The sequence below is a fragment of the Pseudomonas triclosanedens genome, assembly GCF_026686735.1.
Lineage (GTDB): Bacteria > Pseudomonadota > Gammaproteobacteria > Pseudomonadales > Pseudomonadaceae > Pseudomonas > Pseudomonas triclosanedens.
In genome coordinates this window covers 1,369,661-1,425,226 of record NZ_CP113432.1, presented here as the reverse complement: position 1 = coordinate 1,425,226, position 55,566 = coordinate 1,369,661, and the positions used below count along the sequence as shown (strand labels likewise).

Below are 55,566 nucleotides of genomic sequence, written 5' to 3'. Positions count from 1 at the left end.
GGCGATCTCCGGAGGGCGGTCGGGCCAGCTCGACGACCTGTACGTCCTGCCCGCCGCGCGCGGAAAACGACTCGCTCAGCGGCTCATCGCGGCCATCGCCGATACCGGTCGATCACGCGCCTGGATCCATCTGCGCTGGCTGGTCCCCGAGGACAACCCCGATGCCATCCGGGCCTACGCGCGCTTCGCCGAACCCGCCGGCTGGAAGAGCTACGTGCTTTGGCTGGCCGGTAGCGAGCGGTGGTGAAGCCATGAATAACCTGCAGCAGGTCGATTGGTCGCGTCTTCCGCAGCCGGAGGATGATGGCGGCGCCCGCCACCTCGCGGGCATGCGCCTGCCCACGCTTGAACTGGCATCGACGGATGGTGGCCGTGTCGACCCTTCGCGCCTGCGCGGACGCACGGTGCTTTATCTCTTCCCGATGACGGGCCGGCCGGATATCGCACTGCCTCCAGGCTGGGACGAGATTCCAGGAGCACGGGGCTGCACCCCGCAATCCTGTGCCTTCAGGGATCATTTCGCCGAACTGAAGTCCTTGGGCGTCGCCCAATTGTTCGGCGTGTCGACGCAGGACACCGCGTACCAATGCGAGGCGGTGGCGCGCCTCCACCTGCCTTTCCCGTTGCTGTCCGACAACCGCCTTTCATTCGCAACCGCGCTCGGTCTGCCGGTCTTCGAGGTGCAAGGCCTGACGCTGCTCAAGCGGCTGACCCTGATTGCGCACGATGGCGTGATCGAGCATGTGTTCTATCCGGTGTTCCCGCCGGACCGGAATGCCGACGATGTCATCGAGTGGCTCAAAGGCCATCATGCCAATCAATCCGGCAAACCATGAATATCGGATCGTTCGGCGGTTCCTGGAGTGAATTTCCCGACATGCAAGACATTGCCAGCTTCCACCGCTGGGTTCACCCGGTGAACAGGGCCGAGCGCTATCTGGTGCTGCCCGACGGATGCCGAGACGTACTGTGCATCCGCCATGCGGATGGCTTGGTTCAGATCGTGTCAACCGGGTTTGATGTTCGGCCTCGGCTGGTCGATCTGCTCCCCGGCACCACGATCACAGGCTATAGGTTGCGCCCGGGCGCGGGCGTGAGCGCGCCTGCCATGCAGGCGATTGCCGCAGACCATGATCGAATCGGGGAAATTCTCGACGAGCAGTGCGAAGCCTGGACGCATCTGGACGAGGCCATCCTGGCGCTCAGTTTTCCGGGTGCAACGGTTGGCGCCGCCTGCCGCAGCATTGGCATTTCCATCCGAACGATGCAAAGAGTCTTTCTGGGCAGAAGACTCCCACCGCCGGACTACTGGCGGCTCTTGGGACGAGCGCGCCGGGCAACCGGACTGCTTTCGTCGGGTGAACCTCTTGCCGAAATAGCCAGCATATGTGGCTTCAGTGACCAAGCCCACATGACCCGCGAACTTGTCCGCTGGTTCGGCCATTCTCCGGCGCAGTTGCGCAGGCAAGCCGACGTCCTTGAGCGCCTGCGTCAACCCGGGCTGGGCAACTGGGCGGGCGAACAAATCTCCACCAGATAACCGTTGATATCGGTGACGTAACACGTCGTCTGCCCCCAAGGTTCACTTCTAACCTCCTGCACAGCTTGTGCGCCGGCGGCTACGGCACGCGTATAGGCCGCATATACGTCTTCCGTTTCAAAGGCGATCTCGAATACCGGGGTTTCGGGTGCGGGCTTGCCGGGTGTCTTGCCCAGAGTTCGCATCAATTTGACGGAAGAAAAAGCCAGCTTGGTTGCCCCCGTGACGAGTTCACCATAGTCCCCCGACTCGTGCAGAAAACCCCGCTCCATGGCAAAAGCACGTTCGTAAAAGGCCAGCGAGGCGGCCACGTCTTCGACGTAGAGAATCGTGTATCTGAAAATCATCTCAGCTCTCCAAGTTAGATGGAGAAATGGATTCTGGGCCAGGCTTCATCCCCTGTATTGAATGATCGCGACAGGTGCATGTCAGTGAGCACCCCACGATCACGTTCAGTCAAGCCGCAGAATCGCTACTGATGTGATCTTGATCGGCCAGCGCTTCCGCTTCAGTCGTGGTGAATGGGCCTCATCCACAGTCATGCCGTACCTCTCGCTGCCCGAGGATCGTCCGCAGGTCGATGCTTCAGTGCGCCGAGTGGGTGGGTTGGTGGCTCGCCGGTACGCAACCAGTCCAGCGCCAGGGGCCACAGCGCCTCGCGGAAGCGCTCGTGGAAGAAGGCGAAATGGCCGATTTCGGCCTGCTCGATGGCCGCGGGAGCCAAGCGCAGGTGATGGCGCTCGCTGCCGGTGTAGTAATCCAGCAGGCGGTCCAGCGCCGGTACCGTGCCGAATGGATCGTCCTCGATGCCCAGCGCCAGGATCGGTGCGCGCACCTGGCCGAAGCGCCGTGCCAGCATTTCGGCTTCGGGCTCACCTTCCAGTGTCTCCCGGCCTCGGCGCACCGTGCCCTCGAAGCGGGGACCCATGCGTGCCCAGTCCAGTGCCACGCCCTTGGGCGTGTCCTCCATCCATCCCAGGCGCTTGGCTGGCACGTAGCCAAGCACCCGCGCCAGCAGCGGCATGGCCACGTGCCAGCGCAGGAACATGGCGCGGCGTGCGGCGGGCGCATAGTCGCGCCAGTAGGCGTACTGCGCCCCCATGGTGAAGATGCGCCGCACGCGGTGTGCGGACGCGGCCAGCCCGATCACGAAGCCCCCAGCGGAGTGGCCGACCACGTCGATCGGCTGGCCGGGGAATCGCCAGGCGAGGTACTGCAGCACACCCTCGAAATCGTGCTGCCCCCAGTCGATCCAGTCGGCCTGCAGCCGACGCAGCCCACGGTGTCGCGATTCGCCGATGCCGCGGTAGTCGTAGGTCACCACGTCCCATCCGTGGCTGTGGAGCCAGTCGGCAAAGCGCCCGTAGTACCGGCAGCGCACCGAGGTGGCAGCGTTGATGACCGCGACCGGATGCGGGCGTCGTGGATCGCAGGGGCGGCGCCAGGCGAATCCACCCAGTGCATAGCCGTCGGCGGCGCGAATGTCGATGGGCTCAGTCATTCACAGCGAGACCCTGGACCAGCAGCACCACGGCCTGCGCGCCGGCCATGCGATCCTGGGCAATGCGTTGGTACTCGTCCGATTCCGCCCAGTCATGGAAGGCGGCTTCGTCGGGAAAGGACATGAGCACGAGCTTCTGGTGCGGCCAGGTGCCTTCGATGGTGCGAGGCTGCTCGTCCGCGGCCAGCAGACGTCCCCGGTGGTGGCGGAACACCTCCATGAAGCGGGCCTGGTAGCGGTCGTAGGCGGTCCGGTCGTGGATGGTGAGTTGAGCAATGGCGAAAACGGTCATGACGCAGGCTCCTCGTCGCGACGGCGATCCGGTTTGGCGGCCGAGGCCGATTCGATGCGGTCGCCCTGTGTGCTGGGGCTGGAGAACACCAGAAAATTCACGTCCTCGTCGCCACCATTGGCGGCAATGTGGCGAGTGCCGGCCGGGACATGTACGCCTTGACCGGCTTCCAGCAACACGTCCTGGTCGGGCGTGCTCAGGCGCAGGTGGCCACCGAGCACGTAGAAGAACTGGTGAGCCCTGGCGTGCCAGTGGGGTGCCTCGGCGCCGCCTGCGGGCATCCATTCCTGCCGCACCTGCATGTGTTGCAGTTCCAGCAGTCGCCAGCCCAGGCAGACCCCACCCCAGTCATAGCGGTTGCCGTCGTCGGGCCGGACGGCGCGCAGCAGCGCCGTCATGACGTGCCCTCCTCGGCGGGGACGCCGTGCAGGGCCTCGCCTTGGACCTGCCGTCCATTCTCGAAACGCATGATCTCGCACATGCGCGTGCGCTTGCCGCCAGCCTGCGCCACGTAATGGACGACGACGGTCTGCGCCTCGACGTCGCAGATGGCCGAGATGAGTTCGAACCGCAGGTCCGGCCTGTCGGCGAGCGCGGCCAGCCAGTAGCGGCGCAGCGCGTCCTTGCCTTGTACCCGCGTGCCACCGGTATAGGGCTGGGCCAGCGCGCTCACGAACAGTGCGTCGTCGGCGTAGGCGACCAACACCGCCGGCACGTCGCGCCGGTTCCAGTCATCGATCCAGGCCAGCGCATGGGCCCGGAGTTGATCATGAGAGAGTGTCGTCATGGCATCACATCCAGAAGAGAAGAACGGTCAGGGCAGCCAGGGTCGCCATGGCACGATTGACCACGCGAGCGACGGTGCGGTCGCGCAGCCAGGGCCGCAGGCCGGCGCCGAAGGCGGCCCAGACCAGCATGCAGGGCAGTCCGATGGCGGCGAACACCAGGCTGACCACCAGCAGGCGCAGTGCGTAGCCTTCGCCCGGCGGCAGGAAGGTGGACACCACCGTCACCGAGATCAGCCAGGCCTTCGGATTGACGAACTGGAAGGCCAGCGCCTGCATGAAGCCGATGGGCCGGCCGGCCTCGGTCTCCTCCAGTTCGGCCGCGCGCCACAGTCGCGCGGCCAGCCAGAGCAGGTAGAGGCTGCCCACGACCTTCAATGCGACCTGCAGGCGCGGTTCGAGGGCGAACACCGCGCCGAGGCCGGCGCCGGTGATCCCGAGCTGCACCATCACGCCCGCAGGGATGCCCAGCAGGTGCGGCCAGGTTCGGCCCAGGCCGAAGAGCAGGCCCGAGGACATCAGCATCACGTTGTTGGGGCCGGGCGTGATCGACATGACGAAGGCGTAGACGATCAGCGCCACGAGGGCGGTATGTTCCATGGGAGTTCGCTGGGACGGGGAGTACCGGGGCGTTGAGGGAAAGACGAGGCCCGTCCGCGAATTGATTCTGGGCCGGGCATGGCGTCGGCTCCAGCGAGAAATTTTCAGTCCCACCTGAGATATTCGCGCTTGGCCGCAAGCGTCATCGCGCAGCAGACTTCGCAGGTACTGCCCGGCGCTGCCGAATCGATGACGGCCCGGCACTTCGGGCGGTTCCTCGCAGGAGAACCCATGTCTTCCGATTTCATTCGATGCGCGTCGCACCCAGACGGCTATGCCGAGTTGGTCATCGACCGGCCGGCAGCCCGCAACGCCCTGTGCCGCTCACTGACCGATGCGATGGCCGCGCACCTCGACAGGCTGGCGGCCGACGCCGCCGTGCGGGTGGTCCTGCTGCGTGCCGAAGGCGAACACTTCGCGGCCGGTGCCGATCTCAAGGAAATGCTGGGCATCAGCGCGGAGCAGGCGCGGGCCACTGACTTCGCCGGTTGCTGCGCGCCGCTGGGCACGTTCCCCAAGCCCGTGGTGGCGCTGGTGCAGGGCTTCGCGCTCGGCGGCGGCTGCGAACTGGTCGAGATGTGCGACATCGTGCTGGCGGCCGAGAACGCCGTGTTCGGCCACCCGGAGGTTCGCGTCGGCACCATGCCCGGTGCGGGCGGCACGCAGCGCCTGCCGCGCCTGCTCGGCATGGCCAAGGCGATGGACCTGCTGCTGACCGGGCGCCGCATGGACGCCCGCGAGGCCGAACGCAGCGGGCTGGTCTCGCGCATCGTGCCCCCCGATCACCTGCTCGAAGAGGGCCGCCGGCTCGCCGCCGACATGGCGTCGCTGTCGGGCGAGGTGCTGGTCCTGATCAAGCAGGCCGCGCGTGCCAGCGCCAGCCTGCCCATGGACGAAGGACTGCGCCGCGAGCGGGCCGCCTTCCACCACACCCTTTCGCTGCCCGACCACGAGGAAGGCATGCGTGCATTCCTGGAGAAGCGGCCACCTCGATTCAACCCCCTCTCCACTGCAAAGGAACCTTAGAACGATGACCCAAGCCGCCCCATCCTTGCCGCTCGATCCCCAGGTCGAGCGAATCGTCCGCGACAGCTTCGCCCGCCAGGGCCTGATGCACCACCTGGGCGCCGAACTGCACGAGGTTGCGCGCGGGCGGGTCAGCATCCGGTTGCCGTTCCGCGAAACCCTCACCCAGCAGCATGGCTACTTCCATGCCGGCGGCACCAGCGCCATCGCCGACTCGGCCGGTGGCTACGCGGGCTTCACGCTGTTTCCACCGGACAGCTCCGTGCTGACCGTCGAGTTCAAGATCAACCTGCTCGCCCCCGCGCAGGGCGACTACCTCGAAGCGGTCGGCACGGTGGTGCGCTCCGGACGCACCCTGACCATCTGCCAACTCGAAGTCTTCGGCGTCACCGAGCAGGGACGGGCCCAGGTGGCGCTCGGCCAGCAAACCCTGATCTGCCTGCAGGGCAAGCAGGATCGATGACGTTTCCGGTGTCCGCGCAAGGATGCGCTCGGCGGCCAGTGCCGCCATTCATGAAGGAGAACCCATGACCCCAACCTCGACCCAAACCCTCGGGACCCTCGACACAACCCGCTGGCTGCGCGGACAGTCCAACGCGACCAAGGTGCTGGCGGTGCTGTTCGGCACCCTCGTGCTCACCGCGTCGTCCCACGTCAGCGTGCCTATGGTGCCGGTGCCAATGACCATGCAGACGCTGGCCGTCACGCTGGTCGGCGCACTGTACGGCTGGCGCCTGGGTGGCCTGACGATCCTCGTCTGGCTGGCCCAGGGCGCGCTCGGCTTGCCGGTGTTCGCCGGCGGCACGGGAGGTCTGGCGCGCTTCCTGGGACCGACGGGTGGCTACCTGCTGGCTTTTCCCGTGGCCGGCGCGCTGACCGGCTGGCTGGTCGAACGCGGCTGGCATGGCGGGCGCGTCGTGTTGGCCTTCGCGGCGATGCTGATCGGCAACGCCCTGTGCCTGCTGCTCGGCGGCGCCTGGCTGGCCGCGATGGTTGGCGTGCAGAAAGCGATCGCCGTGGGCGTGGCCCCCTTCGTCCTCGGCGGCGCGCTCAAGTCGGTGCTTGGTGCAGCGCTGCTCAAGGCCATCGACAGCGGTACCCGCAAAGCGGCGCACCGATGACGCGCGTTCCGGGTCGGCCCGGTACATCACGATGAACGCCCTCGATGCGGAGCAGGCGCGGCGCTTTGCGCTGGCGTGGCTGCCCGCCTGGACCGGCAACGATCCTCAGCGGCTGGCTGCCTTCTATTCCGAGGATGCCTTCTATCTCGACCCTGCCGTACCCCAAGGGCTGCGGGGAAAGCCCGCGTTGCTGGGCTATTTCGAGCGCCTATTGGCGCGCAATCCGGCGTGGGTCTGGACGCAGGTCGAGGGCATCCCCATGCAGGATGGCTTCCTCAACAAATGGTGTGCCGACATCCCGGTCGGTGGCGAGGTGTTGACCGTGGTCGGCGTATGCCTGGTACAACTGGACCATGCGGGCAAGATTCGCCGCAACGAAGTGTATTTCGACTGCAGCGAGTGGATGACCAGGATGGGAGCGGCATCGAAGCGGGATCGGGACGGAGGGCCATGAGCGAGCAGCAGGCAGGGAGCGTTTGGTGGACAAGGATCTACGTCTTCGTGGTGGAGCCGGTGCTCCTGGTGTCGGGCCTGACGCTGGTGCTTGCGTTGCTGTCGTCCCTGCGCGCGGACCCTGGCCCCGCCAGACTGGCTGCCGCCGTCTTCCTCGTCACCTCCGTCATGGGGCTCATGGTCCTGGTCCGACAGTATGGACGCCGCCTGCGCTGGCGAGGTAGGCACATGCCCTTGCCCCGCTTCCCGGCGACGCTGCGCATTCCCATCGCGCGCGCCGCGTGGTGGGAAGTGCTGTTCATGGGCATGGGGATCGTGTTCCCTCTGCTGGTCGTCGTGCTGCGGCCCCTCGTCAAGGACATCCACGAGACGGACCCTGTCGTGCTCGCTCTTGCGCTGGGCGGCGTCATCCTGGCCGTGGCGCTCACACGGGCGATCGTGCGAACACTCGTGCGGCGGTTGCGTCGCCTCGACCCACCCGCCGACCTCGTGGCCGATGCCCTCGGCCTCACGCGCGAAGGCCCCCAGCGGGTCTTCGTTCCCTGGCAGGCAATACAGTCCATCGAACATGCGAAGTTCCGAATCTGGAACTCGCACCTGCACCTACTGGCGCTGAAAGTCGATGATCCGCATCGATATGGCCTGAACACCGGCCGCTTCCAACGGCTGATGCTCAGGGGCACCACCGACGAACGCGGCATGAACGTCGGGCTCGTCAACCTGAGCGGCTACATGCCTTCGCCATCGGACAGCGTGCGCGCGCTCCGCGACTACTGGGCCTCGGCGAGGCCATGACGGCGGCCACGGACCGCCGTGCCGGCGGCGTCGGCGGCCCCCACTGAACGAGCGTCCGGCCTGTCCGGCGACGCCACCAGATCGAGCGCCGACAGCAGCGCATCGCCCTCGACCGGACCGTGCAGCAGCAGCGATTTCCCCGTCAGGCCGTCGTCAAGCCGCACGGTGGGCGTGGCGTTGATGCCGCTACGCACAGCCTCGTGGGCCTGCGCGCGAACGATGGCTGTGGGGCGGTCGCTGTCCAGGCAGGTCCGCATGGCGGTCGTCAGACCCGGCCAGGCCTGATCGGTCGGCAGCCCCTGGCCATCGCCGCGGGTGTTCTGGTAGAGCCAGGCGATGGCACTGAAGAAGGCCTCGTGGCCTTGCGCTTCGCCTGCGCACTCGGCCACGCCGGCCAGCCGACTCGCCTCGGGATCGTGCATCGCCAGCGGCAGGTGATGCCACCGCAGGCTGGCCTCGGGGTGGGCATCGATCCAGGCCATCAGAGTCGGGTAGTAGGCCTTGCAGAACGGACACTCCAGGTCGGCGTACAGCGTCAGCGTGAAGCGCGCATCGGCGGGGCCGTGGCGCCAGGGTGGGCCGGCCGGATGCGCCTGCGCGACCTCAGGCCCCGTGCGCGGTGTCGGCGCACCGGGAGTGCGGTACAGGAGCCAGCCCAGCAGGCCGGCTACAAGGATGCCAGCGACCACCCAGGACAGCCGTGGGAGGCGCCCGGCGCGCTTGCGAATGGCCTGGGATCGGCTCGGCAAGGTGGTTCGCTTCGAGGACATCACGCGCTCCGGTTATTTCGGCAGGAACAGCGGAGGCGATGCGATGCCACGCGCCTGGTCGATCTTTTCGGCCACCTTGAAGGCGGCATCCAGTTCGCCGATGCCGTACTGGCGCATGAGCTGGTAGCGTTCGGCCTTCTCTTCCGGTTCGGTCTGCGCAAGGGCCAGATAGAGGCTGGGCGGCACGGCGCGGAACAGCACTTCCATCGACTTGGACAGGATGACGCCCTCGCTGAACTTGCCCGCCTCCTTGCGCGCGGACAGCATCAGCGCCTTCTGCGCGGGTGAAAGTTCGCGGAACCGGGCGATCTTCTCCACCTCGTCGGGCGGCATCGACAGGCAGATCCACCACTCGATCATGTTGAGCATGGGCTCGGCGGCCTTGGGCAGGTCGTCGATGTTCTGCGTCGCCAGCCAGTACCACGCACCGAGCTTGCGCCACATCTTGGTGATCTTGACCACGTAGGGCGCGAGCAGCGGGTTCTTGGTGATGATGTGGCCTTCGTCGGTGACGTTGATGATCGGCCGGCCCAGGAACTGGTCGCGCTCGGCGATGTTGTTCACAGTGTTGATCAGCGAGATGTAGGCAATGGAGAGCTGCGCGTTGTAGCCCTCGCGCGCGAAGGTGGCCAGGTCCACGATGGTGATGTCCGCCTCGGGCCAGGGCGTGCCCGGACGGTCGAACATCTCGCCGTCTGCGCCCTGGCAGAGCATGTCCATCGCATCGGCCATCTCCAGCAGCCGCGCGCGCCGGGCATCCGGCAGGTTGGCGTCGCGGGCGCGTTCGCGCAGCGCGTCGCGCACGTCGCGGGTCAGCACCGTGCGCGCCTGTGCCACGCAGCGCTGGGCGGCGCCCAGGATGCACTGGCGAATCAGGCTGCGGTCGGCGCGCGTCATGCGCGCTTCCTCCTTGTCCTCGCCGCCGGTGATCATCAGCCGGGCGGTGATTTCGAGTTCGCCGAGCACGTCCCGCTGGTCATCCCCGTCGTCGGCCTGATGGGTGTCGCCGTCCTCGTCCAGAGCGTCGGCATCCAGCGTCTGCACCTGGCCCGGTGTATCGACCAGTCGCCAGGCATCGGCGAATGGCGCCAGGCTCACGCCCGCGCCGGGTGCCAGCTTCACGCGATGCACGCTCAGGCCCAGCCGAGCGGCGAAGTCACCGAACAGGCCAAAGCTGTTGCCGGCCTCGACGATGAACAACCTGGGCCGGTAGATCGCCGTGACCTGGTTGAGGATGTTGTTCAGCGTGGCGCTCTTGCCGGAACCGGTGGGACCGAAGAGGAACAGGTGGGCGTTCATCTGCCGGTCGAGCCGGTTCAGTGGGTCGAAGGTGATCGTGCCGCCGCCCCGGTTGAAGAAGGTAATGCCCGGATGGCCGGTGCCCTGGCTGCGCCCCCACACCGGCGCCAGATTGGCCGCGTGCTGCGCGAACATCAGTTGCGTGTACCACTGCCGCTTGTCCGCCGCCGGGTCGAACAGACAAGGCAGCCAGCGGAGGTAGGTGTTGAGCGGCGCCACCTCATCCTCTTCGCGCACCGGCTGCAAGCCCGCATTGAGCATGACGTTGACCAGTTGCAGGCCGCGGGCGTCGAGCTGCGCCATGTCGCGGCCGCGCAGGTAGAACGCCAGCGTACCCCGGTACAGCTTGTGCGCACTGCCGATGAGGCCGCGGGCCTGCTGCACGTCTTGGCGCGCCTGCTCGCTGGCGAGCGTCTCGCCGACCGCCTTGCGGGCCAGGTGGTTGAGGTGCGCCTCCAGCACGTCCTGCGGCGTGGCGACCAGGGTCAGGCACATCACCGTGTCCTCGGGCATCTGGTCGAACAGCGCGTTCATCGCATCGCCGCCCTTGCGCGTCTCGCCGGTCACGTGTCCGGTCGCGGGCGGCGAGCGCAGACGATCCATGACGATGGCCCGGTGCGGCATGCCGTCGAAGAACCACAGGCCGCGGGCGACATCCGAGCGCGGCTGGCCGAAGAACAGGCGTTGCGCGAAGTCGCCGCTGGCCAGTTCGATCTCGCCCTCTTCCTGTTCCTCCGGGTAGCGGGCGAGCGCGTAGAAGCGTTCCCGGTCTTCGGCCGTGCTGCCCAGCGCGCCGGGATTCGGGTTGAACCAGCGCAGCAGCCAGTCGTGAATGTCCGCCGCGCCAAGGCGCCGGGCCTTGACACCGGCATTCGCCAGGCCGCCGACCAGGCGGTCGCAAATCGTCGCCAGGGCCTGCTCGGGCGATTGCCCCCGCCGGGCCGATGCTGCGTCCGGGGTGCGCCGATAAACCACCATGCGCACGCGCCGGGTCTGGCCGCGCCACGGCAGGCGAGTGACCGTGGTGTCCTCGAACAGGCCGCCCGGCTTGGCGATCGCGCGCAGGTGGTGACCGAAGAAGCGCAGATAGAACTCACTGAACGCGCTGCCCTGCGCGCGTGGATGCAGGTACGCCCCCAGCGTGCGCAGGTAGTGGTCCCAATAGGCTTCGTCCTGCGCATAGAGCTGCACCACCCACGGGTTCTCGTCCAGTTCGTCGAAGGAGTCCTGCAGCGCGTTCTCCAGGGCATCGCGGGCCTGCCACAGCCAGGCGGTCTCGCGCCCTTCGGTACCGATCGGCTGCAACTCGAAGAACGCCGCCACCGATTGGCCATCTTCGAGCAGCATGCACCTCGTGGCTGGCAGGTACTCGACCCAGGGCAGCAGGTCGGCGAAGGACGGCGCCACGTCGTAGAGCGCCACGTGGTCGGCCTGCGTCGCGGGTCGCCGATGATGCCGCCCAGGGGCGGCTCCAGGTGCCTCAATGCCGTGCGCGGCAAGGCGGGCGACATGTCGCGTCCAGGCGTCCGGCTCGGTGTCGGCCTGGCCTGGCCTGGGGGCCGGACGACGCGGCCACGGCAGTCGCCAGCCCATCAGTAGTCCTCCAGCCGCTCGCCGGGCATCGCGTACTGCACGCGCTGGTAGAGCGGGAAGACGGTGCTGTAGCCGGGCACCGGTACCGGGTCGGTACCGGCCAGGTGCGGAAAGACGTACATGACCAGATCGGGGTTTGGCAGTCGATGGAACTGTCGCTGGATCTCGTTCGCTGCGGTGCGGGTGTAGGCCGCGTTCCGGGCGGGCGCCGCGAGGGTGTCAGCGTCGGTCAGCGGACGGCGCAGGTCCTGGCGTGCGTCGAGCAGCAGGCGGCCGGCCTGGCCGCCGCTATAGCCGCCAGTCTCGTGCTGCCAGATGTCCAGCATGGTGTGCTCGCCCCGGGGCAGCAGCTTTTCCGAGCTGGTGGCACAACCCGCGAGAACGGCGGCGGCGAGCAGGACAAGGGGACGGTCAATCCAGGTCCGACGCATGTGCTTCTCCCATGAGGTGATTCACCCGGCGCCCCTTGGCGTCGTGGTCGATGGCGATCGGCTGCTCCAGGTGCACGGCCACCCTGGCGCCGGGCTGCACGTAGACCGCAGCGAAGGCCTGGCCGTAGAGCTTGTTGACCCAGTCGGCCATGTCGCGCACGCCACCGGCCAGGATGCGGCCCATGGCCTCGTTGCCCGAAATGCCGACCGTGCCCAGCGAACCGTTGTTGTTGGCGACCACGGCCACGCTGCCGTTGTCGGACTTGATGAGCGAGGCGGCGCCCGCGCCGGCCGCGGTGATCAACGCCTGCGATCCCAGGTACTGCTGGGCATTGCTGCGGCGCTCGCCCGAGACGCACGGGATGCCGTAGGGATCGCTGATCCAGCCCAGGCCATCCAGCAGACTGGTGCTGTTCTGGCTTCGACTGCGCTTGCCGTCGTCTTCCGGCACCGTGCGGATGGTGCCGTCGCTGAACACGAAGGTGATGGAACGGACCTGCCCACGCACGCACGAGAGCGTCCAGTCGCCCGAGGCCGTACCGCTCACCACCGCACCGGCCACGTCGGGAATCTCGATGCCGTTGGCCGCCAGGTTGTCGGCCCCGATCAGCACCTTGAAGGGAAACGGGTCGTTGACGGTGCCGTCGATGGGAATGCGACCGATCAGCGCGGTCATGGCGACCGAGCCCATCAGCGTGGCATTGGCGGGCACCGTATAGACCGCCTGGGCGGTGCCGCCAACGGCTTGCGCAGTCCTGTCGCTGACGGCCTCCGCCGCAGCCGACAGCTCCGGCGAGGCCGGGCCGAAGCTGGAGGGAAAGGCGGGCAAGCGCAGGCTGCTCGAACCGCCCTTCGGATCGGGCCGGGCGTCAGCCGGTTCGATCCAGCGCATGCTGCCATCCTTGAGCGGTCCGCCGTCATGCCCGTCCAGCCCAAGGCCGATCGGCAGGTCGGCGACATCGCCCTTGCCGGACAGTCCGTCCAGGCGGCGCTGCAATTCCTGCATCAGCCCTTGCGTGTGCTGCCGGTCGCTGGCGGCCTGGGTTCGCTCCTGTTCCAGGCGGCGACGTTCGCTGTCGAGGGCGTTCTGGATGCGCTGGTCGATCGCACCCTCGCGGGTACGCAGGCGCTCGTTCTCGGCCTTGTGCTGGCGGTTGTCGCTCAGCGCGGTCTGCAGCTCGGTGCGGAGCTGCTTGACCTGCGCGACCAGGGTGGCGACGGTATCGCGCGGGGTGTCGCCCGCGATGCCGAGCGCCTTCATTTCCTCGGGAGTGAGCTGCCCCGGGACATCCTGCTTGCCAGGTGCAGCGTCACTGCCTGAGAACAGCCTGGCACCGACGAACACCAGCAACAATGCCATCGGAATCAGCAGCCACTTCAACAGGGGATTACTCCTCATCTGACGTCCTCCCCGCAGCGGCGGCCGGCGGCAAGTTCGTGCCGGCATCGATGGGGCCGAGCACCGGCATCAGGGACTCGGCCAGGCCACGGCCGCGCGTGACCAGATAGACCACCGTGGTGTCGGTCGAAGCGCCCGCAGGCCCCAGGTCGGGATGCTGGAAGGTCGCGGCCACGAAGTCGCCTTGCAGCGCCCTTGGGTCGAGATCGATACGGTGAGGCGAGGTGTTGGTCAGGCGCACGGCGGTGACCCACTGGTCTTCGAGTCGCCAGGCCGCCAGTGCCCGCGCCTTGAGCGGCAGCGTTGGCAGCAGTGTGTCCAGCGCGAGCGGGCGCCGCAGCGGCACGCGCCCGATGCCGGCCACGGGCTCGACGGTGCGCAGCGGTGCGTAAAGGTTCTGCGCCGCGTAGCGCGTCAGGACAACGGTTATCGGCGTCTGCCGACGCCTGCCGGGTTGCGCTGCTTGGGTCGGACCGGCGGCAGTGTCACCGCTGGCATCCTCGGCGGCGTCCTGCAGGACGATGCGTACAGGCTCCAGCGGCGGCTCGCCTTCCCCGGCGTCCGTGGCTGCGATGTCGACCAGCACGATGGCGCCGGATTCCACGTCCTGCAGCTGCAGCCGCGTCGGCGCGATGGCCTCGCTGGCGCGCAGGTAGATGGCGCCGCCCGCGCTCTGCACGCGCAGCCGCTCGCCCAGGCTCGGGGGCAGGCCGACGCGCACGTTGCGGTCGATGAAGACCACGCGTTCCTGCCCGACGACCAGCGGGACGGCCAGCGGCAACCGCTGCCAGCGCAGGATCTCGATGGCATGGCTGTCCGGCACCAAGCCGAAGCCAAGGGCCAGGCTCGCCACGATGGTGAAGACGTGGTGTTTCATGGGTTGCTTCCCTGCGAAAGGCCGCCGTCGGGCGTGCCGGACGGAGGCACTGCCGGCGACGGTGCCTCAATCCGCTGCGGCGCGCCGTCATAGCAGTCCAGCGCAAGGCCGAAGGGGTTGTGCTGGGGATCGACGTCCAGCCGCACCACCTTCAGCGGATAGCGCACCAGGGCCCGCTTGACCTGCTCGGCGCCGTAGTACTCGTCAGCGCTGACGTCGAGCGTGACGATCCAGTCGCGGCTTGAAACCGTCTTCACCCGCATCGTGGGGTTGTCGCCGAAGCCGCGCCCCGGAATCTCGTAGATGCCACGCACCCGCTGGCGCAGTTCACCACTGCTGCGCCGGTGCTCGTAGTCCTGGCGCAGGAAGGCCTGGCAGGCCGGTGTGAAATAGGCCGACAGCGCGTGGAGGTTGCGCGGGTAGTCCTGTTCGCCATCCGTCGGCCAGCGCTGGACCTGCTGCCAGACGTAGAAGGCGAACGCATAGACATTCTCGGGCGGCACATCCCACCAGGCGCGGGTGCTGCCCGAGCGCAGATCGGGGGGCACGTGGATCGTCAGTTGCCTCGGCGCACTCCACCAGCCGAAACCGAGCAGCAGCGCCACCACGAACAACGCACCGGCGCCCAGGCGCAGCGTGCGCACATGGGCCTGCAGGTGATGGACTTCGTTCCTGAAACGGCTCATGAGGCGGCTGCTCCGCGTGAGCGCCGGGTGGTCCAGTAACCCGACCGCGTGATGAGACGGTGCCCACCGAGCCAGGACGCTGCCAGCGGATGGCGCAGCGCCAGGCGCCACTGCAGTTGCCGGTACAGCCAGGTGTCCGGGCGGCCGCGCTTCTGCCGGCGCAGGAATCCGCCACCCCCGAACACGCCAGCCGCCACGCCGGCCACGACCAGGGTCGGCACCATGGCGACGCTGTGCGTGGCCCAGGCCAGCGGCACGCCGGCGATGAACCCCGCCACCGCGGACAGGCCGGCGCAGATCCAGAGTTCGTCGGCGGTCAGGCCCCTCACCACCACGGGCTGCCGGTTCAGCCTGTGCGGCAGGAAGGTGACCAGCCCGTCGCGCGCGATATCGTTCAAGGCAGCCATCGCCGCTCAGAGCACGCCGGTGGCCTTGGTCAGCAGCCAGATGCCGACCACCAGCAGGATCGCACCCACGGCCACGGTGAGACCGAACTGGCCCCAGGTGGCGCGGCCGGTATGGATCTCCGAGTAGCGCGTGTAGGCGTGGTAGCACACACCGACGAACATCGAGGCGACCACCAGCAGCGCGACCAGCAGCACGATGTCGTAGCCGTAGTTCTGCAGCGTCTGCATGATGCCGCTGCCCTGGCCGCGCGAGGGGTCCTCGATGGTCGGCAGGCCCTGCGCCCGGGCCGCCAATGGCAAGCCCATCAGCATCAATGGCGCGAGGATGGTGGTGGCAATGCGATGGGGAATCGGATGGGTCTTCATGGCGGTCGGGCCTTTCGTGGTGGTCAGGACAGGAGGAAATAGGTCAGCACCAGGTACATCGCGACGAAGCGCACGACGACACCCAGGAACTGACGCTGGGACAGGCGCTGCTCGGCCCAGCCGGTGTAGGCGGTACGCATGGCCCACACGCCCCACAGGAGCAGGACGGCGAACACCAGACCGAGCACCACCGTGGCCACGGCGGCGGGGGCGAAGCCGCCGTTGGCCTGGAAGGCGCTGACCTGGGCGGCGTTCATTGGGGTGCCTCCTGGTCGGAGGGCGGGCTGGACTGGCGGTAGTCACCGGACAGCTCGACCGAATCGCGCGGCTGGGCGCGCGGCGGCGTCAGGTAGTCCTGGATACCGGCCCGAACGCGCTGGAGGTCCTCGCGCAGGCGGGCATGGTCGAAGTGGTAGCGGGCGCGCTCCTGCGGAGCGGTATGGGCGGCGTGCTCGGCGAGGCGGTCGATCAGATCGAGCTGGCGCGCGAGGGTCGCCAACTGCGCATGCTCTGGGGAGGCATCGCCCGCTGACGCGGGCGTGGCATTGGTCAGCGCGACGGCTAGGACTAGGGCCAATGCCGGCGCGCCGCGGCAGTCGGTCGTTGGTTTGCCTGTGGTCGTCATCACGCCATTCCGCAGTCGTCTGGATGGCGGAATGCTGCGGTGGTCGGCTGGAACCTGCCGCAAACAATCGGAATCGGCAGGGTGCCGGATTTACGTTCGTGGTTGGCGTGGCGCGGTTGGGGTGCGGGAGCAGGAGAGCCGCACCCCGTCCTTAAATGGGTTCCAGGAGGGGGCTAAAGTGCCTAACTCACTCCCACAGGAAGGGAGTTCTCATTTGGTGGAGGTCGCCTTCGTTTTGTTCAGATTGGTGAGGCCTGCTCGCATTGCTATTGCTGGTTAGCAACTGCCGTCTTTGTGCTGCCGCCATGCTGGGTGATGCGTGGACGGCATTTGATTCTCACTGCGCCGCGGGTGAACGAGTCATCTGAGGCCTTGCTTGACCAAACATAGGCTTCGCCTGCACCGAGGTGACTCATTTTCTCGGAAGTCAACTCTCCGAGGGCGGCATTGGCCTTCTGGATATGCTTAAGCCAGGCTGGTGAGTTGAACTTGTGCATGATGATCTGTGAGGACAGCTCAATTAGAGAAACGGGAACCGATGGCGGGTCTTGGGACGCGACCATGATGCTGGTGCCTTTATGTCGCATTTCCCGAACCACTTCAACCAATCCGGAAACTAGATCATCGTTCTCTATGTACTTGTGGGCTTCGTCAAATACCACGAGCTTGTTAAAGGCGCCTCCTTGGTAAGTGGCTTCCGAGAAAATCTGCAACATCACCACGAACAGACCGAGCGCTTCATCCTTTTCAATGTACTCGTCACGCAGATCCACAATGATCAAGCGGCCCGGACGAATCAGGTCTTGAAGCCGTTGGTTATCGTTGATGTATTCACTGGCGAACAGCAGGCGCGTCTGGGCCAGCTCCTTCAGGTGATCGGACAGGCCAGAGTTATCAATGCCTGCTCGTAGGGCGTCCAAGGTCAGGTTGTCGCGCAGCCCCCTCATTATGAGATTGATTTGGCGCATGTACATGCTCTGGCTGCCAATCGCACCCATCAGGAATTTCCAGTGGGTGGCCTTAAGCTCGGAGGCAGAGAAAGCAATCGGCTTAACCTCGATATCCGGGTATTCGGCCCGGCGATCATCCACCTTGTTCGCAGGGGTAAGAATCAGCACATCTTTCAGCGCTTCTGGGTTGGCCTTGTAACGTTCGCGAAGGACGCGAATCTCCTCATCCACCGAGTTCGAATTGATCATCGAGGTAAACTCCGGCGCATAATCCTGCGTCGGGCTGTAATGGAAGATGACCGTGGCAAGCGGGCTTGGCAGCACGTTGATATGCTGGAACGGCATGGAGGCCATCTCGATCACCGTTCCAAGTGTGTAGCTCTTGCCGCCGCCTTGAACCCCAAAGAGACTGATCGTGTGGGTGTGGTTGAGATCTAGCGCGACCTTTCTACCGGAGACCTCTCCGAGTAATCCGTACTGAGGCGAGTCGCCATTGACGCCGAGCATGATGTCATAGCAGGCCTCTGCTTGAGGCACAGGCTCGGACGCCGGGTGCCCTCCATGCTCTGGTTCAGCATGCGCTTCCGGTACGGCAGCCACGGCAGGTTGTTCGTCATCCTTTTCGACTTCCGAAGCGATAGAAGACGGAGGGGTTGGCTCGACAGGGCTCGCCTGTTCTTCTGCCTCTTGGTGAGTAGGCGCAGGTGCTCCCTCTGCGGCCGGGGGTGCTGGCGCGGTGATTGGTACCTCCGGATCATCGTCCCAGAGCTCATCCACCGTCCAGGACGTTGACCGCGCTCTCTTGGGTGCGATAAAGGCCGCTGTCTCAAGTTTTGGCACGTTCGGTATGAACTGCTCGCTAAGAAGGTGTGTGGTCGGTTCTTCCTCAATCTCGACGGAAACAGGCTTGCGGCAGTTCTCCAGTAAGGCGCGAATGAGATCCTTACCGATGCGGTGGAATTCAATGCCAACCTCGTTGTCGGGGGCCTCGGTTCCGGTCTTGTCGAAGTCGAAGATCAGGGCGCAGCGTCTGAACTGAAGCGAGTAGCCCTGCTCGATGGATTCAAGTAGCCCTCGTGCTTCCTGCGCAGCAGTCGCATCAAAGATCCCGTAACGTAGTGAGCGCTCTAGATAGAAACGAAGGATCTGAGCCAACTCCCGGCTCTTGAGCAACCTATCCGGCCGGTCGGGCTTCTTCAAGGCCGGGTCAAAGTGGCGCTGGAGGATGCGCTCGCTCTGATTGATCTGGGCGGAAATCCGCTCCTTCAGTTGGTTGAAGGCCGCAAAGTCGCCCACTTGCGAATAGCATTTCACCTCGACCAGGTTGCAAGTGATCGTTCTGGTGTTCAAATCCAAGTCGAACAATCCCAAGTCGGTGCGTTGCAGACTGATTGCATCATTGACATCGTCTGACTCACCGCTTGAGCGGTAAAGGTCCGTGTGCGCATCCAACGGCACAATGACCTGATTGCTCAATGCGCCCTGATATTCGAGGTAGAGCCGAGCCAAAGCCAGACCAAGTGCCTCCGCCTGTTGTGTGCGAGCAGAAATCAGCTTGAGCGCTAGTTGACCGGACAGCGACCGCAGATTTGCCAGGATCTGAACCGACTGCTCGCCGTCGGCGGACAAGCCATGCTCAAGCAGCACCGGCTTCAGCATCGCCTCCAGTTCATCGTTCGAGCGCGACGAGATGATCAGGTTGTGTGTCGCCTGGGAGCTGGCTCCCGGCACATAGTCAATCAGATAGTCCGGTCTGTTCTTCCGGCCGCCGTGGTCGAAGAACTCAATCCCCATATTTCGGTCGATGGTGAACACCCAATCGCTGATCTGGTGAACCTCGTAGATCAGTTCTCGTTGGGCCACATCGAGGCCAAGGGTCACCACAGGCACAGCTTTGAAGCTGGCACCAGAAGCAGCAACCGCTGAGGTAGCAAAGCAGAGGTGTCGGCTCAGGGACGACAGCAAATCGAAGCACGCCGCATGGTTGTCCGCGCCGAGGGAGCGCCCGACAATCGGCCGCTTGTTCCAGAAGGTTCCCGAATCGTCATCAACGAATTCAGTGTCAAAGTCCTGTATCAGCCCATGCAGTGGGGTCACGCCCATCGGCTTCTCTGCAATGGAAAGCTCCTCGGCGGGAAACACATCCAGAAGAACACTGATGTGGGCCGGGAACTCCTTGGAATTTGCATGGAATTCATTCAGGGGGTGCTTGGCCAAGTTCAGTTTGGAGAACAGATGGCTGCCCGTTGAGGTCGCAAATGCGTCGGCGGCCTCGTTTACCGTGGCTCCGGGACGGACCATCGACTCAAGAGCCTCGCCCAAAACAGGTGAGTCGGGATCGGTGGTAAAGAGCCGCACGTCATAGCGCAAATCGGCATGCTCGCGCTTCTGCTGGAGCGATAGCAGAGCCTCCGCAATCACCGATCCGGCACCAGGGTTGAAGATGTTCAGTGATAACTCTCGAACATAGGGATGCTGAGAGAGATAGCGCTCGATCTTGTCCGCAATGACTTGTCCGGAAATATCTGATCCCGCCGCAGAGGGCTCGGCCAAGCCGAGCGCTGAACAGATTTCCGCCATCAGACCACGGGAATTTTCCTCGGTCGTCGGGGCGTAGAGCGCCCAGAAAGCATTCAGGTTGTCCACCGGAGTGAAGATGCGGCCATCCTCGACGGGAATACCGACCGGATAGGCAGAGGGCACAAGGCCATCCAACAGCGCGGAACGGACGTGAGGAATGTGATCCTTTCCGCCTGACTTGATCTTCTCAATCCAATCCTTACCCAGGGCGACCCAACTGCTCAGCCACAAGGCACGAAGCGGATGGGTTGGGGAGACCAAAACAGCCTCCCGGTGCCTTCCACCGAAGTCGGTCAAGATGACATGAATGGAATCGACGGCCAGCACATTTTTGAGCGCTTGCAAGTGTTGCTGACGCTCGGCACCAGAAGTCGTCTCGGCCTGACGGATGAGGTTCCTGACCAAGTCAAGGTAGCTTTCAGCATACGCGAGGCATTCCCTTTCCGAGTCGCGGAACGAAAGCCCCTGCATGATCAGCTCGGCAGTGTCTTTGCGCACTGCTGCAAAAAACTCTTCGCGGGCAGCCAAGAAGGAAGCCATCGCGGCGGAAGATGGCAGCGTGAGTCCAACCTCGGAAGGCGGCTCCGCGGTATCCAGATTGATCTGCATTCGCCAGCCTGACGGGTGCTTAGGCTCCGCCAAGACGCGCTGCTCGATGGTTTTGAGCATACGCGAAAGCGGAATCTGAACCGCGCCCTCACGACCGAATTTTGCGTGTAGGGTTTCCTGGCGAGAGGTCTTCTTGGAACGACCGCCCTCGGCCCAGGCGACACCACTGATGGCGATATCATCGGGATCGCGTTCATCGCCCAGGGCAGTCAGTTGCAGCCGGAAACGCGCATGCTCCAGGCTCTGCTCAATGGGTATGGCGCGTTGGGGTGGTTCTTCCTCGATGTTGCCACCGGGCAGGACGTAGAAAGGTTCGCTCTCGTAGGAACGTCTTGCGCCCTCGGAGGCGGAATCCGCTTCCAGCGGAATCGGATCGCCATCGGCCGTCCAAGGCATTACACGGATGAAATGCCATCCTTCCTCGAATTCGATCTTATTGAGCTTGGCCAAGTTGGTCGTGCACTGCAGGCGGTTCGGCGTCCAGGCCTTGACTTTTTTAGATTTTCCTACCGGGCCGTCGTTCTGCGAAATGATCTGAACCGTAAAATGATCAAGCCCGCTGACCTTGCCGGGGTGAGGGCTAACCTCGAACACCACGTTCATTTTGCGGCGGTCGTTCGGCACCAGAACCTGTTGCCCGATGAGGCCGGAGAGTTGGTCGTCGGTCTCATCCTCCTGAACGACCGGCAAGTCGGTCTCCAGCACTGTCAGCAGGACCTTGTCCAGCGAAAGCTCTTCCTGGAACGTCCATTTGTCGAAAGAAATGCTCCACCAGCTCTTGTCGGTCGCGATGGGCGGCGTCCAGGATTCGGGCTCCTGGACATCGTACTTTTCAAAGTAGGTGAATAGTCGCGACTCCAATGCCTTGTCGCTGAGTCCCAGATCGGCGATACGACCACGAACCGACTTGTGCGAGGCCATCAGACTGCGGACGCTGCCGAGGTTACGGCGAATCTTGCCATTGACCATGCCGGGATCAGCAAAGAGCTTGAAGTCTGGAATCAACGTCAATTCATACAGGCTGGCCCCGAGGGTTTCTCCATCAATCCCGTTTTCGAGCGCAGTGAGGAGGTACCGCACGCGGGAAACATGGTCGGCAAACAGCCACTCCTCCTCGGTGAGGATGCCCAGAAGATCGCGAGCATGGCCAACCAGTGTTGTCGGGAGCCGATCAAGCAGCGAGTCGATAAGGTCCTCGTAGATACCGGCGAAGGTCAGCTCCTCGAAGGTCGCCACACCGAAAGAGTCCTCGGCGCTGGTGCGAAGCGAAGTCGGTATGAAGACCAGCAACGGCTGACGCAGCTCGCCGTTCGCGTCCGGGTTGCGCAACTCCACCAGTTTGGTGGAAGTGACTCGGAAGGGCTGGCCCTCCTGATCATGGCTGCCGAGGATAAAGATGTTTCCGTCGGGCCGGGTCCGACGTAGTTCCTTGCAGACCGACTCCATTACCTCGTCATCGAGATCGGTGACCCGCATGCAGTGGCCTGGGCCACGGTCACCCAGGATCGCTTCGATACGGGGGCACAGCAGACAAGCGACCGCCGCGTTCAACTTATCCTGGGAAAGCTTGGTGAACGCATTACTCATGCGTGCCTCCCGTTTTTATCTGTTCCGTCATTTCTCTCAATCGCATAGCGGGGCGATACCTTCTGGGTCACGTAGGCATCCGACAGGTCCTCGTAGAACCCGATTTCACGCAGGCGACGCTTGAAGGCTTCGAGGTTGAGGCGCAGGGCGCGTCTGTCGAGGATGCTGCTGTTGGCCTGTGCTCCTTCCGGCAGCCGGTCGATGTGAAGGCCGTAGCGGCTTCTCAAAAAGGCCAGCAACTCCTCGATGCGAACCTCGCGGGTCACGAAACGCCCGTCATCCTGAGTGAGCACAGCCACCTGAAGGAGCACTTCAAGAAGCTTGCTTCCCAGCACAAACCGCCGAGGACTTCCCTTGGTTCGGGATTGGGCCAGCAGGCCGTTCTCCTTGTTCTTCAGCAGCAGTGAGTCCAGGCACTCAGTGATGTACTGGCGGTGATACTTGCCGCGATATGCCATAAGGATTTCGATGAAGGATTCGAACTCACCAAGGCCCATGGCGGTGACTTCCCGGATCTCCGGATCGATGTCCTCGTTTCCAGAGGTCGATTCCTCGATCAGGCTGGCCAGGCGGAACTTGAAGTAGGCTTGGAGCTCGGCGTCGTGCTCGGGCTTCAGTAGAGAAACCAGATCGCCGACGGTGAACACGCCGCCCCCTGGAGTAGCCAGCTTGCCCGTCTTCTTGCTCAGGTATTCCGCCATCTCATCGAGCTTCTTGACGACGAAATTGGCCTGCACAAAGGCAGGAATTTGGCGATAGAGCCGGTCAGTGGACTTGCGAGCCAGCTCGACCATATGCGGATTGTTGACGTCCCCCATATCCACGACCAGCGCCACGGGATCAGGTGAACTCTCCAGCGCATTGTCCGAGCGCTGCTTCACCAGCTTGGGCAGTATCTGCAACAACTTGAGGTGGTAGAGCGCCAGATGGAATGCCATCAGGGTCTTGAGGTAATCCACCAGCACCGAGCGAGGAATATAGGGCTCATAGGCCAGTAGCCGCAGAATGTCGTCGGCCATGATGTCGGCCTGATCGATCAGAAGTGGTGGAAAGCGCTCTGGCTCCTTGGAGTCCTGTGTGTCCTGAGTAACTTGGGAGTCGAAGCGAAGTAGCGCTTGGGTTTCTACATCGACGACCGTGCCGGATTCATGCCTGCCGGTTACATGGTCAATCCCAGGGAAAAAGAAGCGTTTTAGCGTGTCTCGGGCGGCCTGGCCCTTGCCTTTGCGGGCATAGTAGAGCATCCAATAAATCTGCTCGGCTGCCCCATAGTCACGGCAGTGCTTTGCATTTCGAAACTTATAGGTCTCTCCATGAAGCGGGCGCGGAGAGGCGACAGCCTGATTCGACTTGCCCCGATTTACCACATCAAGAAGTTCGGTCTCTACCCACTTGTGGACAATGGATGGATGTTCGTCAAAGCCCTCAAAATACTGCTTAACCTCTTCGGACAGCATCATTTCATCTGCAAATTCTTCTGGCTGCAAAATATTTGCGCGTGGCGGCTTGCGACTGCCATAGCCATTGAATTTGAGGCGAGGAAATAGCATGGTCAGCACACGATCCATTTCCGTGTGCTGCCAATGCAAATAACTGACCTTAGGTGTTCTGAATTCCTTGTCTCTACCCTTGATTGACATGATATTCAGCCCCCTTTTCAGAAACACCCAATGCCAATACGCCATCCTCTTTTCTGTTTATCTGGTAGAACCGGAGCCCATTTTCCGTCAGCAGAACTTCTTGATAGAGTGCAGCAGATAACAGGTTTTTAAATACCGCCAGACTTAACAGGAAACCTTCCTGTTCCTCGATGCTGGGACGGTAGCCGTTGTTGAGCCGCATCAGCATTTCATAGATATCAAGATTGATGCGCAGGCTGGCCTTGTGCCCGTCGCCGGAGTCGTAAAGCAGCACCAGCGCCTGAGACAGGCATTCAAGGAAAGGATGAGCCGCTGTTTCCTGCTCGGTGCGGAGCGTGAAATGGTCGCCGTCAAAGAGACGGTAACTGCGGATGGTGCCCTTATCCACCTGGCGAACACGCAGCGCCAACTGGTTGCCCAAACGCGCCGGATCGCTCAGACCTTCGCCCCGGTTGATGGCTCGAAGAATGGCCGTAACCTCATCTGCGCTTTTCGCTCCCGGCTGCTCAATGGCATCCAGGAAGGGATCGATGCTTCCATATGGCAGCATCTCCTTCCAGCCGGTGTCGCGTCGCTCAAAGAAATGGCGACGGCGCATATGCGATAGATAATTGCGGTGCTTGGCGATCAGTCGATCACGGTTCTTCGACGAGTAATCGCGAGGCAGATTGCGGAACAGCGTTGCCACAAGTTCATCGTCATACCCAGCCCGCTCCGCGAACGAGAAGCGGCTCATGGCCTTGGTCTTGGGATTGAGGAAGCCAAGCTCGCGGTCCAGATCGGGATTGCTGACTTCGGCAACGTCAATTTCGCGCAGCAAGGCAATCAGCCGGTCATTGGATCCTTCCGCCCCGCCAAGCCACGAGTTGAAATAGAAACCGTCAAGGATGCGATTCTGGGTTTCTTCTCCGCCGTTCTGATAGAGGTGGTGAATGCCGTCGCAATCCTGGGTGCCTACCAGCATGAAGGCCAGCGCCGAACGAAGGTCGCGCATGGTGATGTGCAGTCGGCCGCGCAGGTGCGTAATGGTGTAGAGCATCTTCAGGCGCTCGATCACCTTGGGACCGGCAACCGGGTCCTGGAAGGTCCGGGCGTTGTGATAGGCGTAGCATTTGCCCTTGAGATCGCACTTGTCGCATGCCTGCCAGTATTCCTGCTGCGTCATGCGGGCGATCAGTCGCTCCAGAATCGAAGGCTGACCTTCCTCGGGTTCGGCGACCACCGAGCGCAGGTTGAGGTTGATAACTGCGATACCACCTTCCGGAGCAGCTCCGGCCAAGCCCTGCTGGATCTGCTTGGCAAGCAACGGGAACTCTTCTTCATGCTCAAGGAAGAAGTCGACCAGCCGTCCCTCGTTGATGGCGATTAGGCGGGTCTGATTCTCGGGCCAGCCGGAGGCATCCTTGCCCGCGAAGGGAGCGAAGAACTTCTGAAGCACGGCATCGTTGCGCTCGTCGCCTTCATCCTGGCTGCCGTCGTAGTTGCTTTGGTAGGTATGCCCCTTGAGCTGGAACACAGCCCCGTTCGCGCCGCGCTGTATCTGTGCGCCCTTGCTCTCGGCAAAGGCCTCGAACTGCTGGATGAAGGCCGTCTTGCCGTCGCCGGCGTTACCGCTGATGATGACCAAACGGAACTCGCCCTTGAGCAGCGCGGGCTTGAGCTTTTCGTCCAGATAAGTCGACACGTAGGTGGCCTTGCCAACTTCGTCGAGGCCACGGGTGCCTGCGTTGGACACCTGGCTCTGGCTATAGAGCGTCAGCAGGTGGGTTACAAAGGGGTTGGTGTTGGGCTTGGTCGGCTCGAAACCCAGCTTGGATACCACCTTGGGTCCGGCACCAATCTCGCCGGTCGTCAGCACCGAGCGCAGGCGCTTGACCTCGGCCAGGGCAATCAAGAACTCCTCCGCCGACGCAAAACGATCCTTGCGCTCCGGCGCGATCATCTTCGCCAGCACATTGACCAGCGACGAGCTGAGGTCGGCGCAGCCTTTGAACTGCTTGGGGTCCCTGGGCTGAGTCTTGATCGGCGGCGTGGGATCGTCGAATGGATACTTGCCGGTCAGGCACTCATAGAAGGAGATGCCCAAGGCATAGAGGTCACGATCCATTCGATCCGAAGCATCCGGCTCGGAGGAGTAGTCGTAATCCGGCGGCAGGTAACGGCGCGTGCCGCCACCACCTTGAACCTCATCGTTCTCGGAGACCGCGACGTTGAAATCGATGATGCGGACGCCTTTGTCCGTCCAAAGCAGATTGGAGGGCTTGACGTCCTGATGGTAAACGCCGTGCTTGTGGAGATGGGCCAGCCCCTCGGCGGCCTCGCGCACGATGCGTACGGCATCATCCAGCGACAACGCCTCGGCATCGATCAGATCGGAAACATCCAAACCTTCCACATACTCAAAGACAATGTAAGGCGTCTGCTTGGCATCGGCCATGCGATCCGCCCAGATCACCTTCACCACATGCGGATGTTCGGGGAGATTGGTCAGGGTCTTGTACTCGCGGCGCAGCCGTTCGTACACGCTGCGGCGGTCCTTGGTCACCAGTTTGATGACGCGCACCACATCGCCCAGGGAATCGAACACCTTGTAGGCGACGCCGAAGCCGCCGCTGCCCAGCTTCTTCTGAATGCGGAAGCGATCCGCCAGGATGAAATCCTGCGGCAAGTTCATCAGGTTATCTGGGAGCTGTGGCACAACCACGGCCGGGCCGCTCACATCCGGGCCTGAGTCGTTCTTGGCCTCAGGCAGAATCAGATCATCCAGGGCCTTGCGAGCGATGGCTGCGCTCGTGTGCCGTTCCTCCGGGTCAAACTCGCAGAACTTCTGCAACCACTCGTCGATCCCCTTGGGCAGGTCCGGCTTGTGCTCCGAGGGCTTGATGGGGAACTTGCCGTCGGCCTCCATCATCTGGTCGACGCTTTCAAAGGGCAGCTCGCCGGTCAGCAGTTCAAAAAAGATCAGCCCGGCGGCATAGAGGTCGGAGGCAATGCTGGCCTGGGTCGGGTCCTTAAAGCACTCTGGAGCCTGGTAGGTAGCATCCAGATCATCCACCACCTGATCGGCGATGGTAGAGGTGCGGTTCTTGCCCACCCTGGCGAAATCGAAATCGGTTACCCGGGCCTGGCCGCCCTTGGTCAGCAGAATGGCGTCCGGGGTCAGGTTGCGGTGGATCACCTCATGCCGGTGCGCATGGTCCAGGGCCGACAGCACGTCGCGCATCACTTGGAGCTTCTGATCGAAGGTCAGCGCCATCGAGACCTTGTTGATGTGCAGGCGCAGGGCCTGGCCAGGCAGATCCTCAGTGACCAGCACCACCTTGTCTTCATCGTCGGAGACGAACAGATCCTTCACCGCCAGCACATTGGCGTGGGTCGGCATGTGTGCCACGGCGCGATAGGCGTTGCTGATCTTCTTGAACTCTTCCTTGCGGGCGGCCTCGTCCTGGTACGGGTCAGCCTGGTAGACCCGCAGGCGGGCCATGCCGCCGCTCTTGCCCAACAGGTTGTGTTTGGCGCGGTACTCGGTGTAGCGGTCGGTGCCGCCCAGCTTCTCTTCCACCTGCCAGTCGCGGAACACCAGCGCCGCGCTCTTGGGCTTGGCGTTGCCGGTGATCGCCTTGGCGATCTGGGAGTGGAAGCGGGTGATGTTATCCAGCCGGTTGTCAGGAATGCGGCTCGCGTCGCGGAAGTATTTCAGGCAGTGCTTGAAGTCGGTCACGTCCGGGCTGTCGATGCCCGCCTGATCGAACACGGTGGCGTCATCGGCAGTAAGCAACACGGCGGCATGGACATGAGCCTTGCGCAGCTCGATCTGTCCGGGATTGCTATCGCGGATGAAGCTGGCCATCACCTTCGCGTGGTGACGAAGCTTCGCGAGGGGCGAGTGAAACGGTTGCCGCCCCTGCGGATACCACTTGGAGCCATACACATCGATGTTGCCCCGCGTCCCTTTGACATCCACCAGATACACCGCGTGAGGCGCGAGGATGGCGATGTCGATCTCGAATACCTCCTGGCCTTGGCGCATCTCGAAGTTGTGGAAGATCAACCAACCATCGGGCAGATGATCCCGAAGGAAGCCGATGGCCTGGCGTTCAGATTCGTTCGCGGGCTGCCCGATGGGTATGACTTTTGCCATTAGCGAGCCCCCTCCTCAATGGTGCGCTCGACGAGGGAACGGGCTTCGTCTTCGAACCTTATGGCCTCATCGCGGGCCTCATAAGCCTCCATGACCAAGTCATGGCACTTCTTGCGGACCGCCTGTTCTGGGTAAGGGATCGGTAAAGACGGCAAAACTGCATAGTGAAAATCTTGGAGTTTGCTTCCTGTCGAGGCGGAGCGAAGCATACGGAATGCCGTTTCTGAACGCATAAATGCAAACAGCGCCCCCCGTTCGATCTGCGACTCGTCGGCAATGACTCGTAGGAAGTGCTCCGAATAGGCCCTCTCCAGCGTACTTCCAGTTATAAACTCGGCACGGCAGAATAGCTCTCCCTCACCAAGCGTTCCTTGAGCGGCCACCAGAATCGTTCCATCGGAAACGAGAACTTCCTCGCGAACGGATGCTTTAGAAATCCAGCGACCTTCTGGTCGCAGCCAAAAAATTTGTTTCTGGCCAACCAGTTGATACGAGTGTTCTGGAGCTGCATCAATTCGCTTGAATATATTGCCCCGGCGCAATGTTCCTTCAAGGCATAATTCGCCAAGCAACTTATGCTGTCCTTCTTTAATTTGCGAGCAAAGCCGCTCGAATCGAGGATTAAAGTTTAAAGCCCGCAAAGACTTCGAACTTACAGGGGTGGCAAATCCAAGATCGCTACCCCACGAGTGCCACTCCGTTGGATTAATATCTGAAAGCCCAACAGAATCAAAATAGAGTTCCGTAGCTTCGTTAAGCTTTGCTTGACTGTTACTAAGAAGGCTTCCAGAGCGCTGGATTAACCGGTCTGCAACAGACTCTACTTCTCCTAATCGTGGCACAGGCAAGTTGCTGACATGGTGTGGTTCTATACTTTGAATTATCGAGCCGTAAGTGCCAGAGACAACAAGAGGAATTCCAAAGCGAGATGACAGATAAGCAAAGATGTAGCCTTCTGGCACTTTATTCGCGTCGGGAACTATCCGCATTACGTGCTCAGAGCAGGCCATGCCATCCATGCTCTCGCGAGCAAACGCCATCCTCCCTGTCGTACCTGAACGAGTAATCAGCGTCCAGCCTTTCCGTATGGTGAACTGTGGGTTTCTGTTTACCTGCTTCTTGGAAAGCAGGGGTTGGTACGTGAGGTCGAAAGCCAAAATATCTGTGCTTCCCATAAAGGGAACACCATGCTGAGCATCCAGAACATACTGTCTGCCCTCTCTGCCTGCATGAAATATGTCTTTTGTAAGGCTCTCAAGTGGTTCTACGCTGAACTGCCTCATTAGTTCGGCAGCTTCTATAGCGCCAGACATATAAGGCCCGCAGTCCAAGCGACGGCCATTGTGCTCCAGCCAAGAACTTGGCACAGCTTTTACCTGGAATTTTCTGCTCATAACGTCACCTCGCCGGTTGCGCGGAATTCCTTGTATTTCTCTGCCACCAGCGGCAGCTCGTCATGAACGCGGCGGTTGCGACGTGTGGTCCGGCGGATTTCTACTTCACCACCTTCTCGAACCCGCTCGATCACTTCCTCATCGAAAACCAGTTCCTCTCCATCGGGGGCTCGCTGGAACAGGAGATTGCCCCGGGCGTCGACACCAGCCCGGTCCACCACGGCCATGAAGACCTTGTATTCCGGGTGTTCGGTATTGATGAGCTCTTCCTGGCTGCGGCGGCGCAGTACCAGGAGACTGGGCAAGGCGGGCGTCAGGCCATATTCCTTCACCGTGACCTTGAACGGCTCCACCGGCAGGTCAACCGAGGCCAGGACCTCGCAGTGGCGCAGAATCCACCAGCGCACGTGCTCATCGCCCGGATTGCCCAGCAAACCATCGGGCAACAGGATGCCCACGCGGCCGGTGCCAGGCTTCACCCATTGCAGGGCGCGTTCGATAAATAGCACCTCGGGCGGCACACCGCCGATGTTTAGATTGCCGGTGTTGCGGAATCCACCTTCTTCGTCGCGCTCCCAGTTGTTGCCCAGGTCGTAGCGCTCCAGGATGGAGGTGTCGCTGACCGTGTCTTGTGTCGAGAACCAGGGGTTGAGCAGAACCATATCCATGCTGCCTAGCGGCATGGCCGGGCGAGCGGCCTCAATGCCATCCAGATCGCCGTCCGGGAAGGTGCGAGCATCGATGCGGAACACACGACCGGGATTGCCGGTGGTGAACAGCAGGTTCATGCGGCTGGCCACGGCCAGGAAGGGATCAATGTCGCAGCCGAGGGCATTGCTGGCCGCCCAGGCGGCGGTTTCGTTTTGCGCCTGGCGGATCTGTTCGTTGGTGGCCTCTTCAGGCGTCGTGCCCACGGCCGCCAGCTTTTTCCTGAAGATGTGCGCAGCGGTCATGGCCAGGAAGGTGCCGGTGCCGCTGGAGCAGTCCATGATGCGTTCGCCGGGTTGCGGGTCGAGCATCTCCACCGCCATTTCGGCCACGTTGAGCGGCGTAGGGTAGCGGCCCTCGCGGCCGTCCATCACGCTGCGGGCAACCGCACGGAAGGCCTCGGTACGGTAACGTGGCTGGGTTTCGCTCAGTGAGTAACGGGCCAGCTCCATGACCACGCGGGCGGTCTCGTGGGGTTCCAGCGTCAGATCCCAGCCACGGGTCAGCAGGTTCGGTTGCCAGGCCTTGGCGGCGGCAATGGATTCGGTGATGCGCTGGGCAATGGCCTGTTGGCCCGCCTCGGTGAAAGGCTCGTCACCCCTGATCCAGAACTTGCGCCCACCGGTGGGCAGGGTCTCGTCATGGATCTTGGCCAGCATCAGCACGGCCAACTGCTTGAAGGAATCCTTGTGATCGAGACCAAGATTCCGGTTCAGATATTGACGGCAGCGCATCAGGGCGTCTTCCAGATCTTCCGCTTCGGCGCTGACCTGAATGACACCGCCGGTGCGATCGAGATCGGAGGTGCGTTCGCCCGGAACCGGCCAGACACCCAGCGGTTTGGGCCGGACTTCAAAACGGGTGCGCTCGACCTGGAACAGGAACTCTTCTTGACCGTTGGTCCACATGCCCAGCGTCGCGCCCGGGATCAGTTCCAGCAGCTCCTTGAGCTCGCGCAGGTCGGCGTCGGCCTCGGCAATGGAGCGGAGCTTGTCTCGCTTTTTCTGATTTTTGCAGACGATGATCCGCTGCAGGTTGTCGTTATTGTGCTCGGCATCGGGGCGGAAAATCGCGATGTCGATGCGCTTGCGCCCCTGGCCGGGGATCTGCGGGTTGTAGTTGACCTCCAGATCGTTTCGGTCAAAGCCATAGCTCTCGATGAGCTGGCGCAGAACTTTCTGCACCAGCAGCTTCTTGGCCGAGGCGCTTTCCTTGTTGCCGGTCAGGATGTCGATGAAAAAGTTATCCGGGCCGCTCTCTTCGGCAGCATCCTGCGGGGTCTCGATGATGTCGTCTTGATCGCTCACCCGTTCTGCTCCTTGAGAAATTCGCGGTACTTCTCAGCGATGACCGGCAGATCGTTGTCCTCGATCTTTTCACTGCGGGTCAGGGTCCGTTCCACGAAGCGCCCGCCGATACGGATGCGCTCGATATGCTGCTTGGGCTCGACAATCTCTTCGCCGTCCGGGGTGCGCTTGTAGAGTTTGTTACCACGGCGGTCGAAGCCAACCTTGTCGGCAACGGCCATGAAGACTGGGTATTCCTCGGCACGACCTAGGGCCTCGCGATGCTTCTCCTGGTCGTCCTTGCGGCGCAGGAACAGCAAGCTGGTGAGGATGTTGACGTTGGCTTCGGCAATGAAGGCTTCTACCGGCAGGTCGACGGAAGCAAGCACCTGCGTTTCGCGCATGATCCACCAGCGGATGTATTCCGCGGCCGGATTGCCAAGAACTCCGTCGGGAAGAACGATGCCCATGCGGCCGGTTCCCGGCTTGAGCCACTTGATGCAGCGCTCGATAAAGAGAATTTCGGGGGCAACGCTGCCCTTGAGGACGCCGGTGTTGCGGAACCCGCCTTCGCCGTCCGGCTCCCAGCCATGAGCCAGCTCGTACTGCTCCAGAATGTGCTTGTCCGTAATCGGGATGTCGGAGCCGAAGGGAGGGTTGGTGGCGATGATATCCACCGACGCCAGCGGGATCTCCTTCTTGACGCTGGGCAGGTCGGCTAGATGCCCCAGCGGAAACTCCAATGAGTTGATGTTGTAGATATGTCCACGGCCATCGCCCGCCAGCACCATGTTCATCTGAGCGGCGCGGATCAGGAACGGGTCGAAGTCGGTGCCGAAGACATTGGCGGCGGCATACTCTTTCAGCCGTTCGTGGATGTTCAGGAACTCGGTGGTGTTCTCGTTTCCGGCCTGGATGTTTTGCTCTTCGCGGAACTTCTTCAGCATGTGCCCCAGGGTCGCGACCAAGAAGCCGCCGGTGCCACAGGCCGGGTCCAGCAGAGTCTCGGTCTCTTTGGGGTCGAGCATCTCAATGACCAGCTTCACGACGCCTCTAGGAGTGAAATACTGGCCCCGGTCGCCACGCAGGTTAACGCCAACTAGCTCCTGGTAGGCCACGCCCTTGGCATCGACGTCAGTTCGGGTGAAGTCGTACTTGGCCAGTTCCGAAACGATAAAGGCCAGCGCCCGGTCGGAGAGAGTGATCTCCTCGTTGCCTCGGAAAATATTCTTGTACTGCTTCTTGACCTCGGTGAAGAGCTCCTCGATCCGGACGCGGATGGCTTTGCGCCCTTGTGGCTCGAACTGCTCCTTGGGTCCAGCCCAGAAACGGCGCTGCCAGGCCTGCCGCTGCTTGGCACGCAGGTTCTCGTCGTGCATCTTGCAGAATATTAGGTACAGGAATTGCCAGAAGGCGGCGTCCTTGGGCATGCCCTCGTTGCCATGAATGAAGTTGTGGCAACGCCGGAAGGTGATCTTCAGCATCTCGTTGTCGGCGACACGGGTATGGGCATCGGAGATGACCTCCTTAGTGCCGACCGACTCTTCGGCCATCGGCCAGTCGCCGATGGGGTTGCACTTGGTTTCGAAGCGCTTTTGCTCTTTCTCGACAAAGAAGAACTCCAGGCCGTTGGTCCACAAGCCGTACTGAACGGCATCGACCTCGCGCATGATGGTTTCGATCTCTTCGAGGTCTTTGGCGGCCTGCTCGTAATCGCGGATGCGCATGGCATTTTTGCCGACGTTCGGTTCTTGGCGGCAAATCACTGCGCGGCTGAGATTCTCAATTGTGTGGTCCTTGCCGTGGTGGAAGATGGCCACATCCACCTTCTTGCGCCCGCCAATGGAGAAATCCAACTCCATGTCTTCCGGAGAGAATCCGTATTCATGGATCAGGGCACGAACTACCCGCTGCCGAACGAGCTCTTTCTTCGTTTCCTTGATCTGTCTGCCGGAAACGTAGTCGAGCGTGTATCCAGCTGGGATGGTGTTCTCGGCCTGCTTGTTCTTCTTTCTGCTCATATAAAAACTCCGCTCACCGAGGCTGGGGTCATTTCTGGTCTTCCTCGCCGAAATCATGGGTTGTGTGTTTCTGCTGCTCTATCCATGTATCGATGTCCTTTCGGGCGAATCGCCACTGACCTCGCACCTTGAACGCAGGTAGTTCTCCAGCCTGGGCCATGGAGTAGACCGGTCTTCTCGCCGACCTTTAAGAGCGTGGCGACCTCTTTAACCGTGAACACTTCTTCCCCAAGCATCTGTTCGCTCCTGAAAAGTGACGACGTGGGCAGATTGGCCGGCATGGTCCTGGCCCAAGATCGGCAGGAAAGAGCAAACTTTACCAAACAATGGAGTAGTCTACTAAGCGTGTTAAGTGTTGCACAACACTAAACACCTGAGGTAGGATGCGCGGTATGAGTAGCTTTGGAGAGACGATTCGCGACCTTCGGGTGGCACAGAGCCTTGGCTTACGCGAGGCGGCAGGCTTAGTCGGCATTTCGCCGGCCTACTTGAGCCGTATCGAGCGTGGTAAGGAGTCTCCGCCTAGGCCTGAGGTCATCAAAGCTCTAGCGAAGGTGCTGGCGGCAGATCCCGACGTGTTGTTCCGCCTATCGCCTTCGACTGACCCTGAAGTCGTCGACTACTTGCACACGCAGCCTGAAGCGATGGCTTTAGTGCGATACCTCAAGGAGGCGTCATTGCCCGCAGAGGACGTCGCAAAGTTGTTGGAGCTTGCCGAGTCGCTGTCTCGCCCTACCAAGTAGAGAACTGGGCAGGAGGCCTGCAGCAGGCGGCCCGAGTGGATAGTGAGGTGTTGCGATTTCAGTGGGAGCGGCTTCAATGCGCGGGGGATACGCATGGCACGAATCAGAAAAATCCAGATCGCCAACTTCCGCGGCATCCAGCTGCTGACCTGGTGCCCGACGCCTGGCATCAACTGCCTGATCGGTCCGGGCGACAGCGGCAAGTCCACGGTGCTGGACGCGATCGACCTATGTCTGGGGGCCAGACGCAATGTCCAGTTCTCGGATGCGGACTTCTTCGGCCTGGACATCACAACCCCAATCAGCATCACGCTGACGCTCGGCGACCTCGATGACAGCATGAGGACGCTGGAGGGCTTTGGTGCATTCCTGCGCGGATACCACGCCAACACTGGCGTCGTCGAAGACGAGCCCTCTGCCGGCGCGGAGGTTGTGCTCTGCCTGAACCTGACGGTCGCCAGTGACCTGGAGCCCTCGTGGACCCTCGTCTCCGACCGCGCCGCACAGCAAGGCATCGTCAAGACGCTCGCATGGAAGGATCGCGTCGCCCTGGCGCCCACTCGCATCGGCGCGCTGACGGACTTCAACCTGGGATGGCAGCGCGGCTCGGTACTGAACCGCATCTCGGAAGAGCGAGCCGACGCTTCGGCCGCCCTCGTCAAGGCCGCCAGAGATGCGCGGAGTGGCTTCGGAGACCAGGCCGAACAACAGTTGGGAGAAGCGCTGGGGATCGTCACCACCACTGCTCAGGAGCTGGGCGTCAACATCGGCGCCAAGGCCAAGGCGCTGCTGGATTCGCATTCGGTGTCGTTCGGTGGCGGCACCATCTCCCTGCACAACGAAAGCGGCATCCCGCTTCGCAGCCTGGGCGTCGGGTCCACGCGTCTGCTTGTCGCTGGCCTACAGCGCAAGGCGGCCGGTCAGGCGTCAATCGTGCTCTCGGACGAACTGGAGTACGGGCTGGAGCCGCACCGCATCGCGAGGTTCTTGGGCTCCCTCGGAGCCAAGGAGGCCGCTGCTCCGCTGCAGGTGTTCCTCACCACCCACTCACCCGTGGCGCTGAGAGAACTGTCGGGCGACCAGCTCTTCGTATTGCGCCGCGGCCCCCTCGGCCATGAGGCTCGCCTGGTCGGCGCCGACAATGACATCCAGAGCACGATCCGCCTCTATCCCGAGGCCTTTCTGGCTGGCTCCGTGGTCGTGTGCGAGGGAGCCAGCGAGATAGGCCTGCTGCGCGGGCTGGACTTATACAGGCTTGACCAGAGGAATGCGTCACTGGCTGCATTGGGCGTGGCGCTCGTCGACTGCGGTGGCGGGGAGCCGGATCGACCGTATGCGCGCGCCTCCGCATTCCAGTCTCTGGGCTACCGGGTGATGGTGCTGCGCGACGACGACAAGAAGCCCACACCTGCGGTCGAGCAGGCTTTTGTCGAGAACGGTGGCACCGTCGTCGCCTACCGCGCGGGCCGTGCGCTGGAGGACGAGCTGTTCGGAAGTCTCACGCCGGTTGCCTGCCAGAGGCTGATCGGCTACGCCAACGAATTGCATGGCGACCTGATCGTCGAACACCTGCGCACTGTCTCGAACAACACGCTCACCTTCCAGCAGATCTGGGACGAGATCCAGAACACCGGCCTCCTGTCGGCCGAACGCAGGGCCATTCTTGGTCAGGCGGCGCGCATCCGAAAAGCTGGCTGGTTCAAGCAAATCTCGTGGATGGAGGACGTGGCGAGGACCATCGTTGCACCGGACCTGCATCTTTGCGATCAGGGATTCCGCGCTCTGATGGACCAGGTATTCGGGTGGGCCACTGATGGACCACGTTGAAATCGACCTTCGTGCAATCCAACGCGGAACCGTCACCGCACCGGCCGGCTGCGGCAAGACACAGCTGATTGCCCACGCGCTTGCCGGTCATCGGGGCAACAAGCCCATTCTCGTGCTGACACACACGAATGCCGGGGTCGCGGCCTTGCGTGGCCGGCTGGACCGCGCCGGTGTGCCAGCCAGCGCCTATCGATTGAGCACGATCGATGGCTGGGCTATCCGGCTCATCTCGACCTTTCCGGGCCGCAGCGCCCACGATCCAGAGATTCTGCGGCTGGCTGCACCTGCGCGGGACTACCCGGCTATCCGCGACGACGCCTGGAAGCTCCTGCAGGCCGGGCACGTCAGTGAGGTGCTGAAAGCCTCGTATGCGCATCTGATCGTGGATGAGTACCAGGATTGTTCGGTGCCTCAGCACTACATCGTCTATTTCCTCTCGTTGATCCTGCCGACCTGCGTGCTGGGCGACCCCATGCAGGCGATCTTCGGGTTCCGGGGCAATACGCTGGCCGACTGGAACCAGCACGTGTGCGCGCATTTTCCTGTCGTCGGGGAACTGGCAACGCCCTGGCGATGGCGCAACGCCGGCGCGGAAGCGCTGGGACAATGGTTGTTGGAGGCCCGCCGGTTGTTGGCGGCAGGGCAGTCGGTGGATCTGCGTAGTGGGCCACCGGAGCATGTGACCTGGATGCAGGCCGTACCACCCAACGACCATGCCCAGCGCCTAGCCGCTGCGAGGACGGCATCGCCAACCGCTGACGGGCGCGTGCTCATCATCGCCGATAGCCGCAACCGAGCAGCACAGCAGAACTTTGCGAGCCAGACGCCGGGCGCTTCGACGGTCGAGGCCGTCGATCTGCAAGACCTCATCGCCTTCGCTAGCAACTTTGATGCGGGGGCACCGAATGCTCTCGCGCAGTTACTGGCGCTGGCGCAGAGCGTTATGACCAATGTGGGCGTGGCGGAGTTGACGCGGCGCCTGGAGTCGTTGGCAAAGGGAACTGCAAGGAATCCTCCGAACGAGGCAGAAAGCCGCGCACTGGCGTTCGGGCGCGCGCCCTCTCTCGCTGCGGCCGCCGCGCTGTTGTCGGAACTGCGGGCACTGCCGAACGTACGTGTGCATCGGCCGGTCATCCTCTACGGGATGCTTAAGGCGCTCCGGGAAGCCTCGTCGGGGGCCGTCCCTCTGGCAGAAGCGGCCCGGCGCGTGCGGGAAGAGAACCGGCTGTTGGGGCGCCCGCTACCAAAACGCGCCGTCGGCAGCACGCTGTTGCTCAAGGGGCTGGAAGCCGAAGTCGCGGTGCTGCTAAATATCGAGGGTATGAGCGCACAGAACCTTTACGTCGCCATGACCCGTGGGTCGATGAAGGTCGTAGTGTGTAGTCCTGGTCCAACAATCGGCTAAATGTACTTCTTGAAGCTCGCCGCCACGATGTTCACCGCCAGTCCCAGCAGAAACGCCGCAGGCAGCAGAATCATCAAAGGGTGCAATGACACCGGTAACGCCAGGTAGGTCACCCACGGCAACACCGCCAGCGGCATCAAGGCCGCCTTCGCCCGGTGGTAGACGAAGCCCGATTCCCGCCCCGCGCCGAACTTGCGGATGTCGCGGCGAACCAGTCCATCGACCAGGCCGACGAAGGCCGCGAGCAGGAACAGCGGCAGCGTGAGCACCAAGACCAGCAGGCGGACGATGAATGTCAGGACGGTGAAGCCGGCGGCAATCAGATAGCGCTCGGTCCAGACATAGACCTGGGCGAGGTAATAGCGGAAGTCCCGGTGCACGCCTCGGCTAGGTGCGCTAGCCTGCGCCGAGGCGTCGCGCATCCAGTCCAACAAGCCCGTCTTCACGAAAACCCACTCGTAGGTGCTCTCCACCAGCCAGCGCGCGGTGCGTCCCGGCTCCTGCACAACGGCGCTCCGGGTGAAATGGGTGGAGAGCTGGTTCAGTTCGTAGTCGAGCATGCCCTGCGCGTGGCGCCAGCCCTGGTCGGGCCAGAACAGGTGCATGCCGACGCATTCGATGACGATGGACAGCAGCAGCGAGGCGACCAACACGCCGAACAGGCGCCATGGCAGCGTGACCACGCTGGCGACCAGGCCGCGCTGGCGTGCCTGCTGTCGCTCGGCGGTCGCGGCGGGCTCTTTCACGATGGCGCCTCTTCATCCGGCGTGCCTTCTTGCACTTCCTCGGCCAGATCCGCTGGCAACGCGTCGTCGTGCGACCGGGGCAGCCCGTTGCCCTCCCACCATTCCCCCGCCTCGGCGTAGTGCTGGCGCATGTAGCCGGCCAGTTGTTGCAGGTCCCGGGGCATGGCTTCGTCCGGATCGGGCGCAGGCAACGGCATGCGGACCTTCCACAGGTTACCGCCTTCGATGAGGGCGAAACACTGCCCCTTGGGCAGGCCGACCACGTGCGCAGGCTCGATGAGTGGCACGCTCGACGTGCTGATGCGGTCCTGCGCGTTGCTGGTGAAGTCGGTCGGACCGTGGATGTCGGAACTGTCGGTGGCGCCGCTGACCAGCGTGGTGGTGTAGACCTCCACCTTCGGCAGTTGTCGTGTCAGCAGTTCGGCGGTGGCGGTCTCGCGCACCCGCAGCATAAACAGGTTGTTGAAGTTGCCGATGACCTGGCCGGCCTTGGCGCGATTGCCGATGCGCGCCTCGATGTCCGAGAGCGTCTGCGTATAGGCCGTGACCTGCATGCCTGCACCGCCACCCTTGTTGATGAGCGGGATGAACTCATCGCCCATCAGTTCGTTGAACTCGTCCGCATGGACATTGATGGCGACCTTGGCATTGGCCGATGCTCCAGGCAAGCCATCGTCGATGCCGTGCTTGTAGATGTGCCCCGCTACCGACACCAGGTCGCTGAACATGCTGTTGCCGACGGCCGCCGCCACTTCGGCGTCGGACAGCGCATCCAGTCCCACATAGACCACGGCCCGCTTCCTGATGATCTGCATCCAGTCGAAGATCGGGCGCGGGTCGGACAGGTCGGAATAGTTCGGCGCGAGCAGTTGCGCGATCTTGCCGGTGGTGAGCTTCTCCAGCAGCGGCAACAGCGAGGCGACGATCTTGTCGAAGTAGGTGCGGTCGTAGCGCACCGCGGAGCGCAGGCCGTCGAGCACCGCGTCATAGGTTCGCGTCTGCGACAGGTACTGCTCCAGTGCCACCACCCGCTTTTCTCGCCCGACCATGTGGCGCGGGATGGTCTTGTCGTTGAGGCGTCCTTCGAGCTGGACGATCACCTCCCAGGCCTTGGGCTCGGTTCGGGCGAAGAAGTGCTGGGCGTACTCGATGAACAGCGCGTCGATGTTGACGACATGGCGCTGGATCAGCAGGTAGTCTGGCCGCTGCCCCAGTTCCACTAGGGCGCGCGCGATGATGTTGACGAAGCGCCAGGCGAACTCGCGGAACGCGGCGCTGTTGCCCTCGCCGGAAAGCTGCCCCGCAACGCGCGTGGCGACCTCCGAGATGCGCCCGAACCGGCCCACGGCGTTGTAGCGTGCCGAGATGTCGGGCCAGCCCAGGTGGAACACGTACATTTCGCCCTCGCGTCCGGCTCGCCTGGCCTCGACATACATGCGCTTGAGCAGATCGGCATCGCCCTTGGGATCGAAGACGATCACCACCTCGTGCTCGCCATGGACCTTGCGGCGGATGTCCTGCGTGATGAACAGTTCGGCCAGGCGCGTCTTGCCCACGCGCGTGGTACCGAGCACCAGGGTGTGGCCCACACGCTCGCCCAGCGGCAGGGTGACGTCGGTCTCGTGCGGCTCGATGCCATGCAGGCGCGGCATGCCACCCACTGGCGGCAAAGGCCGGACCGGGTTGAGCGGGTTGTCCCAGGCCAGTGCCCGCGCCAGCCTAGGCAGCGGCGGCGGCGCGAACTCCAGCCGCTCCTCCAGGCGGCGCGCCAGGCGGTAGAACGTCGTCGGTTCGGCGTAGCGCCGGAACTCGGGCTTGTAGGTCTGCGTCAGCCGATGGGTGTGTCGTTGCTCCCAGCGGAAGCCACGCCCAACGAACAGACGGTACTGGCTCACTGGCACGTCACGGCTCGTCATCACGTAGCGAGGCAGACGACGGATGTGGCGGCGGTACCGCAGGATGGCCCAGGCGTCGCGCAGGCGAATCGCGCCGAAGGCCAGGAAGGCCAGCGCGCTGCCGAGGCCGAGTACCGGATTCAACGCGAGCGACCACGGTGCCACCACGCACACCACCGCGGCGCCTGCGCATACGGCAACGGTGTATAGCTCCACCGCTGGCCGCAGCAGGACTTCGACGGCGTGCGGCTGGGCCATCGGGCAGTTCTCACTGTTCGATGCCGGTGGCGGTCACCAGCACCGGGTAGTGGCGCAGCCCCAGGCGCTCGGCCAGTTCGTCCCCGGACGCCGGTGCCAGCATCAGCCCGGGCGCCAGGGCACGCAGTGACGCCAGTGCCTGCGGTGACTCGACCTGGACCACCAACCCCACGGCCCCGAGCTCGCGCAGCGCCGGGGCACGCTGGCGCAGCCAGGCATGGGAGCGCTGGTCATCACCAACCAGGAACATCGGCGTGAGCCCCGGCGCCTGGATCGCCCGGGGAGCCACATCGCCAGGGGCCAAATGGGCAGAACGCACCGGCAGCATGGCCGCCTCGCCAGAAGGCCCTTCGGGCAGGCGTGGCATCTCGATCCTGGGAGATGGCCTGCTTCCGGTGCGCGGTTGCAGGTCCAGGGCTTGGTAGTAAGGCAGCGCGGAGGCACCGCCGTGATCCTCGACGACGATCAAGGGCGGCGATTGTGCGAAAGCGGCTGGCACGGACACGAGCGGCAGCAAGCCGAGCAGCCACCGCGTAGCCGGACGGAAGATTCGAGGCTTCATGGCAGGGTTCTCCGGGTATCCGCGCCCCGCGCTGGCTCGCCCAGTACGCGGGCCAAGTGGCGGCCAACACTCTGTCGGTAGCGCGCAGCGGGTGCGCCACCAGCGGGACGGTGGTAGCGGCCGATCGTGATCAGCCAGTCCTGGCCCGGCGCGTGCTGCTCGCGCAGGATCTGCGCGGCCAGCGCTAGGTTCCGATAGGGATCGAGCAGTTCGCAGGGGTGGTCGTAGCGGTGACGCTGGTAGCCCAGGTTGATCTGGCCCAGGCCGGCGTCGATGCGGGTGCGCGGCACGTCGCGCAATGCCTGGTGCAGGCCGGCGCAGGCCTCGGTACGGGTGGCGAATCGACGCGATGCCCCAGCCACGTTGAGCGTCCAGGGCCAGGGCACGAGGCGGTCGTGGTACCGGGTGCCACTCTCCTGCAAGGCCACCGCGTACAACACCGCCGCCGGAATGCCCGCACGCTGTGCCGCGAACTGGTAGGCCGGCGGCGGAACCTCCCCGGCCTTCGCCTGGCCGAGTGGCCAGCAAGCCAGCAGCAGGAGCGCGAGACGCGCGAGGCCTACTGCCGCTGCCATTGACCGCCGACCTGGCGCACGACGGCGGGCAGTTCGCCCTGCAGGCCGAGGGACAGCCAGCGGCCACCGTCGTGGTTGAGGGTGATGTGCCGTGCGCGCACTTTCGCCGGGTCAATACGGGCCCGGCGTGCCCATTCACGAATGCGCGCGTCGTCGGTGCGACTGCCGACGACATAGACATCGAACTCGACGCCCGACGCTTGCAGCCGCTGCACGGCCTGGTCGCAGGCGGTACAGCCGTCCTTCACGAAGACGGCGGTTCGGTCGGTGCCTGATGCGATGGTGGTGCCCGCGCCGGTCGGCTTGGCACCGGGTAGGTTGACCCTCGCCATGCCCGGCGCGATCCGTTGCCAGGCGGCGTCGTAGGCACGCTGGTAGGCCAGCGTCTTCTCGACCCGCCGGGCTTCAGCCCGAACCTGCAATTCCGCGTAGCGGCGGCGCTCCTCGTCGGAACGTGCTTCGATACCGAGGGCCGTGAGCGGGTCGAGGCTGGGCGAGTAGACGCCCAGCGGCCCCTGCATCAACTCGCGATAGCGCGTCCATTCATCCGTGCGCAGCCCCCAGTCCTGCGCCCGCTGTTCGTCGCTGCGAGCGATGGCCGCAGGCGCTTCACGGCTCGGCGCCGTCCTGGCCGCGGTGGTTGCGCCGGTGGGCTGCGCGAGCGCCGCCTGCATGGCGGAGGCGGCCAGCAATGCAACCAGCAACGGCGGGGTCAAGTGGCGCGGGACCATCGGTGTGGGCCTCCTTATCGGGGCGGGATGGGCAGCCTGCGGATCTCGTCTCCCTGCCGGAAGACGGCGCCATCGCGCTCGATCCCGTCCAGTCGCCAGCCACCCTCCGACTCTCCGGCGCGCAGCAGGCGGACATCGGCCAGCCCGGTGCCATCGGCAGGCATCACCGACACGAAGTGTTCTCCCGCACGCAGTTCCACTCCGATCAGGCGGAATGAAGGCTCAACAGGCTTGGGTTGGGCCGCCACAGGTTGGGATGGCCGTGGTGCGGGCAGCTTGGGCTGGCGCGAGACCAGGCGGGCTTCCAGTCGCGTGACGCGGGTTTCCAATGCGTGCAGCGCATCGGTGGCGGCGTATTGGGCCTGCGCCAGCTCGATCGCCGCCAGCCGCTGGTCCAACGCCGCGGTGTCCTGCTCGTAGCGCGCCTGCGGCAAGGCGGCGGGCTGAGTATGGCGTTGTTCGATCCGATGCGAGAGGCCGTCCAGTCGGGATTCGAGCAGGGACACCTGCGCGGTGGGCGCGAAGGCCTGGGTCTGTTCCGCCAGCCCGGACAAGGCCATGTGATCCACCAGCACCACCGCGCTGACGAGCAACAACCAGGTTGCGGCCGCGACCCGCAGCAGCGTCGTGCGCTGGCCCGTCGCCGAGTCCCGGATGGTCATGGCGAAACCTCCCGGATCAGCGGAGGGGGCTCCGCCGAACGGTTGATTTCCGGTGGCTTGGGCTCGTGTGGCGTATGAGCCTCCCTGAGGCTGCGGATGAAGCACACCTTCCGCTCACCGTCGTCGACCTGCAGATCCCAGACGGGGCCGGCCAGTGTCAAGAGCGCATCGCGCAGCAGGAGCGGGCCGAGCCGGTAGTGAGCCGCCGGCAGCGGCAAGGCCAACAGATCGGTGGACTGCTCATCGCACAGCCGGTAGCCGGAACGCAGAACGAGGTGCCGGAGGGCATCCCCGACGGTGGCGCCCAGCGTGCCGGGGATCTCCACATCCACCACCTGCAGCAACAGGTCGTGCTGGGCCGCTGTGGGCGCGAGTTCGACCAGGGTGTAGCGGCCATACCGCGTCACCGGCACGAACTCCATCACGGCTTCGGGCGCGATGTCGGTGACTTTGGATACGGGCGTCGGTGGCACGGCGTTCGTCATCGCGCAGCCGCTGGCCATGGCGGCCAGGAGCAAGCCGGGCAAACGGATCGGATGGCTGCGTCCGGCAATACGGAAGGGCTGGCGGGATGGGCGCATGGATCGGTGTCCTGAAACAACGAGCCATCACCATCGCCGCGCCGGCCCTTTGTCACAGCAAACAAAGCGAATCCGTCGGCTCCCGATTTGCCGAAAGCAATGCCGGCAACCGCGCGGTCGCCAGGACGCATGTCGGGATCATGCCGCGGCGAATGGTCGTGCCGGGGGGATCTCGCCGCCTAACGCCGCGTCCGATCGTTGATCACGATATAGAAGACAGCCGGCTCGCCGCCTTCATTGCGGAACTCATGCACGCAATCCGAAGGAAAGAACAACGTATCTCCGGCAGCGACGTCGAAGCGCCTTCCGTCGATGACCACGGTAAGCGCCCCCTCATGCACGACGAGAAACTCCTCCACGCCCGCATGGTGCGGGGGGAACTCGACGGACTTGCCCGGAGGCAACACGTTGAAGGCCAGATCGACCGCGCCATCCTCGAACAGCGGCGAAAGAGAACGGCGTTCAAAGCCGGAAGCGGGGTCGTGATAGACCGCCTGGCGCTCCCTGCCATGCAGCCTGGGCTGGCGCGCATGGAATCCCCCCAGGAGTTGAGACAGACTGACCTGCAGTGCGGCGGCAAGCTTGCCCAGCACCGTGGCAGTGGGAACCGACGCGCCACGTTCGATCTTGGAGATCATCGCGCGGCTCACACCCGACAACGCCCCGAGCCGATCGAGGGTGAGCTGCGCCTCCAGGCGCAGACGCCGAAGATTGCTCGGGAGCGCTTCGGCGCGCTCGCCTTTCGGCGTGGTCTGAGGAGCGGAGGAATTCGGCATGGGCCGCAATCAAGTCAGGATGGATGCGTGGGGTATCAATGGCGCTGAAATCGATCGCGCCACGAATTTCTACTATAGTAGAAATTCTCAAATTCAAACAGGAGCATGGCCATGCGTCTTCTGGTGCTGGGTGCAGGTGGGATCGGGGGCTATTTCGGCGGGCGTCTGGCCGCGGCCGGCGTGGACGTGCGTTTCCTGGTCCGGCCGAGACGCGCCGCACAACTCGCCGAGACCGGGCTCGTCATCAAGAGCCCTTTGGGTGACCTGACCCTTCCCGTGAAAACAGTCGTCGAGGCACCGCCGTCCGTGGATGCCGTGCTGCTGGCCTGCAAGGCCTACGATCTTGAGGGCGCGATGACTGCCATCGCGCCCGCCATCGGCCCCTCGACATGCATCGTTCCGCTGCTCAATGGGGTGCGGCATCTGGATCACCTGGATGCGCGCTTCGGCGCCGAGCGCGTTCTGGGCGGCCTGTGCCACATCGGTGTGGCGCTCGGCCCGGCCGGTGAAATCCAGCATCTCAACACGCTGCAGCGCCTCGCCCTCGGCGCACGCACCCACAGCCAGCAGGACGCGGCGCAGGCGTTGCATGGATTGATGGAGCGCGGCGGTTTCGCACCGGTGTTGAGCCAGGACATCCTGCAGGAGATGTGGGAGAAGTTCGTATTCCTCACGACCTATGCCGGCATGACCACGCTGATGCGCGCGCCAGTTGGCGCAATCGTGCAGGCACAAGATGGCGAAGCGCTGGTGCGCCAGATGCTCGGCGAATGCGTGGCGACCGCCGCCGCCTCAGGGTACATCCCATCGCAGGACGCCTATGCCCGCATGTTCACGACGTTGTCCGAGCGCGGGTCCACCGGCACCGCATCGATGCTGCGCGATCTGCAACGTGGTGGCCCCACCGAGCATGAGCACATCATTGGGGACATGCTGCGACGCGCGCATGAAGCTCGACTGGATGCGCCGCTGCTGAGGGTGAGCCTTGCACACATGCAGGCCTACGAGGCGACCCGCATGGCCCATGGCGGTGGATGAGGCCCTGTCTTCCGCTTCCCGGATCAAGGTCACCGTCTGGATGACCAAAAAAGTACGGCTCCCGGAGGAGCCGTTGAAGTGAAGCAGTGAAGTTCAGCACACCAACTGCCGTGCCAGCGCGACTTCCACCGAGTCTCCGTCCTGATTCAGGACATCAAGCCCGGACTCCGGCACGTCGCCCGACGTGCTTTGCGACACCATGATCTTCCGGGCCATCAACCCCAGGCAGGTCATCTGCGAGGAGTTGGCGTAGCCCAGGTAGATCACGCGCACCGGCTGCTTCTGGCCGATGCGCCATGAGCGCCGGGCGGCCTGCTGCAGCGAATACACGTTGTAGCCGGACTGGAGGAATACGATGGTCGGGAACTCCAGCAGGTCCAGGCCGGTTTTCACCAGCTCGGGATTGGTGATGAGCACGTCGATGCCACGGTCCAACTGCTCGGCGATCCAGTCCTCGCGGCGGGAAGCATCCACGCTCGCGCGCAGCACCGCCACCTTGAAGCCTTCCTGCTCCAGCAGCACCTTCAAACGCGACGTGGTGTCGCGCGTGCCGGTGTAGACCGAATAGACCAGGGTCTTGCGACCTTCCGCCTTCTCTTGCTTGCAGATCTCGATCAGCTCGCGCTCCTTGGGCATCACCTCCAGCTCGTTGAACTGAGCCGGTACGAACGCCAAGGTGTTGCGCGTGCGCGGATGTACCACCGTTTCCGACCGGAAGCAGCAGTCCGGCCAGGCCAGCAGCACATTGAGGACTACACCGAGCAGCGTCGTGTCGCGCTTCGCCAGGGCCTGCTTCAGCTCCTGGGTCAGGCGACCCGCCAGATCGCGGTAGGCCGCGGCTTGCGCCGTGTCCATCGCGACTTCGCGGAACTCCTCGTCGTAGGGCGGCAGCACGTTGCCACCGATGTCCTTCAACTTGAGGAAGACCGTGAACGGCAGGACGCAACGCAGTACGCCCTTGGGACCGAAACCCGGCGCCTTGACCGTGCGCACCGATACCTTGGTGCCCTTGGCCGTCTTGTGCGCCGTGCCGGTGCTCTCGGAGTAGATGTCCTTCAAGACACCGTGATCGCGCATGAACGCCATCGCGGCCGAGGTCATGCTGCCGCTCTTCGTCGGCCGGTAGCCGTCTTCGATCATCCGCCCCGGCAGGGCGCGGAACAGCAGGTGGAACAGGTCGTCGCCGTAGCCGCCCATCAGCGTGCCGGTGAGCAATAGCGTCTTGCGCGCCTTGGCCGCCAACACCCCCATGGCCTGGCCCTGTGCGGAGCCGCCGTTCTTGTACTCGTGCGCCTCGTCGGCGATGAGCAGGTCGAACGTGCCTTGGGGAAGCTGCCTCTTGATGAACTCGGACGGCTGGTAGCCGCCCTCGCCGAAGCCGAACTCCATGTTGGCCATCGCGCGTTCCATCCGGTGGGCTTGCCGGTCCGAGAAGACCAGCTCGCCGTTGCCATCCATCAGGTTGATGAACTCGTGGATGTTGTCCCCGAGCATCGACGCGAGGAAGGCGTCACCGAACTTCTGCATCAGCTTCTGCGCGGTGACTTCGCCAATGGTTGGAATGCGCTTCAGTGCCTTGAGCACGGTCGAGGACTGGTCGCTGGCGGACAGGCCTCTGGGACGGATCAACGACCACAGCGGTGCACGGCAGTGACTGCACTTGCGGCGGGACTCCTCGGCTTCGAGCGCGACCGGGTTGATCGGCTCGCCGTCGAGGTCGGTGATGACATGCCCGCAATCCGGGCAGGCCCCCACGTCGCCGTGAGGCGTGCGCCGCCGAACGAAGACAGGCTTCCAGTGGAACCCCATCCGCATCCGCACGCGGCCCAGGACGAAGAACTCCTGGCCCTGGGCCGGCACGCCTAACTGCTCGCGCAGTTTTAGCAGCTTGACCAGCGTGTCCGGGCCATTGAGCACCCAGACCTTGGCACCGGCCACCGTCTCCTGGATTTCGCGCCGCCACTTGTAGACCAGGTGGGGTGGCGAGAGCACCAGGGTGCGGCGGTAGCCTTCGGCGTTGAGCACGGCGGCGGTGGCAATACCCACCGTCGTCTTGCCGCAGCCCATCTCGCCATTGACGATCGCGGCGCGTTCGCCGCGATCGACCAACAGCTCGGTGACGGCGTGGACCACATCGGCTTGCGCCGGGAACAGCTTGCGCTTGAGCGCGGCGAGGATCAGTTGCCGATGCACCCGCACCTGGCCGGTGTAGACCGGAGGATTGGCGCGGTTGAGCGAATCGAGCAGCTCGTCGCCGAACTCCGATACGAAGTCCTGCAGGCTGAGCGTGAGGGGTGAAGCTGCCGCTTCGAGCAGGTCGCCCTGCACAGCGGTTTCGGGAACGGTTTCGAGATCGAGGGACATGGTGATGCTCCAAAGCAATGGGGCATGCACCTCCCCCACGGGGCGGTGACATGCCCCTGGGTGGGAAGAAAGAAGCGGCGCGAGACCGCTGGATGCGGATCAGTATTCGCTGGGCAGCAGCAGTGTGGTGACGCTGCGATCCCATTCGGTGATGATCCAGAGCTTCAGGTCGCGCGTGACCTGGTAGGACGAGAACAGACGATCCTCGCCGGACTTCAGCGCGGCATCGTTCTGCCGTCGATCGCTGTCGTCCAGGTCGCCCCAATCGCCATGAAGATGGCGGCGCAGGTACGGCGTGGGGTTGAGCCGGCCCTGTCGGACCAGCTCGTCGACGCCGGCGGTCATGACCACCTGCCCGGGCGAAAAGCGTGCTTGTGACGCGAGGTTGAGGACTGCGAGTGCCATGGTGATTTCTCCTTCTGGAAGAAGGGGCCACGGCACCCCATCGGGGCGACGTGACCCCGGTGGGTGGATGAAAGCGACGGCGAACCGTCAGGGAACAGCGATCAGCGGATGATCAGCACTTCGCCCCACGTGGGCGAGCCCAGCGTCAAGTCCCATGCACGAATGACCGGCACGAACTTGTCGGTGAGGATGCGCGTCTCGGCCACGGAGCCGTCGTCGCGTTCGGTGTATTCCGTCTGGAGGGTCTTCTCCTTGTGGGTATCACCTTTGACGACGAGCACGCGCCCGCTCTTGGACTTCACTACGCCGGAGATCGCGCCTGCGGCCAAGGCCAGGGCGAGATGCCAGTGCGACAAGGCCCGCGCGGGCGGACGCAGCGACTGCTGCGCGGCGCCCAGGTGGGTATCGAGCGCCGGCCAGAGTCCTTGCAGCCGGCCGACTTCATCGGCGAACTGCTCGGGCTCCATCGTGACGCGATAGAAGTGCTCCGGCTCGGCCGGGCTGGCGGGGACGGTGTACGGCAGGAACGGCCATTCGAGCGGCAGCTCCTCGGCTTCGGCATCGCCTTGTCCGATCTGCAGCAGCAGACCACGCAGGGCCTTGGCCGACTCCGACGCCTGGTCGCGCTGGCGAACCCGGCGGCCAAAGATCACCACCTGCTTGAACTGCGTCTCCACCGCACGGTAGATGCGCAGTTCGGCAAAGTGGCGCGTCAGCCATCCGACCAGCTCGGCGTCGAGCACGTAGGACGGCACGATGAAGATCAGCACGCCACCGTACTGCAGCAGCGGCAGCGCGCGCTGATAGAACAGCTTTTCCAGCCGCGCACGGCCCTGGCCCTGATAGCCGATGTTGCCGTTCACGTCCTTGCTCAGGTCGCCATACGGCGGGTTCAGCCACAGCAGCCCGAAGGACTGGCGCGAGATCAGTGTGTCCATCAGGTCACCGTGGATGCAGCGATCGACCAGTTGCCGTGCGTGGCGGGCACGCTCGGCGTCGTATTCGACGGCGAAGGCCTGGACCTGCTCGCGCCCGAGGGCGTGGGCGGCTTCGGCAATCGCCACGCCTTCGCCGGCGCAGGGATCGAGGATGGACATCGAGCCGGGAGACGGCGCCAGTGCGGACAAGGCCCGCTCCAGCGTCGGCTCGTCGGTGGGGAAGTAGCCGTTACGAATGAAGTTGCGCGCCAGGCGCGGAAACATGAGAGCCATGGATTTCTCCTGATGATGGATGAGGGAAGGCGGGCACGCGCGGCGCGCATGCCCGTGGGGATGGCTCACGCCACACGCCGAAGCGGTGCGTTCGCGGCCAGTTCGTACTGCGTGGCGCCGAGGGTGCCGTTGCGGATCAGCTCGCCCAACGCCTTCGTCAGCGCCGGGACATTGAGGGCCAGCCGATGGCCTTCCAGCGGCCCGAGGGCCAAGGGAAGACCGGTCAGCATCCGCCGTGACTGCAACAGCTCCAGCACGGTGTCGCGCCAGTGGTCGAGCAGTGGCAGCGGGCAGGTGTCCTGCACCAGCGTCCACAGCCGGTCGAGCCGGTGAGCGGAATCCCTGGGCAGAAGCGCCAGCGCGCTGGCGTTGGCCTTGTCTGGCTTCACGCAGCGACGATCGAACAGCCACACGTTCGTCAGCGAACCGAACAGCGTTCGCCGATAGGCGCGGGTGATGCGCTTTTCCAGGTTCTCGACGTTGCCGACGAAGACGGGGATGGATGCGCCCTGCTCGGTGATGACGTGGAACTGATCGAGTCCCTGTTCGTCCCGGCCGAGGGTCAGGCGGGCGAGGAACTCCTGAACGGCGGTGTCGCGCGCCCAGATCGAGAGAAAGACGAGATTGCCCTGCTCGTCACCGACGCAACCGTCGGCCATGAGGTCGGGGCATTCGTCGATGCGGTACAGCGGTTTCGCGGAAGAAGGTGCAGGCATGGTGATGTCCTCTTGAAAATGAAGGAGCAACCACAGCCCGCGGGGCCATGCTCGCCCCGGTTGGGTGAAGGAAGATGCGTGCCGCTAGACAGCGCGTCCCGCGTGGAAGCGGTGAACCCGCTCGCGCCACTCGGAGCTTTGCACCGGCGCCATGTCGAGATAGCGCAGCGGGCACGAGTAGTAGTACGGATGCACGGACTCATCGAGGGACTTGTAGCCCCAATCGCCGCCCGAGCTTTCCAGCAGATGGCAGCCGATGTAGCAGACGGACTCACCGGCCGCGAGGCCCATGACGCCCGCCTGCCTGGCGGTGACGCGAACCACGGTCCACAGAACGTCGCCGTCCAGTGTGTGGTCGATGACTTCGCAGCAAGCGCGTTCGGACGCCTGCGGAGCGAGCAGCTCGCGGATCAACTGATCGCGCGTCTGACGAACGAAGGTCCAGCCCATGAGGGTCTCCTTGAAGAAAAGGCCGGAGCCCTCCCCGTCGGGGAAGAACCCCGGCGGGTGGCGGAATGCCGCGCAAGGCGGCAGATGGATCAGGCAGCTTTGAGGTGCCAGTCCTGGGACAACGGGGCGAACTCGTAGCCGAGCTTGTCGAGACGGTCGCGCTGCTGACGCAGCACACGACGATCCACGGTCGCATCGAGCTTCACGGTCTCACCCAGGGGCCACAAGGCACCGAACAGCGCCGCGTCGTCTGCCTCGGCCGAGGCCGCAGCGGACACACGAGCCGGTTCGCTGCCGAACGGCGTGGTATCGACCAGGGGATCGCGCGGACTGCGCGGCTTCGCCTTCGGCTTGGCCGGGGGCGTTGCCGGCACGGGGGCCTGCGCCTCCTCGTCGATCGGATCAACTTCCTGCGGACTCAGCCGGCGGGCTTCGTCGCGGCTCAGGGCGTCGATGTTGGACAGTGTCATCCCGCCCAGATGGGCGCGGATCTCGATGACCATGCGGCCGTTGGCGTTGTACGTGGAGGGACGAATCTCGACGATGACGAAATCACCGTCGTACTTGCCCTCGCGGTACTGATCGAGTTCGGCGTTCTTCACGACGAACTCGCCGATCGAGGTCGCCAGGCGGCCGACGTTGAAGTCGCCGTTCCTGCCGTGGATGGTCTTGATGGCCAGTTGGCCGGGGATGGTGATCATGAAGGTCTCCTGCTGACGAAGAGAAGACAAGGCCCCGGGGATGGGGCCTTGCGGATCAGAACGACTCGGCAACGGCCAATGCGGGGGCATCGGCAGCGTCGTCGGCAGCATCGGCGACGGGCTTGGAAGGCTCCGGTGCCGAGGCTTGCTGCGCGGCGGGCGCGTCGGACGTCACAGGGACTTCCGGGTCGCGCTCGTCGGTCTCGGTCGGCTTGGGTTCGGCCTTGTAGACGAGCTTGCCGTCGACCTTGATCCAACTGACGAACAGCAGGCGGGCCTTGAGGCTCACACCCTGCTCGCCGGCACGCTTCCCCTTGGAGTAGGTGAAGGTGTCGGTCCACAGGTCGCCCAGGCGGAAGCCGATCATCACCTTCTTCTCGGCGTCGACCGCCTGAATGCAGCGGCGCACCAGGTGCTGCGCTTCCGATCCCGATACGCGCGTGTCGAAACGCACATACGAGACGTCATCGCTGGGACCGTTCAGGGCTGCGATGTCGCAGGCCAGGAACGCATCGCCTTTCTTGGGCTTCACTTCGCGGATGCGATTGAGATACCCGAGGCCGGTGATGTGCAGATCGAAGTAGGACTTTTCGGTGGAAGTGGTCATGGTGAATCTCCTGGGAACAATGAGGCGGAGACACACCCGACCCAAGGCGGGGAAGGTGTGGAACCCCCGCGTGGGTTGATGGAACAGCTTGGTGGCATCGCCATCGAGAACCGATGGCCGTTCGCGCATGGATGCCGGTGCGAACTGGAGTGATCAACGCGGTCGGAACCGCATCGCAGCCTTGAAGATCGTGGCTGCCTGGGCATGTCGCTGACGGACGTCAGCGGAACATGGCCGGAAGCGTGGCGCCGGGACGGCGCGCAGGCGAGCGGCAATCGGCACTCGCGGCTGTCCGCATTGCCGGGAAGAAAGAGGCCCCCGGAGCGGGGGCCAGGGATGGGCGGTCAGTTACCGCTGGGCGTGGGAGGAACCGCCTGCAGCGACAGGTGTGTCGCGGTGGCGGACACGTCGAGGTCGTCCTCGCTGCGCAGGATGCGCGCAAACACGCCCTCCTGCGGATCGAAGAACTCGCCGAAGTCGTCGCCACCGAACTCGGCACGCGCCAGTTCCCACCATTCGTCGAAGGCATCGACATCCGGGTTGCAACCGGCGGCATAGGCGATGGTCTTCTGGCGACCATCGGGTCGGCGCTCGCCGCACTCGGCCAGGAAGTACACGCCCTGATCCTTGACCAGGATGACGCGGCATTGATTCGCCACCGCTTCGGCGAGCACGGGCCGCAGCTCCGTGCCTTTGAATCGAACAGTCATGGGTGTGATCTCCAGGGGGGCAGGAAGAGAGGCTTCCCGCCGCGAGGGCGGGAAGCTGCTGGGAGCTCAGTGCCGGACAGCCTTGCGACCCGACAGGCACTGCACGCGGATGCGTCTCCAGCTCCCGTCGTCGATCAGCCGTTCCAGCGTCTCGCCGAGGGTGTCGAAGAACACCTCATCGACCCGTTCGACCAGCTCGCCGTCGCGGTGCAGCTCCACCGCGTAGAGGTCGAGGCCACGCTCATAAAGCACGGTGACGCGACCCTGGAACTTCATCGTGGCGACGGTGAAGCCGATGGCCGGTGGCGTGCGGATGATGTCGGCGGGCAGCGGATCGACCCAGGTGATGTCCCGCGCACCGGCATCCACCAGCATGTGGGTGATGCGCCGGAAACCGTCGGGAGCGGGCAACTGCTCCAGTTGGACGATCAGTTCCTGCAGCTCGGGGCAGCGCGGCTCGGGGATCGGCAGCTTCGCCGGTGCGGACCCGAGCACGAACCGCTTCACCGTGTAGGGCTGGCCGTCGGCGGTGAACTCGGTCTGCTCCTCGGGCGTGTCCGCCCGCTGACCGTCGAAGCGGCGTCTGACATAGGGTTCGACCTGCACCTTGGCGCCCTCGTCGGGCACTTCGGTCACGAGCGTGCGATCGAGCACCGCGAACTCGGCTCGTCCCGTCTTGACGACGATGGCCTCGTCGGTGGTGGCGATGACCTTGCCCTCGAAAGGCTTCGGGTCGATGTGAAAGCCCAGCGTCGAAACCTTGGGCTGGCCGTCGAAGATGTTGAATTTGAACGAACGGACGTTGGAAGGCACATGACCGACAACGAGCGTCGGCATCTGTGCGCGGATGGCTTGGGTATCCATGGGGAGACTCCTTGTGGCAACCAAGGGACTCCCGCCCGCAAGGGAGGTCTGTCCCTTGAGGGTGAGGTGGATGGACGCGGGTGCGCCCGGAGAACGAAGCAACCAGCACGGCGAACCGCGCCGCAGTCTTGAAGGTCTCGACTGCCTGGGCATGCTGCCGGCAACGCCAGCGAACATGCGGCCAGCGTGCGGCACATGGCGGCGACCGTCCGTTGGGAATCGGCAATGCGCCGGCACCGCGTTCCGCGAAAAAGAAGAGCCCCGACGTGGGGGCTCGAATGGGTTGCGGGTTACTCGTCGTCGTAGAGCGTCAGCCCGTCCAGCACGGGCGCGCCGGCATCGAACACCAACATGCGAACGTCGGCGAGCGCAGCCAGGTGCAACACTTCCACGAGGGACTCCGGCACGCCCTTGGCCCGGTGCTCCTGCCGCAGCTCTTCGGCGGTGATGCCCTCGACATGCTGCAGGTTCGCATCCGTCCAGGGGGTGGCGATCAGCTTCACGCCGACCGCCGGGCTGTAGGGAATGCGGAAGGCCACAAACAAAAAACCGCTCGGCGTGGCGATGTCCGCCAGTTCGGCGAGGAAGCGGCCGGCCTCCTCGGTGATATGCGCCGAACTGATTTCCCAAGCACGGCTGTAGAACCCGGTCTCGAAGCGCAGGCGGCGTACCACCTCGCGCGCGGCTTCCTCGGAGTAGGTATCGCCGACGTGCAGCGGCTGGCCGGCTTCTTCGGCCATGACGGCGTAGACGAGGTTTCGGGCGATACCGTGGCTGGGGCACTGCGCGTCCAGCTCGGGCGGCACGTTCTGGCCCTCGGTGATCAGCGCGAAGTCGTCGCAGAAGACGCAGGCATGGCGCTCGACCTGGCTGTCCGGCAGGTGCGACTGCGAGACGTGCAGCGGCAGGTGCGACTGCGAGACGTGCAGCGGCAGATAGCTCAGCGGGCAGTCGTCGTCGTAAGAAATCGCCAGCAGCCGCTGCACGGACAGGCCATCGTAGCCGCGGACGAAGGGGTTTTTGGAATGAGACATGGGATTCCTCCAGCAGAGGATGGCCGAGGCAATCCCCTGCCGGGGATTGAACCCCAGCGAGTGGATGAAGTGGCAACCGGTCAGCCGGCCGCGGCGTCGGGCCGCCCTGGTGGCGGGCGGTGCAGGTCAGTGGAAGATGGTGATTCGGGACATGGCCGCTCCTGCGACAAGAAGGAGGGACATGGCCCCGAACGGGGATGCATGTCCCTCGTGGGGTGGGATGAAAGGACGGTGGGTTGCCAGGCGCGGCTCACCAGCCGTTGTAGTGCAGCGTGAGGTCGGCGATGACCTGGCGCCGTTCCAGATCGAGGCCGCCGAAGTCGGACAGCCCCTCGAAGCCGCAACGCTTGAGCATCGCGCCGCCCTCGCGGGAGTTGTAGAAGCTCACCATCGCGGACAGGAACATGCGTTGACCGCTGCTCAGCACGCCCAGGGCGTCGTTGAGCATCAGCATGTTGGGCCGCAGGTCCCACTTGGTGGTGGCACGCTGCAGACCTTCGCGTGTGCCGTCGCCGAACCACTCGTGGCCGGCGATCTGCGCGCCGCGCTTCCAGGCCTCGAAGAAGGCCTGCGGTGCAGCGTCGAAGTGCGCCTGTTCCAGCGCCATCTGATCGAGCACGTCTTCGGGTAAAGACAGATTCATGAGAGAACTCCTTGAAGGGTGGGAATCAGGGGTGAGCGCGCTGTGTCCAGGCATGGGTATCCAGGGCGCGCTGTGCTGCGAGGTGGGTCGGGAAATACTCGACGGACTCCCGCGATACCGGGCCTTCGTCGTCTTGCGTGCCGATGTAGTGGCCGGCCGCGCTGCGCAGCACCTGTAGCGGCAAACGCTTGCCGGTCCAGGCCAGCGCCAGCGCACCACTGCGCACTGCGGTTGCAGAGGAAGATGCAGAAGGTTCAGACATGCCGTGCTCCTTGGTGGGTCGAGGAGCACGCATCCCGTAGAGGATGGAGTTCCCCTCGGGTGGTTGAGAAAAGTGCATCGTCGCCAGGCCGGCGAGCGTCCGCGGTGGGCGATGCGAAGCGGACTGGATCGGTCGACGCGGCGAACCGCGTTGCAGTCTTGAAGACCGGGACTGCCGGGGCATGCCGCTGACGACTGTCAGCAACGCATGGCGTGAGGATGGGCGCGAAGCATGGCTGCCGTCGCAGGGAAAACCGAATCGCGGACGGCCCGCTTTAGGGCAGGCCCGCGTCACGTGACAAGGCAAGGACCAGGGCGC

The 55,566-nt window shown here is 63.9% G+C and carries 55 protein-coding genes (1 of these 55 running past the window's edge); 12 read left to right on the top strand and 43 right to left on the bottom strand.

The window, feature by feature from the left end; all coding sequences use genetic code 11:
• The 3 genes in view from OU419_RS06735 to OU419_RS06725 are tightly spaced (at most 4 nt apart) and all read left to right on the top strand, a layout consistent with a single transcriptional unit that may run on beyond the window.
• Positions 1 to 247, top strand: the 3' end of a protein-coding gene (locus tag OU419_RS06735) for a GNAT family N-acetyltransferase (RefSeq protein ID WP_052151668.1). Its footprint begins 257 nt before the window's first position; only the last 247 of its 504 coding nucleotides appear in the window; the start codon falls outside the window, past its left edge; it ends in the stop codon at positions 245 to 247.
• Positions 248 to 251: 4 nt separating this feature from the next.
• Positions 252 to 836: a peroxiredoxin gene (locus OU419_RS06730; protein WP_024889582.1), complete on the top strand. Its 585-nt coding sequence runs from the start codon at positions 252 to 254 to the stop codon at positions 834 to 836.
• Entirely contained in the window at positions 833 to 1,540 is a 708-nt protein-coding gene (locus OU419_RS06725; RefSeq protein ID WP_023008466.1) for an AraC family transcriptional regulator, read from the top strand. Before OU419_RS06730 ends, OU419_RS06725 begins: the two co-directional genes overlap by 4 nt.
• On the opposite strand, the gene OU419_RS06720 is transcribed toward OU419_RS06725, so the two are convergent.
• The 6 genes from OU419_RS06720 to OU419_RS06695 all read right to left on the bottom strand — a co-directional run bounded on the left by OU419_RS06720 (position 1,492) and on the right by OU419_RS06695 (position 4,718).
• Positions 1,492 to 1,887 carry a VOC family protein gene (locus tag OU419_RS06720; RefSeq protein WP_024889583.1) on the bottom strand — a complete coding sequence of 132 codons (396 nt, stop codon included), beginning with the start codon at positions 1,885 to 1,887 and terminating at the stop codon, positions 1,492 to 1,494. The two genes, OU419_RS06725 and OU419_RS06720, sit on opposite strands and share 49 nt — an antisense overlap.
• Before the next feature lie 191 nt (positions 1,888 to 2,078).
• Positions 2,079 to 3,041, bottom strand: a complete 963-nt coding sequence (locus OU419_RS06715; RefSeq protein WP_024889584.1) for an alpha/beta hydrolase family protein — start codon at positions 3,039 to 3,041, stop codon at positions 2,079 to 2,081.
• The gene (locus OU419_RS06710) at positions 3,034 to 3,333 is read right to left on the bottom strand and encodes a DUF1330 domain-containing protein (protein ID WP_024889585.1); all 300 of its coding nucleotides are present in this window, start codon (positions 3,331 to 3,333) and stop codon (positions 3,034 to 3,036) included. The genes OU419_RS06715 and OU419_RS06710 overlap by 8 nt, the downstream gene beginning before the upstream one ends.
• Positions 3,330 to 3,731, bottom strand: coding sequence for a cupin domain-containing protein (locus OU419_RS06705; RefSeq protein ID WP_043689299.1), 402 nt, complete (start codon positions 3,729 to 3,731; stop codon positions 3,330 to 3,332). Before OU419_RS06705 ends, OU419_RS06710 begins: the two co-directional genes overlap by 4 nt.
• Complete coding sequence (locus OU419_RS06700) at positions 3,728 to 4,120, bottom strand: nuclear transport factor 2 family protein (RefSeq protein WP_024889587.1); 393 nt, start codon at positions 4,118 to 4,120, stop codon at positions 3,728 to 3,730. Before OU419_RS06700 ends, OU419_RS06705 begins: the two co-directional genes overlap by 4 nt.
• A 4-nt stretch (positions 4,121 to 4,124) precedes the next feature.
• On the bottom strand, positions 4,125 to 4,718 hold the full coding sequence (locus tag OU419_RS06695; protein ID WP_024889588.1) for a LysE family translocator: 594 nt from the start codon (positions 4,716 to 4,718) through the stop codon (positions 4,125 to 4,127).
• A 231-nt stretch (positions 4,719 to 4,949) separates the two neighbouring features.
• Here OU419_RS06695 and OU419_RS06690 point away from each other — a divergent pair, with 231 nt between their 5' ends.
• The 5 genes from OU419_RS06690 (at position 4,950) to OU419_RS06670 (ending at position 8,113) form a co-directional block, all read left to right on the top strand.
• Positions 4,950 to 5,744: an enoyl-CoA hydratase/isomerase family protein gene (locus OU419_RS06690; protein WP_024889589.1), complete on the top strand. Its 795-nt coding sequence runs from the start codon at positions 4,950 to 4,952 to the stop codon at positions 5,742 to 5,744.
• 4 nt (positions 5,745 to 5,748) lie between these two features.
• Positions 5,749 to 6,207, top strand: a complete 459-nt coding sequence (locus OU419_RS06685) for a PaaI family thioesterase (RefSeq protein ID WP_024889590.1) — start codon at positions 5,749 to 5,751, stop codon at positions 6,205 to 6,207.
• 64 nt (positions 6,208 to 6,271) lie between these two features.
• Positions 6,272 to 6,865, top strand: coding sequence for a biotin transporter BioY (locus OU419_RS06680; protein WP_024889591.1), 594 nt, complete (start codon positions 6,272 to 6,274; stop codon positions 6,863 to 6,865).
• Positions 6,866 to 6,896: 31 nt separating this feature from the next.
• Entirely contained in the window at positions 6,897 to 7,319 is a 423-nt protein-coding gene (locus OU419_RS06675; RefSeq protein WP_024889592.1) for a nuclear transport factor 2 family protein, read from the top strand.
• Positions 7,316 to 8,113: a hypothetical protein gene (locus tag OU419_RS06670; RefSeq protein ID WP_024889593.1), complete on the top strand. Its 798-nt coding sequence runs from the start codon at positions 7,316 to 7,318 to the stop codon at positions 8,111 to 8,113. Before OU419_RS06675 ends, OU419_RS06670 begins: the two co-directional genes overlap by 4 nt.
• On the opposite strand, the gene OU419_RS06665 is transcribed toward OU419_RS06670, so the two are convergent.
• From OU419_RS06665 to OU419_RS28885, 17 genes are all read right to left on the bottom strand, one after another.
• Positions 8,089 to 8,883 (bottom strand): DsbA family protein, encoded by a 795-nt coding sequence (locus tag OU419_RS06665; RefSeq protein ID WP_024889594.1) that lies wholly within the window; start codon positions 8,881 to 8,883, stop codon positions 8,089 to 8,091. The two genes, OU419_RS06670 and OU419_RS06665, sit on opposite strands and share 25 nt — an antisense overlap.
• A 12-nt stretch (positions 8,884 to 8,895) precedes the next feature.
• Positions 8,896 to 11,775: a conjugative transfer ATPase gene (locus OU419_RS06660; protein WP_254471748.1), complete on the bottom strand. Its 2,880-nt coding sequence runs from the start codon at positions 11,773 to 11,775 to the stop codon at positions 8,896 to 8,898.
• Positions 11,775 to 12,206 (bottom strand): TIGR03751 family conjugal transfer lipoprotein, encoded by a 432-nt coding sequence (locus OU419_RS06655; RefSeq protein WP_024889596.1) that lies wholly within the window; start codon positions 12,204 to 12,206, stop codon positions 11,775 to 11,777. The genes OU419_RS06660 and OU419_RS06655 overlap by 1 nt, the downstream gene beginning before the upstream one ends.
• Positions 12,187 to 13,605: a TIGR03752 family integrating conjugative element protein gene (locus OU419_RS06650; RefSeq protein ID WP_024889597.1), complete on the bottom strand. Its 1,419-nt coding sequence runs from the start codon at positions 13,603 to 13,605 to the stop codon at positions 12,187 to 12,189. The genes OU419_RS06655 and OU419_RS06650 overlap by 20 nt, the downstream gene beginning before the upstream one ends.
• The gene (locus OU419_RS06645; RefSeq protein ID WP_024889598.1) at positions 13,595 to 14,482 is read right to left on the bottom strand and encodes a TIGR03749 family integrating conjugative element protein; all 888 of its coding nucleotides are present in this window, start codon (positions 14,480 to 14,482) and stop codon (positions 13,595 to 13,597) included. The genes OU419_RS06650 and OU419_RS06645 overlap by 11 nt, the downstream gene beginning before the upstream one ends.
• The gene (locus OU419_RS06640; protein WP_024889599.1) at positions 14,479 to 15,168 is read right to left on the bottom strand and encodes a PFL_4703 family integrating conjugative element protein; all 690 of its coding nucleotides are present in this window, start codon (positions 15,166 to 15,168) and stop codon (positions 14,479 to 14,481) included. Before OU419_RS06640 ends, OU419_RS06645 begins: the two co-directional genes overlap by 4 nt.
• Positions 15,165 to 15,575, bottom strand: coding sequence for a TIGR03750 family conjugal transfer protein (locus tag OU419_RS06635; RefSeq protein WP_024889600.1), 411 nt, complete (start codon positions 15,573 to 15,575; stop codon positions 15,165 to 15,167). The genes OU419_RS06640 and OU419_RS06635 overlap by 4 nt, the downstream gene beginning before the upstream one ends.
• 6 nt (positions 15,576 to 15,581) lie before the next feature.
• On the bottom strand, positions 15,582 to 15,941 hold the full coding sequence (locus OU419_RS06630; protein WP_024889601.1) for a TIGR03745 family integrating conjugative element membrane protein: 360 nt from the start codon (positions 15,939 to 15,941) through the stop codon (positions 15,582 to 15,584).
• A gap of 23 nt (positions 15,942 to 15,964) precedes the next feature.
• Positions 15,965 to 16,198 carry a TIGR03758 family integrating conjugative element protein gene (locus OU419_RS06625; RefSeq protein WP_009463356.1) on the bottom strand — a complete coding sequence of 78 codons (234 nt, stop codon included), beginning with the start codon at positions 16,196 to 16,198 and terminating at the stop codon, positions 15,965 to 15,967.
• Positions 16,195 to 16,566, bottom strand: a complete 372-nt coding sequence (locus OU419_RS06620; RefSeq protein ID WP_024889602.1) for an integrative conjugative element protein, RAQPRD family — start codon at positions 16,564 to 16,566, stop codon at positions 16,195 to 16,197. Before OU419_RS06620 ends, OU419_RS06625 begins: the two co-directional genes overlap by 4 nt.
• Before the next feature lie 266 nt (positions 16,567 to 16,832).
• Complete coding sequence (gene mads8 / locus OU419_RS06615; protein ID WP_024889603.1) at positions 16,833 to 22,292, bottom strand: methylation-associated defense system ATP-binding protein MAD8; 5,460 nt, start codon at positions 22,290 to 22,292, stop codon at positions 16,833 to 16,835.
• Positions 22,289 to 23,932 (bottom strand): methylation-associated defense system protein MAD7, encoded by a 1,644-nt coding sequence (gene mads7, locus OU419_RS06610; RefSeq protein WP_024889604.1) that lies wholly within the window; start codon positions 23,930 to 23,932, stop codon positions 22,289 to 22,291. Before mads7 ends, mads8 begins: the two co-directional genes overlap by 4 nt.
• Positions 23,916 to 28,073 (bottom strand): methylation-associated defense system protein kinase MAD6, encoded by a 4,158-nt coding sequence (mads6, locus tag OU419_RS06605; protein ID WP_024889605.1) that lies wholly within the window; start codon positions 28,071 to 28,073, stop codon positions 23,916 to 23,918. The genes mads7 and mads6 overlap by 17 nt, the downstream gene beginning before the upstream one ends.
• Positions 28,073 to 29,467, bottom strand: a complete 1,395-nt coding sequence (gene mads5, locus OU419_RS06600) for a methylation-associated defense system restriction endonuclease subunit S MAD5 (RefSeq protein ID WP_081770069.1) — start codon at positions 29,465 to 29,467, stop codon at positions 28,073 to 28,075. Before mads5 ends, mads6 begins: the two co-directional genes overlap by 1 nt.
• Positions 29,464 to 31,482, bottom strand: coding sequence for a methylation-associated defense system DNA methyltransferase MAD2 (gene mads2 / locus OU419_RS06595; RefSeq protein WP_024889606.1), 2,019 nt, complete (start codon positions 31,480 to 31,482; stop codon positions 29,464 to 29,466). Before mads2 (OU419_RS06595) ends, mads5 begins: the two co-directional genes overlap by 4 nt.
• On the bottom strand, positions 31,479 to 33,482 hold the full coding sequence (gene mads2 / locus OU419_RS06590) for a methylation-associated defense system DNA methyltransferase MAD2 (RefSeq protein ID WP_024889607.1): 2,004 nt from the start codon (positions 33,480 to 33,482) through the stop codon (positions 31,479 to 31,481). Before mads2 (OU419_RS06590) ends, mads2 (OU419_RS06595) begins: the two co-directional genes overlap by 4 nt.
• A 28-nt stretch (positions 33,483 to 33,510) precedes the next feature.
• On the bottom strand, positions 33,511 to 33,642 hold the full coding sequence (locus tag OU419_RS28885) for a helix-turn-helix domain-containing protein (RefSeq protein WP_326494071.1): 132 nt from the start codon (positions 33,640 to 33,642) through the stop codon (positions 33,511 to 33,513).
• A gap of 232 nt (positions 33,643 to 33,874) precedes the next feature.
• On the opposite strand from OU419_RS28885, the gene OU419_RS06580 reads away from it, so the two are divergent.
• The 3 genes from OU419_RS06580 (at position 33,875) to OU419_RS06570 (ending at position 37,457) form a co-directional block, all read left to right on the top strand.
• Positions 33,875 to 34,225 (top strand): helix-turn-helix domain-containing protein, encoded by a 351-nt coding sequence (locus OU419_RS06580; protein WP_024889609.1) that lies wholly within the window; start codon positions 33,875 to 33,877, stop codon positions 34,223 to 34,225.
• A 93-nt stretch (positions 34,226 to 34,318) separates the two neighbouring features.
• On the top strand, positions 34,319 to 36,052 hold the full coding sequence (locus OU419_RS06575; protein WP_024889610.1) for an ATP-dependent nuclease: 1,734 nt from the start codon (positions 34,319 to 34,321) through the stop codon (positions 36,050 to 36,052).
• Positions 36,039 to 37,457: a UvrD-helicase domain-containing protein gene (locus tag OU419_RS06570; RefSeq protein ID WP_254471749.1), complete on the top strand. Its 1,419-nt coding sequence runs from the start codon at positions 36,039 to 36,041 to the stop codon at positions 37,455 to 37,457. Before OU419_RS06575 ends, OU419_RS06570 begins: the two co-directional genes overlap by 14 nt.
• On the opposite strand, the gene OU419_RS06565 is transcribed toward OU419_RS06570, so the two are convergent.
• From OU419_RS06565 to OU419_RS06530, 8 genes are all read right to left on the bottom strand, one after another.
• Complete coding sequence (locus OU419_RS06565) at positions 37,454 to 38,203, bottom strand: TIGR03747 family integrating conjugative element membrane protein (protein WP_024889612.1); 750 nt, start codon at positions 38,201 to 38,203, stop codon at positions 37,454 to 37,456. The genes OU419_RS06570 and OU419_RS06565 overlap by 4 nt on opposite strands.
• Positions 38,200 to 40,356: a type IV conjugative transfer system coupling protein TraD gene (gene traD / locus OU419_RS06560; protein WP_024889613.1), complete on the bottom strand. Its 2,157-nt coding sequence runs from the start codon at positions 40,354 to 40,356 to the stop codon at positions 38,200 to 38,202. Before traD ends, OU419_RS06565 begins: the two co-directional genes overlap by 4 nt.
• Before the next feature lie 10 nt (positions 40,357 to 40,366).
• Complete coding sequence (locus OU419_RS06555) at positions 40,367 to 40,918, bottom strand: integrating conjugative element protein (protein WP_024889614.1); 552 nt, start codon at positions 40,916 to 40,918, stop codon at positions 40,367 to 40,369.
• Complete coding sequence (locus OU419_RS06550) at positions 40,915 to 41,493, bottom strand: transglycosylase SLT domain-containing protein (RefSeq protein WP_024889615.1); 579 nt, start codon at positions 41,491 to 41,493, stop codon at positions 40,915 to 40,917. The genes OU419_RS06555 and OU419_RS06550 overlap by 4 nt, the downstream gene beginning before the upstream one ends.
• On the bottom strand, positions 41,478 to 42,167 hold the full coding sequence (locus OU419_RS06545) for a TIGR03759 family integrating conjugative element protein (protein WP_408004949.1): 690 nt from the start codon (positions 42,165 to 42,167) through the stop codon (positions 41,478 to 41,480). The genes OU419_RS06550 and OU419_RS06545 overlap by 16 nt, the downstream gene beginning before the upstream one ends.
• Positions 42,168 to 42,238: 71 nt before the next feature.
• On the bottom strand, positions 42,239 to 42,886 hold the full coding sequence (locus OU419_RS06540; protein ID WP_024889617.1) for a hypothetical protein: 648 nt from the start codon (positions 42,884 to 42,886) through the stop codon (positions 42,239 to 42,241).
• A complete protein-coding gene (gene pilL2, locus OU419_RS06535; RefSeq protein ID WP_024889618.1) occupies positions 42,883 to 43,467 on the bottom strand; it encodes a PFGI-1 class ICE element type IV pilus protein PilL2 in 585 nt (194 codons plus the stop codon). Before pilL2 ends, OU419_RS06540 begins: the two co-directional genes overlap by 4 nt.
• 179 nt (positions 43,468 to 43,646) lie before the next feature.
• A complete protein-coding gene (locus tag OU419_RS06530) occupies positions 43,647 to 44,243 on the bottom strand; it encodes a helix-turn-helix domain-containing protein (RefSeq protein ID WP_024889619.1) in 597 nt (198 codons plus the stop codon).
• Between the two features lie 111 nt (positions 44,244 to 44,354).
• Between OU419_RS06530 and panE the strand changes: the two genes are divergently transcribed.
• Positions 44,355 to 45,281, top strand: coding sequence for a 2-dehydropantoate 2-reductase (panE, locus tag OU419_RS06525; RefSeq protein WP_024889620.1), 927 nt, complete (start codon positions 44,355 to 44,357; stop codon positions 45,279 to 45,281).
• 93 nt (positions 45,282 to 45,374) lie between these two features.
• Here panE and OU419_RS06520 read toward each other — a convergent pair whose 3' ends face one another.
• From OU419_RS06520 to OU419_RS06465, 12 genes are all read right to left on the bottom strand, one after another.
• Complete coding sequence (locus OU419_RS06520; protein ID WP_254471750.1) at positions 45,375 to 47,645, bottom strand: helicase-related protein; 2,271 nt, start codon at positions 47,643 to 47,645, stop codon at positions 45,375 to 45,377.
• 99 nt (positions 47,646 to 47,744) lie between these two features.
• A complete protein-coding gene (locus OU419_RS06515) occupies positions 47,745 to 48,050 on the bottom strand; it encodes a hypothetical protein (RefSeq protein WP_024889622.1) in 306 nt (101 codons plus the stop codon).
• Between the two features lie 101 nt (positions 48,051 to 48,151).
• Positions 48,152 to 49,261, bottom strand: coding sequence for a DUF6094 domain-containing protein (locus OU419_RS06510; RefSeq protein WP_024889623.1), 1,110 nt, complete (start codon positions 49,259 to 49,261; stop codon positions 48,152 to 48,154).
• A 65-nt stretch (positions 49,262 to 49,326) separates the two neighbouring features.
• On the bottom strand, positions 49,327 to 49,977 hold the full coding sequence (locus tag OU419_RS06505; protein WP_024889624.1) for a hypothetical protein: 651 nt from the start codon (positions 49,975 to 49,977) through the stop codon (positions 49,327 to 49,329).
• Positions 49,978 to 50,061: 84 nt separating this feature from the next.
• Positions 50,062 to 50,427, bottom strand: coding sequence for a hypothetical protein (locus tag OU419_RS06500; protein ID WP_013982123.1), 366 nt, complete (start codon positions 50,425 to 50,427; stop codon positions 50,062 to 50,064).
• Positions 50,428 to 50,516: 89 nt separating this feature from the next.
• Positions 50,517 to 51,128: a DUF3275 family protein gene (locus OU419_RS06495; protein ID WP_003141033.1), complete on the bottom strand. Its 612-nt coding sequence runs from the start codon at positions 51,126 to 51,128 to the stop codon at positions 50,517 to 50,519.
• Positions 51,129 to 51,183: 55 nt separating this feature from the next.
• Positions 51,184 to 51,735: an STY4534 family ICE replication protein gene (locus OU419_RS06490; protein ID WP_003141036.1), complete on the bottom strand. Its 552-nt coding sequence runs from the start codon at positions 51,733 to 51,735 to the stop codon at positions 51,184 to 51,186.
• A 344-nt stretch (positions 51,736 to 52,079) separates the two neighbouring features.
• A complete protein-coding gene (locus tag OU419_RS06485; RefSeq protein WP_024889625.1) occupies positions 52,080 to 52,445 on the bottom strand; it encodes a DUF3085 domain-containing protein in 366 nt (121 codons plus the stop codon).
• 66 nt (positions 52,446 to 52,511) lie between these two features.
• Entirely contained in the window at positions 52,512 to 53,309 is a 798-nt protein-coding gene (locus OU419_RS06480; protein WP_024889626.1) for a hypothetical protein, read from the bottom strand.
• Positions 53,310 to 53,599: 290 nt separating this feature from the next.
• Positions 53,600 to 54,343 carry a DUF5983 family protein gene (locus OU419_RS06475; protein WP_254471751.1) on the bottom strand — a complete coding sequence of 248 codons (744 nt, stop codon included), beginning with the start codon at positions 54,341 to 54,343 and terminating at the stop codon, positions 53,600 to 53,602.
• Positions 54,344 to 54,593: 250 nt separating this feature from the next.
• Positions 54,594 to 54,986: a hypothetical protein gene (locus tag OU419_RS06470; protein WP_003141051.1), complete on the bottom strand. Its 393-nt coding sequence runs from the start codon at positions 54,984 to 54,986 to the stop codon at positions 54,594 to 54,596.
• 25 nt (positions 54,987 to 55,011) lie between these two features.
• Positions 55,012 to 55,248, bottom strand: a complete 237-nt coding sequence (locus OU419_RS06465) for a hypothetical protein (RefSeq protein WP_010792170.1) — start codon at positions 55,246 to 55,248, stop codon at positions 55,012 to 55,014.
• Positions 55,249 to 55,566 lie beyond the last annotated feature (318 nt).

Bases quoted from the DNA above. Each gene is read 5' to 3' on its own strand.
- OU419_RS06665 (WP_024889594.1), bottom strand. From the start codon at position 8,883: ATGTCCTCGAAGCGAACCACCTTGCCGAGCCGATCCCAGGCCATTCGC.
- OU419_RS06675 (WP_024889592.1), top strand. From the start codon at position 6,897: ATGAACGCCCTCGATGCGGAGCAGGCGCGGCGCTTTGCGCTGGCGTGG.
- OU419_RS06690 (WP_024889589.1), top strand. From the start codon at position 4,950: ATGTCTTCCGATTTCATTCGATGCGCGTCGCACCCAGACGGCTATGCC.
- OU419_RS06655 (WP_024889596.1), bottom strand. From the start codon at position 12,206: ATGCGTCGGACCTGGATTGACCGTCCCCTTGTCCTGCTCGCCGCCGCC.
- mads7 (WP_024889604.1), bottom strand. From the start codon at position 23,932: ATGTCAATCAAGGGTAGAGACAAGGAATTCAGAACACCTAAGGTCAGT.
- OU419_RS06680 (WP_024889591.1), top strand. From the start codon at position 6,272: ATGACCCCAACCTCGACCCAAACCCTCGGGACCCTCGACACAACCCGC.
- OU419_RS06640 (WP_024889599.1), bottom strand. From the start codon at position 15,168: ATGAGCCGTTTCAGGAACGAAGTCCATCACCTGCAGGCCCATGTGCGC.
- mads5 (WP_081770069.1), bottom strand. From the start codon at position 29,467: ATGAGCAGAAAATTCCAGGTAAAAGCTGTGCCAAGTTCTTGGCTGGAG.
- OU419_RS06570 (WP_254471749.1), top strand. From the start codon at position 36,039: ATGGACCACGTTGAAATCGACCTTCGTGCAATCCAACGCGGAACCGTC.
- mads2 (WP_024889607.1), bottom strand. From the start codon at position 33,482: ATGAGCAGAAAGAAGAACAAGCAGGCCGAGAACACCATCCCAGCTGGA.
- OU419_RS06660 (WP_254471748.1), bottom strand. From the start codon at position 11,775: ATGGGCTGGCGACTGCCGTGGCCGCGTCGTCCGGCCCCCAGGCCAGGC.
- OU419_RS06630 (WP_024889601.1), bottom strand. From the start codon at position 15,941: ATGAAGACCCATCCGATTCCCCATCGCATTGCCACCACCATCCTCGCG.
- OU419_RS06685 (WP_024889590.1), top strand. From the start codon at position 5,749: ATGACCCAAGCCGCCCCATCCTTGCCGCTCGATCCCCAGGTCGAGCGA.
- OU419_RS06505 (WP_024889624.1), bottom strand. From the start codon at position 49,977: ATGCCTGCACCTTCTTCCGCGAAACCGCTGTACCGCATCGACGAATGC.
- OU419_RS06550 (WP_024889615.1), bottom strand. From the start codon at position 41,493: ATGGCAGCGGCAGTAGGCCTCGCGCGTCTCGCGCTCCTGCTGCTGGCT.
- OU419_RS06465 (WP_010792170.1), bottom strand. From the start codon at position 55,248: ATGTCTGAACCTTCTGCATCTTCCTCTGCAACCGCAGTGCGCAGTGGT.
- OU419_RS06490 (WP_003141036.1), bottom strand. From the start codon at position 51,735: ATGACCACTTCCACCGAAAAGTCCTACTTCGATCTGCACATCACCGGC.
- OU419_RS06635 (WP_024889600.1), bottom strand. From the start codon at position 15,575: ATGGCTGCCTTGAACGATATCGCGCGCGACGGGCTGGTCACCTTCCTG.
- OU419_RS06710 (WP_024889585.1), bottom strand. From the start codon at position 3,333: ATGACCGTTTTCGCCATTGCTCAACTCACCATCCACGACCGGACCGCC.
- OU419_RS06730 (WP_024889582.1), top strand. From the start codon at position 252: ATGAATAACCTGCAGCAGGTCGATTGGTCGCGTCTTCCGCAGCCGGAG.
- OU419_RS06650 (WP_024889597.1), bottom strand. From the start codon at position 13,605: ATGAGGAGTAATCCCCTGTTGAAGTGGCTGCTGATTCCGATGGCATTG.
- OU419_RS06495 (WP_003141033.1), bottom strand. From the start codon at position 51,128: ATGATCACCATCCCCGGCCAACTGGCCATCAAGACCATCCACGGCAGG.
- OU419_RS06475 (WP_254471751.1), bottom strand. From the start codon at position 54,343: ATGTCTCATTCCAAAAACCCCTTCGTCCGCGGCTACGATGGCCTGTCC.
- OU419_RS06470 (WP_003141051.1), bottom strand. From the start codon at position 54,986: ATGAATCTGTCTTTACCCGAAGACGTGCTCGATCAGATGGCGCTGGAA.
- OU419_RS06575 (WP_024889610.1), top strand. From the start codon at position 34,319: ATGGCACGAATCAGAAAAATCCAGATCGCCAACTTCCGCGGCATCCAG.
- OU419_RS28885 (WP_326494071.1), bottom strand. From the start codon at position 33,642: ATGGCCCAGGCTGGAGAACTACCTGCGTTCAAGGTGCGAGGTCAGTGG.
- mads8 (WP_024889603.1), bottom strand. From the start codon at position 22,292: ATGAGTAATGCGTTCACCAAGCTTTCCCAGGATAAGTTGAACGCGGCG.
- OU419_RS06670 (WP_024889593.1), top strand. From the start codon at position 7,316: ATGAGCGAGCAGCAGGCAGGGAGCGTTTGGTGGACAAGGATCTACGTC.
- traD (WP_024889613.1), bottom strand. From the start codon at position 40,356: ATGGCCCAGCCGCACGCCGTCGAAGTCCTGCTGCGGCCAGCGGTGGAG.
- OU419_RS06485 (WP_024889625.1), bottom strand. From the start codon at position 52,445: ATGACTGTTCGATTCAAAGGCACGGAGCTGCGGCCCGTGCTCGCCGAA.
- OU419_RS06725 (WP_023008466.1), top strand. From the start codon at position 833: ATGAATATCGGATCGTTCGGCGGTTCCTGGAGTGAATTTCCCGACATG.
- OU419_RS06705 (WP_043689299.1), bottom strand. From the start codon at position 3,731: ATGACGGCGCTGCTGCGCGCCGTCCGGCCCGACGACGGCAACCGCTAT.
- OU419_RS06625 (WP_009463356.1), bottom strand. From the start codon at position 16,198: ATGAACGCCGCCCAGGTCAGCGCCTTCCAGGCCAACGGCGGCTTCGCC.
- OU419_RS06510 (WP_024889623.1), bottom strand. From the start codon at position 49,261: ATGGCTCTCATGTTTCCGCGCCTGGCGCGCAACTTCATTCGTAACGGC.
- OU419_RS06700 (WP_024889587.1), bottom strand. From the start codon at position 4,120: ATGACGACACTCTCTCATGATCAACTCCGGGCCCATGCGCTGGCCTGG.
- OU419_RS06580 (WP_024889609.1), top strand. From the start codon at position 33,875: ATGAGTAGCTTTGGAGAGACGATTCGCGACCTTCGGGTGGCACAGAGC.
- OU419_RS06480 (WP_024889626.1), bottom strand. From the start codon at position 53,309: ATGGATACCCAAGCCATCCGCGCACAGATGCCGACGCTCGTTGTCGGT.
- OU419_RS06540 (WP_024889617.1), bottom strand. From the start codon at position 42,886: ATGACCATCCGGGACTCGGCGACGGGCCAGCGCACGACGCTGCTGCGG.
- OU419_RS06515 (WP_024889622.1), bottom strand. From the start codon at position 48,050: ATGGCACTCGCAGTCCTCAACCTCGCGTCACAAGCACGCTTTTCGCCC.
- OU419_RS06715 (WP_024889584.1), bottom strand. From the start codon at position 3,041: ATGACTGAGCCCATCGACATTCGCGCCGCCGACGGCTATGCACTGGGT.
- OU419_RS06500 (WP_013982123.1), bottom strand. From the start codon at position 50,427: ATGGGCTGGACCTTCGTTCGTCAGACGCGCGATCAGTTGATCCGCGAG.
- panE (WP_024889620.1), top strand. From the start codon at position 44,355: ATGCGTCTTCTGGTGCTGGGTGCAGGTGGGATCGGGGGCTATTTCGGC.
- OU419_RS06645 (WP_024889598.1), bottom strand. From the start codon at position 14,482: ATGAAACACCACGTCTTCACCATCGTGGCGAGCCTGGCCCTTGGCTTC.
- OU419_RS06620 (WP_024889602.1), bottom strand. From the start codon at position 16,566: ATGACGACCACAGGCAAACCAACGACCGACTGCCGCGGCGCGCCGGCA.
- OU419_RS06555 (WP_024889614.1), bottom strand. From the start codon at position 40,918: ATGAAGCCTCGAATCTTCCGTCCGGCTACGCGGTGGCTGCTCGGCTTG.
- OU419_RS06545 (WP_408004949.1), bottom strand. From the start codon at position 42,167: ATGCAGGCGGCGCTCGCGCAGCCCACCGGCGCAACCACCGCGGCCAGG.
- OU419_RS06695 (WP_024889588.1), bottom strand. From the start codon at position 4,718: ATGGAACATACCGCCCTCGTGGCGCTGATCGTCTACGCCTTCGTCATG.
- mads6 (WP_024889605.1), bottom strand. From the start codon at position 28,073: ATGGCAAAAGTCATACCCATCGGGCAGCCCGCGAACGAATCTGAACGC.
- OU419_RS06520 (WP_254471750.1), bottom strand. From the start codon at position 47,645: ATGTCCCTCGATCTCGAAACCGTTCCCGAAACCGCTGTGCAGGGCGAC.
- OU419_RS06530 (WP_024889619.1), bottom strand. From the start codon at position 44,243: ATGCCGAATTCCTCCGCTCCTCAGACCACGCCGAAAGGCGAGCGCGCC.
- OU419_RS06720 (WP_024889583.1), bottom strand. From the start codon at position 1,887: ATGATTTTCAGATACACGATTCTCTACGTCGAAGACGTGGCCGCCTCG.
- pilL2 (WP_024889618.1), bottom strand. From the start codon at position 43,467: ATGCGCCCATCCCGCCAGCCCTTCCGTATTGCCGGACGCAGCCATCCG.